General features: G+C 35.4%; 49 protein-coding genes (1 of these 49 running past the window's edge). 28 read left to right on the forward strand and 21 right to left on the reverse strand.

Annotated features, from left to right (window positions below; all coding sequences use genetic code 11):
- Positions 1 to 102: 102 nt before the first annotated feature.
- The 8 genes from xerA to ABJ955_RS00040 all read right to left on the reverse strand — a co-directional run bounded on the left by xerA (position 103) and on the right by ABJ955_RS00040 (position 11,769).
- Positions 103 to 1,308, reverse strand: coding sequence for a site-specific tyrosine recombinase/integron integrase (xerA, locus tag ABJ955_RS00005; protein WP_347372551.1), 1,206 nt, complete (start codon positions 1,306 to 1,308; stop codon positions 103 to 105).
- Between the two features lie 286 nt (positions 1,309 to 1,594).
- Complete coding sequence (locus ABJ955_RS00010; protein ID WP_347372552.1) at positions 1,595 to 2,539, reverse strand: FAD-dependent oxidoreductase; 945 nt, start codon at positions 2,537 to 2,539, stop codon at positions 1,595 to 1,597.
- A 35-nt stretch (positions 2,540 to 2,574) separates the two neighbouring features.
- Positions 2,575 to 4,014: an amidohydrolase family protein gene (locus ABJ955_RS00015; protein WP_347372553.1), complete on the reverse strand. Its 1,440-nt coding sequence runs from the start codon at positions 4,012 to 4,014 to the stop codon at positions 2,575 to 2,577.
- Between the two features lie 5 nt (positions 4,015 to 4,019).
- On the reverse strand, positions 4,020 to 5,795 hold the full coding sequence (locus ABJ955_RS00020) for a serine hydrolase (RefSeq protein WP_347372554.1): 1,776 nt from the start codon (positions 5,793 to 5,795) through the stop codon (positions 4,020 to 4,022).
- A 465-nt stretch (positions 5,796 to 6,260) separates the two neighbouring features.
- Positions 6,261 to 7,328, reverse strand: coding sequence for an NAD(P)-dependent alcohol dehydrogenase (locus tag ABJ955_RS00025; RefSeq protein ID WP_347372555.1), 1,068 nt, complete (start codon positions 7,326 to 7,328; stop codon positions 6,261 to 6,263).
- 358 nt (positions 7,329 to 7,686) lie between these two features.
- Complete coding sequence (locus ABJ955_RS00030; protein ID WP_347372556.1) at positions 7,687 to 8,487, reverse strand: DUF4189 domain-containing protein; 801 nt, start codon at positions 8,485 to 8,487, stop codon at positions 7,687 to 7,689.
- 290 nt (positions 8,488 to 8,777) lie between these two features.
- Entirely contained in the window at positions 8,778 to 9,449 is a 672-nt protein-coding gene (locus tag ABJ955_RS00035; RefSeq protein ID WP_347372557.1) for a response regulator transcription factor, read from the reverse strand.
- A gap of 70 nt (positions 9,450 to 9,519) precedes the next feature.
- A complete protein-coding gene (locus tag ABJ955_RS00040) occupies positions 9,520 to 11,769 on the reverse strand; it encodes a tetratricopeptide repeat protein (protein WP_347372558.1) in 2,250 nt (749 codons plus the stop codon).
- A gap of 207 nt (positions 11,770 to 11,976) precedes the next feature.
- Between ABJ955_RS00040 and ABJ955_RS00045 the strand changes: the two genes are divergently transcribed.
- The 3 genes from ABJ955_RS00045 to ABJ955_RS00055 all read left to right on the forward strand — a co-directional run bounded on the left by ABJ955_RS00045 (position 11,977) and on the right by ABJ955_RS00055 (position 13,309).
- Positions 11,977 to 12,534 (forward strand): RNA polymerase sigma factor, encoded by a 558-nt coding sequence (locus tag ABJ955_RS00045; RefSeq protein WP_347372559.1) that lies wholly within the window; start codon positions 11,977 to 11,979, stop codon positions 12,532 to 12,534.
- A gap of 4 nt (positions 12,535 to 12,538) precedes the next feature.
- Complete coding sequence (locus tag ABJ955_RS00050; protein ID WP_347372560.1) at positions 12,539 to 12,865, forward strand: hypothetical protein; 327 nt, start codon at positions 12,539 to 12,541, stop codon at positions 12,863 to 12,865.
- Positions 12,866 to 13,045: 180 nt separating this feature from the next.
- Positions 13,046 to 13,309 carry a hypothetical protein gene (locus tag ABJ955_RS00055; protein ID WP_347372561.1) on the forward strand — a complete coding sequence of 88 codons (264 nt, stop codon included), beginning with the start codon at positions 13,046 to 13,048 and terminating at the stop codon, positions 13,307 to 13,309.
- Between the two features lie 43 nt (positions 13,310 to 13,352).
- On the opposite strand, the gene ABJ955_RS00060 is transcribed toward ABJ955_RS00055, so the two are convergent.
- The 5 genes from ABJ955_RS00060 to ABJ955_RS00080 all read right to left on the reverse strand — a co-directional run bounded on the left by ABJ955_RS00060 (position 13,353) and on the right by ABJ955_RS00080 (position 19,407).
- Positions 13,353 to 14,318 carry an EamA family transporter gene (locus ABJ955_RS00060; RefSeq protein ID WP_347374337.1) on the reverse strand — a complete coding sequence of 322 codons (966 nt, stop codon included), beginning with the start codon at positions 14,316 to 14,318 and terminating at the stop codon, positions 13,353 to 13,355.
- A 79-nt stretch (positions 14,319 to 14,397) separates the two neighbouring features.
- Positions 14,398 to 15,744: a DEAD/DEAH box helicase gene (locus tag ABJ955_RS00065; protein ID WP_347372562.1), complete on the reverse strand. Its 1,347-nt coding sequence runs from the start codon at positions 15,742 to 15,744 to the stop codon at positions 14,398 to 14,400.
- Between the two features lie 129 nt (positions 15,745 to 15,873).
- Positions 15,874 to 17,427, reverse strand: a complete 1,554-nt coding sequence (locus ABJ955_RS00070) for a DEAD/DEAH box helicase family protein (RefSeq protein WP_347372563.1) — start codon at positions 17,425 to 17,427, stop codon at positions 15,874 to 15,876.
- A gap of 96 nt (positions 17,428 to 17,523) precedes the next feature.
- Entirely contained in the window at positions 17,524 to 17,745 is a 222-nt protein-coding gene (locus tag ABJ955_RS00075) for a VF530 family protein (protein ID WP_347372564.1), read from the reverse strand.
- A gap of 48 nt (positions 17,746 to 17,793) precedes the next feature.
- Entirely contained in the window at positions 17,794 to 19,407 is a 1,614-nt protein-coding gene (locus tag ABJ955_RS00080; protein ID WP_347372565.1) for an SDR family oxidoreductase, read from the reverse strand.
- Between the two features lie 247 nt (positions 19,408 to 19,654).
- Between ABJ955_RS00080 and ABJ955_RS00085 the strand changes: the two genes are divergently transcribed.
- Both ABJ955_RS00085 and ABJ955_RS00090 read left to right on the forward strand, forming a co-directional pair.
- Positions 19,655 to 21,064, forward strand: coding sequence for a T9SS type A sorting domain-containing protein (locus ABJ955_RS00085; protein WP_347372566.1), 1,410 nt, complete (start codon positions 19,655 to 19,657; stop codon positions 21,062 to 21,064).
- A gap of 182 nt (positions 21,065 to 21,246) precedes the next feature.
- The gene (locus tag ABJ955_RS00090) at positions 21,247 to 21,474 is read left to right on the forward strand and encodes a YtxH domain-containing protein (protein WP_347372567.1); all 228 of its coding nucleotides are present in this window, start codon (positions 21,247 to 21,249) and stop codon (positions 21,472 to 21,474) included.
- 134 nt (positions 21,475 to 21,608) lie between these two features.
- On the opposite strand, the gene ABJ955_RS00095 is transcribed toward ABJ955_RS00090, so the two are convergent.
- Positions 21,609 to 22,055 carry a cold shock domain-containing protein gene (locus ABJ955_RS00095; protein WP_347372568.1) on the reverse strand — a complete coding sequence of 149 codons (447 nt, stop codon included), beginning with the start codon at positions 22,053 to 22,055 and terminating at the stop codon, positions 21,609 to 21,611.
- A gap of 301 nt (positions 22,056 to 22,356) precedes the next feature.
- Between ABJ955_RS00095 and ABJ955_RS00100 the strand changes: the two genes are divergently transcribed.
- The 3 genes from ABJ955_RS00100 to ABJ955_RS00110 all read left to right on the forward strand — a co-directional run bounded on the left by ABJ955_RS00100 (position 22,357) and on the right by ABJ955_RS00110 (position 24,184).
- The gene (locus ABJ955_RS00100) at positions 22,357 to 22,968 is read left to right on the forward strand and encodes a hypothetical protein (RefSeq protein WP_347372569.1); all 612 of its coding nucleotides are present in this window, start codon (positions 22,357 to 22,359) and stop codon (positions 22,966 to 22,968) included.
- 5 nt (positions 22,969 to 22,973) lie between these two features.
- Positions 22,974 to 23,546 carry a hypothetical protein gene (locus ABJ955_RS00105; protein WP_347372570.1) on the forward strand — a complete coding sequence of 191 codons (573 nt, stop codon included), beginning with the start codon at positions 22,974 to 22,976 and terminating at the stop codon, positions 23,544 to 23,546.
- 113 nt (positions 23,547 to 23,659) lie between these two features.
- Complete coding sequence (locus ABJ955_RS00110) at positions 23,660 to 24,184, forward strand: YceI family protein (RefSeq protein WP_347372571.1); 525 nt, start codon at positions 23,660 to 23,662, stop codon at positions 24,182 to 24,184.
- A gap of 58 nt (positions 24,185 to 24,242) precedes the next feature.
- Here ABJ955_RS00110 and ABJ955_RS00115 read toward each other — a convergent pair whose 3' ends face one another.
- Positions 24,243 to 26,972 (reverse strand): hypothetical protein, encoded by a 2,730-nt coding sequence (locus ABJ955_RS00115; RefSeq protein ID WP_347372572.1) that lies wholly within the window; start codon positions 26,970 to 26,972, stop codon positions 24,243 to 24,245.
- A 228-nt stretch (positions 26,973 to 27,200) separates the two neighbouring features.
- Here ABJ955_RS00115 and ABJ955_RS00120 point away from each other — a divergent pair, with 228 nt between their 5' ends.
- On the forward strand, positions 27,201 to 28,076 hold the full coding sequence (locus tag ABJ955_RS00120) for a pirin family protein (protein WP_347372573.1): 876 nt from the start codon (positions 27,201 to 27,203) through the stop codon (positions 28,074 to 28,076).
- A 74-nt stretch (positions 28,077 to 28,150) separates the two neighbouring features.
- Positions 28,151 to 29,020, forward strand: coding sequence for a pirin family protein (locus tag ABJ955_RS00125; RefSeq protein WP_347372574.1), 870 nt, complete (start codon positions 28,151 to 28,153; stop codon positions 29,018 to 29,020).
- On the opposite strand, the gene ABJ955_RS00130 is transcribed toward ABJ955_RS00125, so the two are convergent.
- Positions 29,017 to 29,631, reverse strand: coding sequence for a Crp/Fnr family transcriptional regulator (locus ABJ955_RS00130; protein WP_347372575.1), 615 nt, complete (start codon positions 29,629 to 29,631; stop codon positions 29,017 to 29,019). The genes ABJ955_RS00125 and ABJ955_RS00130 overlap by 4 nt on opposite strands.
- Before the next feature lie 126 nt (positions 29,632 to 29,757).
- Here ABJ955_RS00130 and ABJ955_RS00135 point away from each other — a divergent pair, with 126 nt between their 5' ends.
- From ABJ955_RS00135 to ABJ955_RS00165, 7 genes are all read left to right on the forward strand, one after another.
- Entirely contained in the window at positions 29,758 to 30,312 is a 555-nt protein-coding gene (locus ABJ955_RS00135; RefSeq protein ID WP_347372576.1) for a biopolymer transporter ExbD, read from the forward strand.
- 45 nt (positions 30,313 to 30,357) lie between these two features.
- Positions 30,358 to 30,669: a DUF6660 family protein gene (locus ABJ955_RS00140; protein ID WP_347372577.1), complete on the forward strand. Its 312-nt coding sequence runs from the start codon at positions 30,358 to 30,360 to the stop codon at positions 30,667 to 30,669.
- A gap of 114 nt (positions 30,670 to 30,783) precedes the next feature.
- Positions 30,784 to 35,130, forward strand: coding sequence for a CusA/CzcA family heavy metal efflux RND transporter (locus ABJ955_RS00145; protein ID WP_347372578.1), 4,347 nt, complete (start codon positions 30,784 to 30,786; stop codon positions 35,128 to 35,130).
- Positions 35,131 to 35,135: 5 nt separating this feature from the next.
- The gene (locus tag ABJ955_RS00150; protein ID WP_347372579.1) at positions 35,136 to 36,320 is read left to right on the forward strand and encodes an efflux RND transporter periplasmic adaptor subunit; all 1,185 of its coding nucleotides are present in this window, start codon (positions 35,136 to 35,138) and stop codon (positions 36,318 to 36,320) included.
- 4 nt (positions 36,321 to 36,324) lie between these two features.
- Complete coding sequence (locus ABJ955_RS00155; protein WP_347372580.1) at positions 36,325 to 36,738, forward strand: transcriptional repressor; 414 nt, start codon at positions 36,325 to 36,327, stop codon at positions 36,736 to 36,738.
- Between the two features lie 121 nt (positions 36,739 to 36,859).
- Positions 36,860 to 38,815, forward strand: coding sequence for a heavy metal translocating P-type ATPase (locus ABJ955_RS00160; protein WP_347372581.1), 1,956 nt, complete (start codon positions 36,860 to 36,862; stop codon positions 38,813 to 38,815).
- A 120-nt stretch (positions 38,816 to 38,935) separates the two neighbouring features.
- On the forward strand, positions 38,936 to 39,505 hold the full coding sequence (locus ABJ955_RS00165) for a DUF4256 domain-containing protein (RefSeq protein WP_347372582.1): 570 nt from the start codon (positions 38,936 to 38,938) through the stop codon (positions 39,503 to 39,505).
- 22 nt (positions 39,506 to 39,527) lie between these two features.
- On the opposite strand, the gene ABJ955_RS00170 is transcribed toward ABJ955_RS00165, so the two are convergent.
- The 5 genes from ABJ955_RS00170 to ABJ955_RS00190 form a co-directional block, all read right to left on the reverse strand.
- The gene (locus tag ABJ955_RS00170; protein WP_347372583.1) at positions 39,528 to 40,790 is read right to left on the reverse strand and encodes an MFS transporter; all 1,263 of its coding nucleotides are present in this window, start codon (positions 40,788 to 40,790) and stop codon (positions 39,528 to 39,530) included.
- A 72-nt stretch (positions 40,791 to 40,862) separates the two neighbouring features.
- Positions 40,863 to 41,477, reverse strand: coding sequence for a VTT domain-containing protein (locus ABJ955_RS00175; RefSeq protein WP_347372584.1), 615 nt, complete (start codon positions 41,475 to 41,477; stop codon positions 40,863 to 40,865).
- 663 nt (positions 41,478 to 42,140) lie between these two features.
- Complete coding sequence (locus ABJ955_RS00180; RefSeq protein WP_347372585.1) at positions 42,141 to 42,437, reverse strand: DUF1456 family protein; 297 nt, start codon at positions 42,435 to 42,437, stop codon at positions 42,141 to 42,143.
- 128 nt (positions 42,438 to 42,565) lie between these two features.
- Entirely contained in the window at positions 42,566 to 43,216 is a 651-nt protein-coding gene (locus ABJ955_RS00185) for a hypothetical protein (RefSeq protein ID WP_347372586.1), read from the reverse strand.
- A gap of 85 nt (positions 43,217 to 43,301) precedes the next feature.
- Positions 43,302 to 43,502: an adenylosuccinate synthetase gene (locus tag ABJ955_RS00190; protein WP_347372587.1), complete on the reverse strand. Its 201-nt coding sequence runs from the start codon at positions 43,500 to 43,502 to the stop codon at positions 43,302 to 43,304.
- Positions 43,503 to 43,629: 127 nt separating this feature from the next.
- On the opposite strand from ABJ955_RS00190, the gene ABJ955_RS00195 reads away from it, so the two are divergent.
- The 11 genes from ABJ955_RS00195 to ABJ955_RS00245 all read left to right on the forward strand — a co-directional run.
- Complete coding sequence (locus ABJ955_RS00195; RefSeq protein WP_347372588.1) at positions 43,630 to 44,496, forward strand: RNA polymerase sigma factor RpoD/SigA; 867 nt, start codon at positions 43,630 to 43,632, stop codon at positions 44,494 to 44,496.
- A gap of 101 nt (positions 44,497 to 44,597) precedes the next feature.
- A complete protein-coding gene (locus tag ABJ955_RS00200) occupies positions 44,598 to 46,418 on the forward strand; it encodes an SLC13 family permease (RefSeq protein WP_347372589.1) in 1,821 nt (606 codons plus the stop codon).
- 12 nt (positions 46,419 to 46,430) lie between these two features.
- Positions 46,431 to 47,321 carry a mechanosensitive ion channel family protein gene (locus ABJ955_RS00205; RefSeq protein ID WP_347372590.1) on the forward strand — a complete coding sequence of 297 codons (891 nt, stop codon included), beginning with the start codon at positions 46,431 to 46,433 and terminating at the stop codon, positions 47,319 to 47,321.
- Between the two features lie 39 nt (positions 47,322 to 47,360).
- The gene (locus ABJ955_RS00210; RefSeq protein ID WP_347372591.1) at positions 47,361 to 47,501 is read left to right on the forward strand and encodes a hypothetical protein; all 141 of its coding nucleotides are present in this window, start codon (positions 47,361 to 47,363) and stop codon (positions 47,499 to 47,501) included.
- A 93-nt stretch (positions 47,502 to 47,594) separates the two neighbouring features.
- A complete protein-coding gene (locus ABJ955_RS00215) occupies positions 47,595 to 48,437 on the forward strand; it encodes an OmpA family protein (protein ID WP_347372592.1) in 843 nt (280 codons plus the stop codon).
- Between the two features lie 173 nt (positions 48,438 to 48,610).
- Complete coding sequence (locus ABJ955_RS00220) at positions 48,611 to 49,024, forward strand: hypothetical protein (protein WP_347372593.1); 414 nt, start codon at positions 48,611 to 48,613, stop codon at positions 49,022 to 49,024.
- A 129-nt stretch (positions 49,025 to 49,153) separates the two neighbouring features.
- Positions 49,154 to 52,903, forward strand: coding sequence for an efflux RND transporter permease subunit (locus ABJ955_RS00225; RefSeq protein WP_347372594.1), 3,750 nt, complete (start codon positions 49,154 to 49,156; stop codon positions 52,901 to 52,903).
- Between the two features lie 29 nt (positions 52,904 to 52,932).
- Positions 52,933 to 54,174 carry a TolC family protein gene (locus ABJ955_RS00230; RefSeq protein ID WP_347372595.1) on the forward strand — a complete coding sequence of 414 codons (1,242 nt, stop codon included), beginning with the start codon at positions 52,933 to 52,935 and terminating at the stop codon, positions 54,172 to 54,174.
- Between the two features lies 1 nt (position 54,175).
- Complete coding sequence (locus ABJ955_RS00235; protein WP_347372596.1) at positions 54,176 to 54,733, forward strand: AraC family transcriptional regulator; 558 nt, start codon at positions 54,176 to 54,178, stop codon at positions 54,731 to 54,733.
- A gap of 68 nt (positions 54,734 to 54,801) precedes the next feature.
- On the forward strand, positions 54,802 to 57,300 hold the full coding sequence (locus tag ABJ955_RS00240; protein WP_347372597.1) for a heavy metal translocating P-type ATPase: 2,499 nt from the start codon (positions 54,802 to 54,804) through the stop codon (positions 57,298 to 57,300).
- Positions 57,301 to 57,304: 4 nt separating this feature from the next.
- Positions 57,305 to 57,671, forward strand: partial view of an efflux RND transporter periplasmic adaptor subunit gene (locus ABJ955_RS00245; protein ID WP_347372598.1) — the 5' portion only. 1,406 nt of this gene lie beyond the right edge of the window; the window shows 367 of its 1,773 coding nt (coding positions 1-367); the start codon lies at positions 57,305 to 57,307; its stop codon lies off the right edge, out of view.

A 57,671-nucleotide genomic window follows, 5' to 3' on the forward strand; every position in this document is an offset into this window, starting at 1 on the left:
TTGAGTGAGAATTAAACCGAAATCCTTGGCTTTTTATTTCGCGTTTGAGTGAGCTTTTCTATTGTGGGTAACGGGTTATATAAAAACAAATATAAACGATAATCAAATATCCTTGCCGGATATCAGTACTTTTTTATTGCTATGTGCGGTACCATTTAATTGATCTACAGTAACATCTAACGGGCTTCGAATATTCATTAAATCTTTTTTGGCAACATGGGTATAAATCATCGTGGTCTCAGGCTTGGCATGGCCTAATAAATCTTGAATATAACGCAAGTCTACTCCATTTTCTAACATATGGGTTGCATAACTATGGCGTAAGGTATGCGGACTTACACGCTTACTTATTTTTGCTGCTTTTGTTGATACTATCATAAACTGACGCACTGCACTGTCACTATAGGTGCCACCATCACGCCCCTCAATTAAATAAGACTTTGGTGTATATGTATTTAAATAATTAAACAGTAAAGGTTTTATAACCTCACTCATAACAACGATTCTGTCTTTTCTACCTTTTCCTTGTCTAATGTGTATCTGGCTTCTATCAAAATCTAAATCTTTAACCTGTAAATTCAATAATTCACTTATACGTAAACCACTGGAATACAACAAACTGATTATAGTTCTGTGCTTTAGGTTTCTTGTAACTTGAATCAATTTAATTACTTGTTCTTTAGATAATACAACTGGTAAATACCTGCTCTTTTTTGGACGCACTAAACCACTAGCGTCAAAACCTTCAACATTGCAAAAGGTACAAAAAAGCTTTAAAGCACTGATACATTGACGGTGACTACTTATACTGTATTGCTCTTTGGCAATTACGTTTTCTAGAAAATGCTGTATGTTGCTAAATTTCCAATTTGCCATAGTAACGGTTTTGTTGTAATCTATATAACGTAAAACGAAAGTGCCATAGGTAGAAATAGTGGAACTACTATAGCGTTTTCCTTTTAAGAAAACAATAAACTGCTTTAGGCAGTCACGAAATTCTATGGGTAAATTTTTATAAAGCGCAATGCTACTGAAACTATTTTCCTTTTTTTTCTTAGGAAATACCGGTAACTTCTTACCTTTTAATGCACTATAATCTACATAATACCGTTTCGCTTGTAAATAATTAAACAATGCATTCGAAACACCTGCTTTATCTTTTATATAAAAAGTTTTATGAGATGGTGACCACTGTATACCAGGATACGCCATTATGTAAGCTTTCACTACGTCATCATATTTAAAACCAACAGCAATGTGTCGCTCTTCACGATACAAAAATGGATTTAAAACAACAACAGTTCTCATAATCAATTAATTAAGCTCTTTAAATGTACATTAAAAAACCCAATTAGTAGCTTTTAAAAGTTACTAATTGGGGAAAACAAGGTGGTTATTGGGGTTTATATAAAACGGTTAGGCTATTCTCTTTCTGAAATTTTCTAAAACCCATTTTTAAGATAAAACCTTTACGCTGCATAAACTTATTCTATCATGCCATGATAAAGCTGTAACTCCTTTTTAACACACCAATTTATTAAAGTTTGAAGTAATATCTGTGATACCCCGAAGCCTTGGTCTGTTTTTTATAAAATTAGCGTAGTTGAGTACGTATTATTTCAGCAAGCTCAATGGCGCAGCCCCAACCAACGGTAAAGCCTGCGCCGCCGTGGCCATAATTATGAAATACATTCGGGAAGTCTTTATCGAATTCGAAACGTACAGCACTTCTTTTAGGTCTTAAGCCTACAATTTCTTCAATTATTTCTGGTGTTTTTTTTGATAAACCTCCGTCTAAAATTCGCTTGATTATTAAGTCGGTATCACTTTTTTCAATATTCGTATTCCAATCGTTTTCGTAATCTGTACCGCCAATAACGCAGTCTTCGCTACGGTTAATGATATAACTTAATGCGCCTTTTTTTGTGGAGTCTGCACAGGAAGGAATATCCATTTTCTTGCAACGTACTATTTGCCCACGCATAGGGTGTAAATCGGTATCCTTGCACAATTCTTTTGCTCCTAAACCTGTACAATTAATAATTAAAGAATTTAAAGCAGATGCTTCTTCTAAGCTTGTTATTGTTTGCTCTTTAAAAATACCTCCCCTCGCTATAAATCTATTGAATAGATAAGGCAAATACAACAGTGGTTCTGCTAAGGGAACGGTTGAAATAAAGGCGGTTTTTATGCCTTTAGGAATTTCTGATACTAAGGCTTTCCGAACACTTCCTTTGGGTAATAGTAACGTCCAATCGGTATTGCTTGCTTCGGTATATGCTGTGATAAACGGAATAAAAGCAACCCCATTTCCTTCTTTTACATCTGCTAGGTACTCGGCATACGCAAGTGCAGCCCAATTATTGGCTTTTTCTTTGGGGTGCACTTCAAAAGGAAACCAGATAGCTCCTACTTTGCTGGATACTGTTTTATCAAAACGCGCTTTGGAAACTATCGTAACCTGAACGCCTTTTTCTTGCAATTTGATGGCTGAAGTTAAACCCACAATGCCGCAACCGATAACCGTTACAGAGTTCATCTATTTATATTTTTTTAATGGTTGGATAGCTCGTTTCATAATTTCACTTCACTTTTTATACCTTTTCCGGGAAAAGTGTTCGGTTTCATTTCGCCATTTTCAATCAGAATAGTTCCGTTTACAATCACATAATCCATTCCTGATGATTTTACAAACCCATTGGTGTAGGTCGCATTATCTTTTACTTTATGTATATCAAAAAGCAATAAATCTGCATAGCATCCTTTTTGAATCCGACCTCTTAACTTCATCTCTGGCACCACAGTTTCTAATACTTTTGCTGGCATTAATGTCATCTTTTCAATGGCTGAGTTGATGCTGATTAGTTTTTTTTCATTTACATATTCGCTAATAGTTTTGCTAAAGGTACCAGAGCCTCTTGGATGTCCTGTTGGGGAATATTCGCTACCATCACTGGCAATCATTGCTATCTTTGAAGAAATAACTTGATCTACCCAGCTTTCTTTCATCATATGCACAATAACAGAACCGCCTTGTTTTCTGTACTTTTCAAAGGTTTCAGGAGTCAATCGCTCGTTGGTTTCTACCCATTGCAAATCTTTATAGGTACAGCCTAAGCGTTCTTGCCAGCCTTCATTAAAAATGGCAGAACCAATTTCGGTATTTCCTGCGGTGTAAGGGTATAATTCCGTAGTAATCGGATACCCTAAGGCTTGGGCTTTTTCTATTTCTTGTAAGCAAAAATCCACATCTTTTCTCGCCATACTTGTTAAATGACAAATGTGCAATTGCGTTTTATTTAATATCGCATCCGAAATAGCTTGCTGAAATGCTATCGCTCCGCCTTCTCTAACATGTGAAAAAACAGGCACTTTAGCTTCGCCTGCAAAAGCATATACGTCGGCAATTTCTTCGATGGAAGCATTAGGCAGATACCCAACAGGAATACCAATGCCTATGGCGCCATTATTTATGGCGTCTTTTAATTTATTTCTAACTTCAGCAAATTTATTTTTAGGCAATTCTTGTTGGGCAACCGTATCTTGAAGTTCTTTAAAAATACTTTCGTACACCCTGTTATCGTTGGCAAGTACCTTGTTTCTATAAGCTAATTGGCAAGCTGATGCACCATAGTTTAACAACGCTTTGCCGTTTCTAGCTTGGTAATATTGAACCAAGGTGTCTATCCCAACTTCTAATTCTAAAGCCGTGGTTACCCCATCAAAGGCTTGGTATTCGTTTTCTGTATTGGTTTGTCCATGGGCATGCAAGTCTATAAAACCAGGCGCTAAAATTTTACCTGTTCCGTTTATTGTTTTGATTCCTTTTAATTTGTCTTTGCTAATTGTTACTATTTTATCTTTAGAAATAGCCACGTTTAGCACTTCGTCTGTATTGGTTTCAGGATCTATCACTCTGGCATTTTCAATAACAATATCGTAAGTTTTCTCTGTGTTTGAAGTACAAGAAACAAGGCAAACGAGTATTGCTAAGATTAGGTGTTTTTTTAACATCTTAATTATTTTTTTGTAGCCGTAAATACACCATTTGGTTGGTGTAATATTAAATTTTCATCTTTAAATGCTGCTTTGTATCCTGATAACCCTTTAATGGAAAATTCATTTTCTTTTATAGGAATTAAGGTGTATTCTGGTTGTCCTGGAACAAGCAGCAATAGATTTTCGCCTTTTAATGACACTTTTAATTCAGTCCCAGATAATAGATAACTGCCAACATACGTACGCAAGGTTTCTTTTGAAACGGCTGCCGCGTCTGGTATTCGTGTAAAAACGAGTGCTTCTAAAGTAGGTTCTAACTTTAACCTAACAGCTTCAATATCTCCTAAATCGTTGGTTTGGAAATTAAAATTAAAGCCTAAATCGTCGGTATCCACTTTGTTATCTGAAAGCATAAAAGGTTTAAAAACATCGTAATGCGTATGTTTTAAATAAGCTTTTTCTCTGGTGAAGTTTGCCCAAAGCGAATCGTTTTTAACTTCAACAGTAAGTGTCCCGTAGCCTTTATGGGTATATTTTCCTGTAAATTCTGCCAAACTATGCGTTGGTGTAGTATGGGCAACTTTGCTCTCTTCCTCCTTCTTTTTCTTTTCTTTTTGCTGCTTTTTAACTTCGTTTATTTTTTCGTTATAATAGCGTATCCAATCGGTTTCTTTCAGGTTTAATAATTCGTCTGCAATGGCATTTCTTACCAAGGTTGGCAAGGCAGAACCGTCTTGGTTTGCCAATACTACGATTCCAATTTTATCTGTAGGAAAGAAAGATACATTTGCTGTAAAACCGTCAATATTTCCACCGTGTTCTAATCTGTAATGTCCTTTGTAAGATGAAGTAAACCACCCATAGCCATAACTGTTTAGGTGCTGCGCTGGAAATTGTTTGTCTGCTATGCCACCACCAACTAACATTAATGGATTAATCGCTTTTTCTATATAGCTTTTAGGTACCACTTGCACCGCATCCAGCTTTCCTTCATTCAACCAAATTTTTAACCAATTTGCCATTTCTTTAGCACTACTATTTATACTTCCTGCGGGACTAATTGCTGCAATATTGTAGTATGGCAGCAATTTATTGGTTTCAAAATTATCTAAGGCATAGCCTTTAGCGCTATTGCTGTGGCTTTTTAATTCTTCAATTGTCACGTTGGAATTTAACATCTTCAAAGGCTTAAAAAAACGCTCACGGATGTTGTTCTCCCAACTTTTTCCAGTTAGTTTTTCGGTAATTAAACCTTGAGCCAAATACATAAAGTTATTGTAATACCATTGTTCGCGAATACCAGTAAAAGGTTCGTGGTATTTTACGCGAGCCAACAAACTGTCTTTACTTTTTGTAGGAAATAAATACCAAGAAATATCGTGTCTCGGGATGCCTGTACGATGGCTCACCATATCTAAAATAGTAATCGTATTGTTAAGTTGATCATTATAAAACGCTAGTTCTGGCAAGTACTTTTTAGGGCTATCCGTAAACTTCAAGCCTTTTTCATCTTCCATAATCCCCAATAAAGCGGTAGTAAATGCTTTTGAAGTGGAGCCAATAGCAAATAAGGTGTTTTCGTCTGCTCTTAATTGCTGCTCTAAATCCTTATAGCCAAAACCTTTGGAATATATAACCTCATTGTCTTTAACAATTGCCACCGAAAAACCAACAGTTTGGGTAGCTTCTTGCAATCCTATAAGCTTTTTGTCAAGATTCTTTTCGCTTAATTTGTTTTGTGCTACTAGGCTCGCACAGATAAAAAGAAGAAATACGGAAATATATTTTGCTTGCATGTGAGGTTTGTTTTATGTGCGTTTACAGTAAGATTGTTCTCTTGAATAAGAAGCTATCGTAAATATACAATGTCCATTTAAAAAACCTGTATTTGAATGCATATTTATACTAAATTAGTGTTTATAGCATTTTTTCCATGTCCACAAACTAAATTCATCATAAGTTTGAAGAGATAAATTAAAGGAGAATCCGTTTTATGTAACTTTACAATAGAAAATTTGTTTTTATTTCAAACTTATAAAGCCTTAAACAGAAACACACACAACTTAGCGCTAGGCACCAGAATGTGTGTGTTTATTTTTATTTTAGACGTAATAACACCTTCCGAGCTGTTGTATAGAACATCACCATCCATCCCATTTTGATAACAGATTTTAGATAATCTTTGGCAAAATCACTTGGTTTAATAGCTACTACTCCCCAAACCCTAAGAAAACACCTTCAAGAAGGGGTCTTCTTTTATGTTATAAACTCATTTCACTTTTCAGAGAAGCCATATCAATAACAAAACGGTATTTTACATCTGCAGCTACCACTCGGTCATAGGCTTTGTTGATGTTTTTTATGTCAATCAATTCTATATCTGACACGATATTGTGTTCTCCACAAAAGTCGAGCATTTCTTGGGTTTCTTTTATTCCCCCAATTAATGAACCTGCAATCCGCTTACGGCCCATAATGATTCCTCCGCCATGAAAAGGCTCTAAAGGCTCCACAGCACCAACCAATACCATGGTGGCATCATTCTTTAATAAGGAGATATACGGATCCATTTTATGACCAACAGGAACGGTGTTTAGAATAAAGTCAAAACTTCCCTTATGTTTTGTCATTTCTGCTTCGTTTTTACTGATAAGTACTTCATGGGCTCCAAGTTGTTTTGCATCATCAGCTTTTGCTGGCGAAGTAGTAATCATAACCACATGTGCGCCCAAAGCATTGGCAAATTTCACCCCCATATGCCCTAGTCCACCAAGACCAATAATTCCAACTTTATCACCTTTTTTTACATTCCAATGGCGCAATGGAGACCAAGTAGTAATCCCAGCGCATAGCAATGGTGCAGTAGCAGCCTCATCTAGGTTTTCAGGGATGCTAAGTACAAATTCTTTATTTACCACAACACTTGAGGAATAGCCACCATAGGTTTGCTTGCCTTCCAAGTGTTTGTCATTACTATTATAAGTAAATGTTGCGCCTTGCTCACAAAACTGCTCCATATCGTTTTTACATTGTGAACATTCTTGGCAGGAATCTACCAAGCAGCCTACCCCTACCAAATCGCCTTCTTTAAAGTTTTTTACGTTTGCTCCTACTGCAGTAACGCGACCTATTATTTCGTGGCCTGGTACTACAGGATAGCTTGAACCGCCCCATTCGTTTCGTACAGTATGTATATCGCTATGGCACACGCCACAGTATGTTATATCTAATTTTACATCGTCCGCTCCTACTTCGCGGCGTGTTATATCCATTGGTTTTAATGAATCTTTAGCGCTTGTGGCACCGTATGCTTTTGTTATTGTAGCCATGGTATGTTGTTTTAATAATAGTGTTATTGATTAAACGTGATAACAGAAGTATTTTGGTACACACGCTTATTTTGAATGTTACAAAAGTATCTACCACTGCTTAGATATTGGGTTAATGCAATGTTAATACTACAGTACGCTTTTAAAAACAATTCGAGAACAGGACGAATTCTACAATACAGGTATTTTTTCTTTTTTAATACCATCGTTTTATAAAGCGATGGTATTAAAAAAAATGCGACCCTATCGAGTCGCATTTTTAGCATTGGAGTTAGTTGAAATGCCCTTATATATACAGTATAACTGCTATATATAGGCGGTAATTGTATCGGTATTAAATTTTAACAGTTGACGGTGCTTAGAAAGAAATCTCTACCACCTCATATCCGTCTTTTTCTACCGAATTTCGTACACCATTGAAAACACGCTCCATAAATGCTTTTCTTTCAACGGTACTTTCTATAGCGACTTTATCTTTTAATGGCTTTATTTCGCTTACACCTTCCCAATCTAACGGCAAGCGTGTAAGCATTTTATCTCTCGTTGCCTTATCAAGGTAACCATATAGATTTTCTTCCATAGCATCTACAAACTGCTGTGCTCTTGGGCTCATTTTTCGTTCAGCATCACTGGTCCATTGCCAAGTTCCAGAAGCGTTTTGGACTACGCCTGGCTCATAAAACATTTCAGAAAGAAAGCCTTTTTTATATTCATCAGACTTTAAAAAGTAAAACCCATACACCCCTTTTACTGTTGGGTTTATAATTTCGGAAGTGATAAGGGTATCGCTATTACACCCCCAAACACGTACTACCAAATCGGTACCGCCCTGTGCGCTTGCTTCTTCTTTTGCTATGGCCTCTGCTTCAGCACGGCTATTAGCTACGCCCCAGCCGTAAAGTGATGGATTGCCTCTTTCTACAACATACGCACCGCAACCGCCTTCAAATTTTAAAACAAGATGACAGTTAGCCCCTGCTTCCTCACATTCTTTTAGAGCCCTCTCATTCGCTTCCGCTTGAGTTTCATAATTTACAGCCCAGCCATAAGCTTCACCATTTCTGGCGTCTATTGCTAAACTTGCATAGTTGCCAGTATCTTGTGCGTTGATTATTAGGGTGCTAAGAAAAAGAAATGCAATACTAAATAACTTGTTCATTGGGGGTGTTTTTACTTATTAAAGGTGTGGCCTAACAGTTTATTAAAAACCATTATATATGGCTTTAACGCGTCCCAACATTGAAATGTTTACTTCAAAAGTGGGGACACTCCTATTAAAGGTGAAATGTAAAAGGAATTTTAAAACTAGTCAATACCTACAATGCGGTATATTTAGTTTGAACTAACAAAAGGAAAAACAAATGAAATAATTATAGAAATCCCCCCTAGAGCAATACCAAACGGTATGATTATAAAAGGGAGTTGGTATTTATAGGAATTAAAAAGAGGTTAAAGCAAGCCGTGTTCTGAAGCAAATTTATAGAGCGCTATGGTATTGCCATCTATGTTTAATTTTCTAAAAATATTACGACGGTGTGTCTGTACTGTAAAGCTAGAAAGAAAAAGCTTTTCGGCAATTTCATTAGAGTTATAGCCTTTACAAACCATTTGTATTACTTCTGCTTCCCGTTTTGTAAGGTTGTATTTCTTTAAAAACACATCGAGATAGGTAAACTCATTTGTGTACTCATCACTATTTTCAGAAAAATTAGGATATATGGTTTGTCCATTTAGGACGTCAATAATATTAAACCCCAGTTTATCAAGGTTTTCAGATTTTAAAAAATACCCACTAGCACCCGCGGCTATGCATTTTTCAGAGAGTTGTTGGGAAAAATAAGAGGTAAGTACTAGTATTTTTAACTTAAGGTTCATTGCTCCTATTTTTTCTAATACTTGCAACCCATCTTTGCCTGGCATATTCAAGTCTAATAGCAGCACATCTGCATCAGCCAACGAATTGTATTGGAGTAAGGAAAGACCATCATTAAAGGTCTCCATGATTTCAAAACGGGAATCTTTTTCTAAAATTTCTGTAATCCCATGGATAATCAAAGGATGATCATCGGCAATTACAACGCGCACTTTAGAGTCGAGGAATGCGGGGGCTTCTTGAGTCAAAATTGAGGATTTTTGGGGTGACTACTTCTAAAAATTATAGGTTAGTTACTATATATGGGGTTGTGTAAATTTAATTTGTTTTTAGTATTGGCAACTCTGCGAGTATAAAGGTACCACTATTTTGGCTACCACTTATCTCTATAGTACCGTTAAGATACGCTACATTGTTTTTGAGTAGCTTTAAACCGATGCCATCTTTATTGGTTGCTTCATCAATACCTTTTCCGTCGTCCTCTATATAAATAGTCACAGAGTCCTCCAGTTCAACAACTTGCAGAAGTACATGTGTTGCCTGCGCATGCTTAATAATATTATTGGTTACCTCTTGCACAATGCGATATACCGTTAGGCAAAATTCCTCACTCCATGTAGAGGTGCTATCAAGACCTTCTATAATTTCTTCTATTTTTATACTTTTAGAAGTATTTACAGCATGAACCAAATCATGAATGGCAGCCTTTAAACCGTATTTCTCTAACGCAATAGGCATTAACGTATGACTTATATTACGAACACTATCGCTTATATCTACCAGTATTTTTTTTGTGGTTTCTAATTTCTCTTCTGCACCTCCGCCAGCTTTAAAAATATCGTCTTGTAATTGCTTAACATTCAAGATTGCAATAGATAGCATTGAACCCGCTTCATCGTGGAGTTTATGTGCTATTTTCTTTCTTTCCTCCTGCTCCGCATTTTTTAAGGTTTTTGAAATATTTAATCGGTGTTCTTGGTCTAAGCTTTGAATTTGTGCCTTGTGCCTTTCTTTTAATTGTCTTCTTCTAAACCATAAAAACAACAGAGATATAAGCAATAATAGCACTACACCTACTGAAATAAATAGGATGCGTTGTTTACTTCTACGCTGTTTTTCTTTTTCAATTGCTAGTGCCAAATCACGTTTTTCTAACTCGTACTGTGTTTCTAATTTTAGGGTGTTTACTTTTTCATTAGCAGTAAAAAGTGATTTCTCTAATGCAAGTTCCTCGGTTTGGTAATAAAATGCTTGTTTATAATCTTCTTTTTCAGTGTAGAGTTCTTTTAAATAGCCATAGAGTTCTTTTAAATTTCTATCATCATGTTCTGTGTCATTAAAAACTACTTCTGCATCCTTTAAATATTTTTCGGCTTCCTTCCATTTTTTTTGCGATATAGCAGATTTCCCTAAAACAGCAAGGGTACTTGCTGCTTGTCTTTTTGCACCTATTTCGGTACGTAGTTGGTATGCAATTTTTAAATGTTTGTCTGCCTCTGTATACTTTTCTGAAAGCAGTAAAAAGTTACCGTAGTTATGGTTTGCAAAGGCAATTCCTCCTTTATCTGAAGCCAACTTAAAATAATGAATTCCTTGTGAATAAAGAGTATCCATAGCTTCATATTGTCCTTTGCCGCTATAAACAGTAGCAAGATTGACTGTACTAAGCCCTAACGATTTATAGTTCTTAGCTTTCTTTGCAAGGCTCATACTTTTCTTGTAGTATGTAATTGCCTTATCAAACTCTTCGCCATTTCTAAAGACAATTCCTAAATTATTATAGGCACGCAATAAGCCAGTGGTATCATTTGTTTTTTCACTTAAGCGTATTACTTTATAATGAACCTCTACAGCTTCATCAAATTTAGATAAACGCGATAAAGTGTTGGCGTAATTGGTGTAGATTTGGGTAAGCAAATGCGTGTTAGTACTATTTTCAGCAAGCTCCATCGCTTTTTCAATTATAGGTAAGCTTCCTACAATATCACCTAGAGAAGTGGTTATAATACAGTGGCGGTTGTATAACTCTGCCAAACGGTCTTTATCGAGGGATTTAAATTTTTCCTCTTGTACAATTGCATCTTTTATTAACTTTTCTGCCAATTTAAACTCCCCAACAGTTATAAACTCTCTTCCTAAATTTCCAAGAGAAACAGAGGTCCCTTTCTCATACTTAATTGTTGTGGCTAATTGTATTGCAAGCGAATCGTAATGAGCAGCTTGCTTTGGGTTGCGGTTTTTAAAATATAAGTTTCCGTAGGCTATATAGCTATCTGTCTGTCCTATTTTATTGTCCTTCGTCTTGTAATACTTAAAAGCAGAATCTACATCCGCAAAGGCTTTTTCACGATCCCGAACATCAAACAGCAATGCTCTTTTTAAATATAAGGCTGCCTTTTTTGAAGGGGAATCCGCCTCTTGAATGACTTTTGTAATGCTATCTACTTCAGATTGCCCCCATCCCGCAAAGCAAAAAAGGAAGCATACAATACCTAGTGAAATTTTTATAGAGAAATTGAATTCAGACGAATAGGTTTTATGGCTGGTGTTATCTTTGGGAAATATCACAGGGAATTGCGGTTTTATAATTAAAATATTTAAAAAGGAATCTAGCGTTTCGTTGAAGTGATAAAGATAAAAAAAACTAGCTAGTGAAAATAATAAGCTGGTAGTTTTCAGAAAATTAAAATAAATAAATACTAAATTAACAAAATACTTTAAAGTAAAAAGTGCCTTTGTTCGTCTTCCTAAATATAAGGCGGCATTAAACCAACCATGACCAACCAAAAAGAAAGTATACTAAAAGATTCTGTTCATCAGTTTGGAACAAAATTATTCGGCTTTATACGCAAAAGAACGCGTAATGAAGAAGATGCAGAAGATATACTTCAAGATGTATGGTACCAGTTTAGCAATTTTGCGAATGTAGAAGATTTAGAAAACATAGGGGCTTGGTTGTACAGAGTAGCGCGAAATAGAGTTACAGATCGTTATAGAAAAAAGACAACCGATTTGCTTGAAGATCAAACCTCAACCCAAAACGATGTGGAAGAAGATAGCACTTTTAAAGAACTTTTATTATTAGACGATAGCAATAGCCCTGACTTAAGGCTCTTTAAAGAAAATTTTTGGGATGCATTGATGGAAGCACTAACAGAACTACCAGAAAAACAACGCAATACTTTTATTTGGAATGAAATTGAAGACTTAACACTTCAGCAAATAGCCGATAAAACTGGAGAAAATTTAAAAACTATTATAAGCCGAAAAGGGTATGCCGTAAAGCATTTACGCTTAAAAATGAATTATTTATACCAAGAATTAAATCAATAATACAATGAACTATAAAACTAAAAATAGCACGATAAAGAAGTTTCTTAAAGGACTTATTATGATTGCCTTCCTATTTCTTTTACCCTTTGTAATTATGTATTTATGGAATGCAATCCTCCCCGAAGTCTTGCATGTAAGCCCTATTACATATTGGCAAGCATTAGGACTATTTATACTCAGTAGAATTCTTTTTGGTGGCTTCGGTTGTGGTGGTTCAAAACACAACAAGATGTCTAGCCATAAGAAATCAGAATTCAAAAGAAAGTTTATGAATATGACTGATGAAGAAAAAGCGACTTTCAAACAACGTTGGAAAGACCGATGCTGCTAAAAACCCTAAACCACGAAATATTTAAATCGTTCAAAACGCACTTCTAGCAATTAATACTAGAACTTTTAATGAAATTTTAAAAAAGCTTGGTGAATTTTGAAGCAAAACAACACTCTATTCGTCTTATTAAAATAACTATAAATTAGGCGCTCCCTGCGCTTCGCTAAAAAAATTATAATTATGCATGAACTAGCACTCCCTAAAACGGACAAAAACCCCTTCTTAAACCAGACACAAGTATTAGTTTATGGTACTAATATAGACACTGAATTAAAAGCCCAAATTGTTAAAAACCAATTAAAACAAGTAGTAGGCATTACACACCTTAGCGTAGATATAGAAAACTGGGAACGTGTGCTGCGTATAGAATGCAGTATTGTTACCGACCCAGAAATGGTGCTAATTAAAGTAAAAAGTATGGGGTTCCGTTGTTATGAACTATAGCGATTAGAGCATTACAAATACCCCCTAGCAAAGAGAACTGTCGTTACTTCTTTTTCATCTGTTGTGCCTTTCCAGAAAACCTAGGAATCGAAAAAGTAGTACGATTGGTGTTTATAAAGTAAACGCCTGTTAATAACACTGCAGCAGCAATTATAGATTGTAGTGTAATTTGTTCATCAAGAATATACCATCCTAGAATAAGAGCGATAATTGGGTTTACATAGGTAGACGTAGCCACCTTATCTGGCGATACCGTTTTTAGCAAGTAGTTAAAAGAAGTAAATGCTACTATACTTCCAAAAATGATTAACAACACCATACTAATTTGTACTGGCTCTCCCCATTCGGTTGGTGAAATCCATTGTTCCCCAAAAACCAAACTAGCCATTGCAAGGGTTAGTCCAGCAGTAAACATCTGATACCCCGTATTAACGAAGAAATTCTTTGGAAAATCTGCTTTTCCTACAAAAAGGCTACCGTATGCCCAGCTAAGCATACAAGCAAAAATCATTAGCATTCCCATAATAGAGCCTTCTTTGGTTACTATCTCTTTTTGAGTAACCAAAAGAACAATCCCTACGATTCCTAGTGCTACACCAACTAACGACATTAATTTTATGGGTTTGCCCTGTAAGAGTCGCATCATCAATAAAACGACTAATGGTTGCGCTGAAATCTCTAAAGCTGCAAAGCCACTATCTACATATTTTAAGGCCCAAACAATTACGCCATTTCCAAATGAAAGAAACAAAACGCCTACAATAAAGGAGTTTAACAACTGCCGTTTAGTAACAGCTAAACTCTTCCCCATTGCTATAGATATAATAAAAATAAGTAGCCCAGCAGTTGTAAAACGAATGGAAGCCAAAAAGAATGGCGCTAATTCAGCTACGGCAACTTTGTTTAGCATATACGTAGAACCCCAAATTACATAAATGGAGAAAAATGCTAGGATTACTAAAAGTGTATTTTTTGGTTTCAGGGAAATTGGATTGTTAGTGTGATGCATTAATAGATGGAACAATTGCTAGTTAGTTGCTTTTGGTTTGAGATTTTTAATACAAAAACTTTAAATAAATGCGATTAGCTTATTTTCCCTTTTTACGCTTGTTATAATTTTTGTCGCCTCGTGTTTTGGGCTTCTTATATTTCTGTTTTATAATACGCTTGTAAGAACCTCCTTGGTTCTCCTTCTGATTTTTTGCTTTCTTCTCGTGAAAGGCAGGACCTACTTCTTCCACATTCGTTGGGTTGTTTATTTCTACAACTTGTGGCTGTTCTTCATAGGTAAGCTGCTTCGAAATTGCAACTTCTTTTGGGAAGTCCAGCTCATTGATTGTTACCCCCATCAATGCTTCAATTGCTTCTTTAGCTTCTTTTTCCTTTTCGGTATAAAGCAAAATAGCTGTTCCTTCCTGCGTTGCACGTCCTGTTCTACCAATACGGTGCATGTAGTTTTCAGGAAAAACAGGGGTGTCAAAGTTTATTACATGACTAATCTGATCTAAATCCAATCCACGTGCCATAACATCTGTAGTAACAAGAATGCGGGTTTTTTCGGCATTAAAGTTTTCAATAGAACGGATTCTATAATTCTGAGTTTTATTGGAATGGATTACCGCCACCTCACTTCCGAAAAACTCATCTAAAAGAGTAAAAAGTAAATCGGCACTTTTTTTATTAGGAACAAAAACAAGTGTTTTTCTATATTCTGCTTCATCCTTTAACAAGTGAAGCAATACGTTGGCTTTTGTATAAAAGTTAGGAACAGCATAGGCATACTGCGAAATATTTTCCAAAGGCGTACCACTAACTGCCACTGAAACTGTGGTTGGTGCAATAAAAAAATCGTGAATAAAAACATTTACATCCTCCGTCATAGTTGCGGAAAACATAATATTTTGACGCTTGGTGGGAAGTAATTCTAGAATGTTTGTAAGCTGAAATCTAAACCCAAGGTCGAGCATAACATCTACCTCATCAATCACCAGTTTTTTGATCGCCTTTAGCTGAATGGTTCTACTTATAATTAAATCGTATAAGCGCCCAGGTGTTGCTACAAGTATATCAGTACCTTCCATTACAGCTTCCTTTTGCCTGTTAATGTTGGTGCCGCCATAAATACCCAACACACGTACGGAGGAATATTTACCAAACTTTTCTATTTCTTCAACTACTTGTAGCACCAATTCACGTGTTGGCACTAATACCATTACACGTGGTTGTACTTGCTTAGAAAATTTTAAGTCTTGCAAAATAGGAAGCATATACGCAAAGGTTTTCCCTGTTCCTGTTTGCGCAATTCCAACCATGTCTGCTCCAGACATAATTACTGAAAACGACTTTGCTTGTATTGGCGTTGGTTTTTCAAAACCAAGGTCGTCAATAGTGTAATGAAGTTGTTTGGAAAGGTTTAGCTCGTTAAATGATTCCATGGTAGGTTATTTGGTGCAAAAGTAGTGCTTCGACTGCGCTCAGCAACCAAAAATAGTATTTTTATTCCATTACTTATGGAGATTAAGGCTTGGAAGCGCAACTTGTAGCCTTCAACCATAAGGCTTTAACTAGTCTTCGGGTGGATGTCCGTTTATTTCTTCATAAACAGTATCGAAGTTATCACGTAGGTAGCTACGTAATTTTAAACGGTAATCGTCCTTTAACCAACTTATAAAGTTATGCGTACTTTTACTGATACACTTAGAATATCTATCTATGCGGTAATCTATATCATCGCTTAGCATTTTTGCCAAACCTAATGCGTCATATACATCTTCGCTATTTTCCACACAAATATAGGCATGCTGTGCAATGGAACGTTCAAGAACAACTTTAGAGGATTCCCCTTTAAAAGTAGCATCTTGGTAGGTCGCTTTTATATCAAAAAACACTTCCTTGCTTTTAGAAAATTCTGCACGAAGTTCTTCCGGCATTTCATACCTAAAATTACTTTCCAGATCTTCATCACTCTGCAAGCGATCCATATAATAATCTGGTGATCTAAAGATGGCTTGCCAATCTAACTGTGCCTCCCAAGGACCAAAACGTTGGTAGTTGTTCCCCAAATCGATAACAGAGAATTTAGATTTGTTATTTAGAATACGCGACCCACGCCCAATCATCTGAAAGTAAAGCGTTAATGAACGCGTTGCTCTATTAAGAATAATTGTATCGATGGTGGGTTCATCAAAACCAGTGGTTAAGATACTTACAGAAGTTAAAATAGCATCTGGGGTATCGCGAAACCACTTAAGTATTTGCTTACGTTGCTTTTTTGTTGCGGTATTATCTAAGTGCATTACAGGCAGCCCCTCCGCTTTTAGGTGGTAATACACCTGAATGGAAGTATTAATCCCGTTATTAAAGATTAAGGTTTTCTTGCCTTTGGAATGCGTTAAATATGCTTGATATAACTGATCTAACATCCCTACCGCTGAATATAAATCGTCTGAAGATTTTACAGTATAATCACCATTAGAACCAATTTCAAGCGAAGTTAGCCCCATATTGTATTGAAAAACCTCAACTTCCGCCAAAAATTCATTATCAATTAGAGATTGAATGCTTTCACCAACAATTAACTCTTGGTAGTTATCCTTCATAGGAAGGCTTCTATTAGAACTTAAAGGTGTGGCGGTTACACCAAGGATAAAAGATTTCTCAAAAAATTTAAACAGTTTTGAGAAAGAATTATAATGGGCCTCATCAATAATTACTAAACCAATATCCGAAATATCTAGTTTATTATCGGTAAGACGGTTGTTTAGTGTTTCCACCATTGCCACAAAACAGCTGTATTTAGCTTGATCGGAAAGATTTGCAGTACTATTCACCACTTTATTTACCACTCCAAAACTGGTAAGCATTTCAGAAGTTTGCTTACACAACTCCAAACGGTGCGTCATTACAAGCACTTTTTTGTTGTGATTTTTTAAATATTGACGTACAATTTCAGAGAATATTACTGTTTTACCTCCACCTGTTGGCAATTGGTACAGCAAGTGATAATCTTCTGGTGCAGTATCAAACTTTTCAAATATCTTATCTATAGCCCCTTTTTGGTAGCTATATAGCTCTTTGTCGGTTTTCTTCTCTTGAACGGCCTCATGTATATCTGTCATAAAAATCCCCATTTTTGCTGGTTTGCAAAACTACATCCTTTTGTAGGTTTTGGACGAAGAAAAGCTTGATTAATTACGAACGAATTTTCCTAATACTTATAACCCCTTGGTTTTTAGGTATAAGTTCTCGACTTTCTCACGTGCCCAAGGTGTTTTCCGAAGAAAAGTTAGGCTGGATTTTATAGAAGGATTGGTATTAAAAGAGTTTATTTTAATTTTTTCACCCAAAACATCCCATCCATAATACGCAACGAGAAATTCTAAAATTTCAGCAAGCTTCACTCCGTGCAATGGATTATTTGGTTGTTGGTTATTCATAATTACTCGTAAAAAATTAATTAAAAAGAATCTGTGGTTTTATAAAAACTACCAGTCTATAGGACGATAATCCTTAAGAAATTTTCCGCTCCAGTGTTTTCCTGTGTTTATACCATCAATCAATGGATCCATAACCCGCGCGGCACCGTCAACGATATCTAACGGAGGTTGAAAATCATGAAGTTCCATTTTACGTTTTGCTAGTTCTACAGGATCTTCATCGGTAACCCATCCCGTATCTACGGCATTAATATAAATGCCTTCTTTAGCCAGACTACCAGCAGCGGTATGCGTTAACATATTAAGCGCGGCTTTTGCCATATTTGTGTGTGGATGGCGGTCTTCCTTAAAAAACCTATGAAACTTTCCTTCCATAGCAGATACGTTAATAATATGCTTCTTCCCTGTATTCTCTTTTTTCATAACCTCTCCCAAACGGTTACAAAGCACAAATGGCGCTATGGAATTAACCAATTGAACTTCTATCATTTCTGTAGTTTCAATTTCACCAAGTTTTAAACGCCAGCTATTTGTTTTACGAAGGTCTACTTGTTGCAAATCTGCATCTAGTTTTCCTTCTGGGAAAACTTCTTTGGTACTTAATGAAGTATCAAAACTATACGGAATCTGTGAAAGTTTTGCGGAAGCACGAATACCAATACCAGGTTCAGAGCCATGCCATGTTACCGGAAGGTTTTTATTAGGGTTCTTATCCATATCAGCAGTAAGTGTTTTAAGTTCCTGCAAACAATGCATATGGTCGTGAAGTAACTCTTTTACAAACTGTGGATGCTCTTCAAAAGGCATTTCTTCCTTTGCCATTAAATGTTGGTAAAAACCTGCAGGACGTCGAACCGTTTGTGCAGCATTATTGATAAGGATGTCGATATTTTCATATTTCTGCTCTATATAATTACAGAAAATTTCCACACTTGGAATATGCCTAAGGTCTAACCCATGAATATTTAATCGGTCTGCCCATTGATGAAAATCTTCCTCTTGCGCAAAACGATAGGCAGAATCGGCCGGAAATCTTGTAGTAGCAACCACTGTAACTCCAGCCCGAAGAAGCATCAGTGTTATATGATAGCCAATTTTTAATCGGGAGCCAGTTATTACTGCAACTTGCCCCGTAAGATCGGTAGTTTGAAAACGTTTCGCATAATTAAAATCGCCACATTCGGTACACATTGTATCATAAAAATGATGCAGTTTTGTGTAAAGTGTTTTGCATACATAGCAATTTCGAGGCGTTTCAAGTGCTACATCTTTTTTTAAGGATAAATCTGCTGTTTGAAGTAATTTTGGTGCTACAAAAACAATGTTTTCACGTGCACTTCGGATGCCAGTTTCTTTGCGAGCGGTTCTATCTTTATTAGCTTGTTTTCGTTTTTTAGCTTTCTTAGCGTCTTTTTTTCTTCGTGAAAACTCTTCCCTATTTGGTCTTGAAAATTTACCTGAAGCTTTTATTAAAGCCGTTCGTTGTTCCTTTGGAATTTCAAAAATCGTATCGGTATTGTTATTTAAATGTTCTAGAATAGCAATACATCGTGCTATCTCTTCAGGGGAGACCCCTTCCTTGATGTCTACAGTAGCAAACGGTTTTGACGCAGTGTTTTCTTCCTTATTGGAAACTTCATTATCAGAAAGCTGTTGTGGCATAAAAAAATATTTCAACAAATATAGTCACAGTTTTAATGCCCAAAGCAATTTCTTTTTAAATAGAAGGGAAACCGGTTGCCCATTCAAATAAGAAAAATGCTAAAGGAATTATTGCAATGAAAATAACAGTTAATGATGTGGTTACAAAACAAATACTAACAGCATATTTTTAATTTAAACTTAAAAATTTATATTTTTAAGAACTATTTACTACAAAAGCACACTAACCTACTAAAAAATTTCAATAATGTGTAAAAAACTAACTAATTATGAGTTTAACTGCTTTAGAAGCAAGCTAGGTTTAATCTTAATACTACTCTTTACAATAACAGAAGGATTCTCTCAGTGTTGGGAAAAAGTTGAAAAAGGCGCCTGGCATACGCTTGCAATTCAAGATGACGGAAAATTATTAAGTTGGGGGCGCAATGAATTTGGGCAATTGGGTATTAACAATAATACTGACATGTTACTTCCCACACAAGTAGGCACAGATACTGATTGGCGCTATGCCGACGGGGGACTTTATCATTCCGTTGCTCTTAAAAATGACAACACACTTTGGGCGTGGGGTTCAAATGAAGTTGGCCAGTTGGGTAACGGCACAAATACAAACAGCAATATTCCTATTATGGTAAATTCAGATACAGATTGGCAGGCTGTTGGAGTTGGTAACTTTTTCTGTATTGCACTAAAAGCTGACGGCACTCTCTGGAGCTGGGGATTAAATGATCATGGACAATTAGGTGATAATACCATTATAAATAAAAATACGCCCGAACAAATAGGAACGGATACAGATTGGGAAAGTTTTTCAGTAGGGCTTTTTCATGTACTAGCCATAAAAACAGACGGAACACTATGGGGATGGGGATTGAACAACTACGGCCAATTTGGGAATGGTACGGTAACATCCCAATTATCACCAACCCCTGTTGCCGCTGGCACGGATTGGCGTGAAGTAAATTGTAGCTTTGATCATACTATTGCCATAAAAGATAACGGTACTTTATGGGCTTGGGGCCGAAATGACAAAGCACAATTAGGCAATGGTACTACCTCTGCGACACTAAGCCTTACTCCTATTCAGATAGACACTGCAACTGATTGGGAAAGTTTAAAAACGTATTACCACCATAATTTTGCAAAAAAAGCAGATGGAACAATCTGGGCTTGGGGCTATAATAACTATGGCCAATTAGGAAATGGAACTTTAAATAACCTTTTAGAACCTACACTTTTCGATGCTAATACAGATTGGGAAAATCTAGCCGTTGGAGCCTTTAATACGTATTTAATTAATTCAGAAAAAGAATTATACGCTTTCGGAAAAAACGAATATGGAGAATTAGGAGATGGAACTACCATTGATAGACATGAACCTGTTAAAATTAATTGTGTTTTATTAAGCACTAATGGTTTTGAAACATCGCAACTAAATATATATCCAAACCCTACACATAAAATTATTCATATTGAAACTTCTAATAATAAAGAAGTAGAACGCATTAGTGTTTTTGATATTACAGGGAAATTATTAGTAAAAAACAAAGCTGTTTTTTCTAATGAATTTAACACCGAATTTTTAGAAGCAGGCACCTATATTTTAAAGATCTTTATTGATGGCGAAACGCATATTTTTAAACTAATAAAGAATTAAGAATCATATTCACCTTTTTTTTAATTAAAACATTTCCACCTATTTATGTGAAAAAAATGCTAAAAAAGTTCTTTTTCAACCGCAATTGATTCATCAATTATTAAATATATATTAAAGTGTGTTTGTAATTATTTATGAAGCGAAATATACCCTATCTTCACATAAAAATAAAACGAACAATTATGAACAATAAAGGAAAAGGAATATTAGCATTATTAGGTGTCGCAGCAGGAGCATTTGCCTTCTGGAAATACAAAAATTTATCACCTGAAGAAAAACAAGACCTTAAAGACAAGGCTACTGAAACTGGTAGAAAGATAAAAGAAAAAGCTGGAGAAGTAGAAGAAACTATTTCTGAAAAGTTTGAGCAACTTAAAAATGCTACAAAAAAGGAAATAAACGAAATATAATATTGCTACCTATTTAGTAAGATAATTAGCAATTTAATTGTAGAAAAAATCCCGCAGGTTGCGGGATTTTTCTTTTTAAATAAGCTTGTAAAGAAAAAAGTAATTTCTTTACGCTAATGTTAAATGCCTTTAGATTATACTTTAGTAACCTTAACAGCATTCATACCTCGTTGCCCTTTTTCAAGTTCAAAAGTAACGCTATCATTTTCTGTAATTTCATCAATGATACCACTAACATGGGTAAAATATTTTTCGTTGTTTTCGTCGTCTATAATAAACCCAAATCCTTTTGATGAATCATAAAATGAAACTTTCCCTTTTCTTACAGGGTCAAAAGCTTCACGATCACCCTCTTCTTTTTTAGGAATTCCAAGTACAATATCCTCCGCTTCTACTTCAACTTTCATTGAAGGGTCTGGTGGCGTATCCACTAAGTTTCCATTATAGTCAACGTACGCAAATTCAATACCTGGTGTTTTGTCGGCCTTACGAGCATCTTTTTTCTTTTGCTTTTCTTCTCGTTTTTTAAGCTTTGCTTTTTCCTTTTCTTTCTTACTGTACGTTTGTTGCGATTTCGCCATTTTTATTATTTAATTAATATGAATAAAAAAAGCCATCCACGATAGGCAGATGACTTTTTAAAGAGTTATATATTACTGATTTTGTTATTGCTTTACCTAACTGGGGGTTTAATTCTTACTGCCCTGATGCGACAAAGATACGGAAAATTAAGCAGTTAAAATAACAATTTTTGCTTTTTTACAAGCGAATAGCATATCTTTAACCTACAGTATCATTGCGGTACTAAAATTATTTTTTTTAAAATGTTCTTTATAGTTAAATTTCAAATTTATATATTGAACCCTTACTTAAACCTACCCTATGTTCAAAAAAATACTCTTCTTTTTCGCGTTGTCATTATGTACTTCTACTCTTTTATCTCAAGAAAGACCTATTGAAATTGTTGAAGAAGCAAAAGCCAATCGTCTTTTTCTATATGCACTTAATAAAAATGAAAAAGATTTGGATGTTATTATTACTGTTGAAGGAACAAATTTCCGTCAAAGTAAAAGTGTACCTAGACCCGTTCGTGTACCTGCAGCGTCGAAGGCACTTCTTACAAATTTAATAGTAGAAAGAGGCAAACGCGCTAGCTATACCTATACGCTGCAAGTAAGCGACAGCCTTTCTAGACGTGCACTGCGTAGAGAAACAGAATCCATTAAAATAGAACCAAAGAAAAAGGTAATTCTATATATTCCTGACAATTGTACTAGCTGCGATTCGCTTGTTGCAAAGCTAGATAAAGGTAGATATCTTTATACTGCGCACCGTTTTAGTGAAAAACCTGAATTAAAAGGGCAACTAGCTCCTGCTTTTTCTAATTCTTCCGTAAAAATAGATGCTGTAGCCACTCCCATTGTTAGCCTAAATGGCGTGCTTCATGTTAAGATTGAAGACTATGACCAATTGCTAGAGGAGCTTAATAAGTAGTTGTAGTGTTGCCTAAAAAGTTTAAACAAGCTTTAACTTCAAATGATGAACTCACAGCATCTATTAAAACTTTTAATATCCATTTTTTTGATGAGCTTATAGACGTTATTAGAAATCTTCCATATGGAAGAAACTCAAACAGAGATGAGTTAACCTTGGTCCTTAAAGAACAGAAAGGTAGTTGTAGCTCTAAGCATGCCTTAGTCAAGCAGATTGCTGATTTAAATAGCATTCCAAACGTAAAATTGATCCTCGGCATTTATAAAATGGACGCTATCAATACCCCAAAAATTGGTTCGGTTTTGGCTAAAACAAACTTGGCGTATATTCCTGAAGCACATTGCTACCTTAATATTGATGGAATGTTTCTGGATATTACTACTGCGAAATCCAACTTCAAAAACATAGCACACGATATTCTTGAAACAATTGAAATTTTACCAGAACAGGTTTCTAAATTCAAAGTAACCTATCATAAATCATTTCTAAAAAGCTGGCTTGCAAAAGAAAATAATGGCTTACGCTTTGATGAAGTATGGCGGTTACGCGAAAAATGTATCACATCTTTAAGTCAGTAAAAAATTCTACCACGCTACTAAGCTAAAACCATTTCTTATCATACATCAATGCAAGGGCTTTCCTAGGGTCATAACTTTGTCCTATAATAAAATTAATACTAAAAAAAATAACTATGGACAACAACACAAAAACAAATTGGAATATTGATCCTGCTCATTCAGAAATCAATTTTAAGGTAAAACATATGATGATTTCTACTGTTACAGGAAGCTTTGAATCATTTGAAGGAAATGTTAAAGCAGAAAATCCCGATTTCAAGAATGCAAACTTTTCATTTACTGCAAAAATAGATTCTATAAATACAAATAATAAAGACCGTGATGCCCATCTAAAAGGAGATGACTTTTTTGGAAGTGAAAAATTTCCAGAACTTACATTCAAATCAAAGTTATTTGATGGAAGTAAAATGATAGGCAATTTAACGATAAAAGGCACAACCAAAGAAGTACCTCTAGATGTAGCCTACAATGGAACTGTTGTTGATCCTTATGGACAAACTAAAGCGGGTTTTGAAATAGAAGGTCAAATTAACCGAAAAGATTTTGGGTTAGCTTGGAGTGCCGTTACCGAAGCTGGGAATGTTGTAGTAAGTGATAAAATAAAATTAATTGCATCCTTGCAGTTTGTAAAACAATAATAAATACTGGTTTACTGTTGTTGCTTAATTAGAAAACAGTAAACCAGTACTTTTTACATTAAGATTTTCTTCTCTTTAATAGCCACCAAATAATAAGTATTATTAATAGGATAAGAATTAACCAGTACCAAATTGGGCAACTCCTTTCTTGAATCCCATCTGGTTGCGTTTGTATTCCATCTACCGCTCCATATACAAACGTTTGTCCTCCTATAATTTTATCTTCCCCATTTTCATCTTTAGCAAGTTGTGTGAAGTTTATAGCATACCCCTTCCCTAGTTTTTGTTGTTCCTTAGTATTGTAGCTAAGATTAATAATCCCGAATTCCTTAGGGGCTAGATTAATATTATCAATATACCCTCCCTTTTCTTTAATAAGAATTGTTCCATCCTCATTTTGAATAATTCCATATCCTTTAGGAGGATTTTTTTTAAATGCCGCTAAAAGCTTCCCGATAGGCTTTACGTGAATATACCCATGTTCAAGGGGCATTTCTAAACCCTTTTCGTTTATGAGTTCAAAAGTTAGTTTTGCATTCATACGTAAGTTCGTCATATTCGAAATTACAGCTTGAGCTGGCATCATGGTTCCAGGGAGCAAGTCGTACACGCTAATATTCTTCCAAACAATATTATTATTGTTCCTTACATTGTCGTTAATAGATCCTGTTTCAGGAAAAGTCATCCCAAAGGGCGATGCTCCACTTGTTGTTATTCTACTTAGAAGGCAAAAATGATTGGTGTTTGTTCCAAAATCTACGCTATAGGGCGCAGGATTTGGTGGGTTCCAAGCAAACTCTATAATGCTACTTGAATTTGCAGGAATCGAAGGGATGGTTTGCGTAGAAATTACATCGCCCATCAACATAGTATTTGGTCCAGGATCAAAATAAACGCCTCCATTCCAAGGGTCAAACCAACCAAGGCCAGCGCCAGCTTTTGCCCAATAAAGTGTTATTTGTTCTGTGCCTGAGCTCGCAATGGAACCTCTATTATGAACTTCCACATACACATAGTTTGGGGTAGCGGTTCCAGTTCTATATTCAGCATTTTCATGAATGTGTGAAAAGGTATTTGAAATATCTTGTGATTTTCTCACCCAAATATCTGGACTTTGCCACATACTTCCTGAAAGAGAATGAGGTTCCGCCCCTACATCATTTACTAAATCTTTTGAATATAAATCTGCAACTGGAGGCACCCAATTATTCCATTCAGTACCCCAGCTATCACTTCCACTACTAGGAGTTTCTGCGTATTCCTGAATCGTCCACATAGAAAAATCATTTGGATCAATGCATGTACTTGAATAATCCCCCCACCGATTGGAGGGACCGCCAAAATTTTTAACATACTTTGCCAATCCTGTTTTAAATTGTATCGAGGCTTGGGTGGTGTTTAAAGGGTCTGTATTTAACCTGAAAGAGTAATTTGAGCTTGCAAATTGCGTTGCAGAAAAACTAGAATACCCTATTAATACATCATTATACGCATTAACCGCCAATGTAGGGTATGCAAAAAAGTTTATCCCTGTGGCATCTTGTATTTTTTGATTTTGAAGTACCACCCCAGTTGTAGGATTTATTTGCCACCATTGAACACCAGATCTCGTTGGAGATCCCCCTGCAGGTAAAAAAATAGTCTGAGTACACCATAAAGCGCCATTTCTATAAACTGCATTTTGAATGCGATTATCCCCATTCGAAATTAAAGAAGAAACTGTAGCTTGTGGTGCAAAATCAAGACCTCCAGAAGGAATATTAGACCAATTTGTAGCGGATGTTGGAAAAAATGATGTTGCAGCATAAGAAGGTGTTGCAGCTGTTCCTGTAATCCTAAATAAACGAACATTTCCCGAACTACTGTTCCAACTACCTACAAGGTGTTCAATTTCTTCAGTATTGTCAAGCGTTATAGCTGGACAACTTGCACCTCCCTCTGTACTGGGCCTATTAGATACTGTTGCTACTGCAGTACCTCCATAAATTGCTGGTTTATCAAACATATAAACTATTGCATTAGCAAAAGCATTATTAGAAACAGCAAACATATTTCCTGTAACTACAATCCAATTTTTATTAAAACCAATACTTGGATAATCAAACCAATTTATATTTGATGAATCTACATCAAACTGAAATAAATTCCATGAACCAGTAGGGTCATTAGTATCTGAAACTCCAATAATTAGTGATGAAGCACTAGAACGACTATTTGCAGGGGCTGTTATAATCCACCGTTCTTCAAAAGGGTCGTAAAGCACTTTAGGATCAAACATATTTGGAGAGCCACCCAATGCTGAAAAAAAAGCATCTAAACCTACTATACTAAGACTGGTTCCATTTTTATCTTGAATTCCTACTTGAGTGTTAAGGGCAACCATAAGATGATTGGGACCAGCAGCTCCACCAATATCTGGAGGAATTGATGTTCCATTATCTCCAAGCCCAGGAAAATTTACATTCACAGCGTCATTTTCGTCTTTATCTTTCTTCTTTATTTTTAAATTGAGACTATCCAGAACGGAAGCCTCGTGACGCTTTATAATTGCGTTAGGTGGTAATTTGAGATCCCCCGGAATACGAACTGCATTTTGAGGTGTCTTTTTCTTAATGGAATCATTAAGGAATTTAGTATCTTTTGCTAATTCCTTAAAATTCATTGTAGCCGTTTTTACGGGGCGTACTTTTAAATCTTCTTTTTGTTGCCCATAGCTTAAAGAAATAAATAGAAAGCTAATAATTAATAGCAATGTTGATTTAAATTGTCGAGAGGTTCTTTTAATCATGATTCCTATATTTAGAGTGTTAATAAAACAAATATAACTTTTATATATTTGAATTACAGGGTTTTAACCCCCTATTTTTAACGTTAAAACCCCTTTTTTAGTGAAAAAAGTATAGGCATATAGATTAATAGAATTACTGCTCCTACCCGATTAAGTTCTTATCATACATCAATGGAGAAAAATATTCTTCAATGTAATTTTACACTGTAAAAACAAAAGCACTTTACAATGAAAACAAAAAAAATAGAACGCATAATAACACCACCACAACCACATATGGTTGGTGATGGGTTTAGAGTACATCAATATATACCAACTGGTTTGGGAGAAGGTTTTGAAAGAATGGATCCATTTATTATGATGGATTATAACAGTAAATTTTACTTTCCACCCACAGAGCAACCTCGGGGAGTTGGCGTGCATCCACACCGTGGTTTTGAAACGGTCACCATTGCCTATAAAGGGAGCGTTGCGCATCACGATAGTGCCGGTAATAATGATGTTATTGGAGAGGGCGATGTACAATGGATGACAGCTGCTTCAGGAATACTTCATAAAGAATATCACGAAGAAAATTTCAGTAAAGCAGGTGGCGATTTTCAAATGGTGCAATTATGGATTAATCTTCCAGCCAAGGATAAAATGAGCAGTCCTAAATATCAGGGAATCACTAATGATGCTATGAAAAAAGTGCAACTTCCTGACCACGCAGGCTTTGTTGAAATAATCGCCGGGGAATATCTTGGTAAAAAAGGACCCGCAGATACGTTTACCCCTGTGCATATGCTAAATGCAAAATTAAACAAGAGTGGAAAAGCAAGCTTTCACTTTCCTGCAAATTATAATACCATCGTATTAGTAATTGAAGGAAATATAAAAGTGAATAATTCCGACCTAATAAAAACCGATAGCTTAGGATTATTTGCCAATGATGGGGAAGCATTTTCAATTGAAGCAATAGATAAGGCAGTGGTTTTAGTTTTAAGTGGCGAACCTATAAAGGAACCTATCGCAGCCCAAGGTCCTTTTGTTATGAATACTAAAAGTGAAATTATTCAAGCAATAAGTGATTTTAATATGGGAAAATTCGGTTATTTAGAATAATAAAAAGTAACTATCTTCGAGGATGCTTTTTATTATTAAAAACTTTAAAAAGTATCCTCATTAATTATAAAACTATGTCGAATCTAAAAACAATAATCCCGGAACGCGCTGCAAATATTGGCAATTTTATGGTTGGCCGTCTACTGCCTTTCCGTGAAAAACGAATGGTGGGGCCTTTTGCGTTTATAGACCATATGGGACCTGTAACTATGGATAAAACTCAAAACCTAGATGTTCCTCCACATCCGCATATAGGGCTTTCTACGCTTACTTATCTTTTTGAGGGCAGTATCATGCACCGCGATAGCTTGGGCTCAGAAGTAGAAATTACTCCTGGCGCAGTAAACTGGATGACTGCAGGAAAAGGGGTCGTTCATTCTGAAAGAACCCCAAATAGGTTGCGAGACAAAGAAAAATCATTGCACGGTCTGCAAATTTGGGTTGCACTTCCAAAACATTTAGAGCAAATGGAAGCTGCTTTTCACCATACCACAAAAGAAGAAATTCCGCAGTGGGATATAAATGATGTATCTATAAAACTTATTGCTGGAAATGTTTTAGGTAGAAAATCTCCCGTTCCTGTACACAGTAATCTTTATCTCTTGGAACTAAAAAGCAAAAAAAGACAGCAAGTAAGTATTGGTGATTCACTTTTTGGCGAAAGTGGACTCTATATTCTGGAAGGAAACGTTTTTAGCGAAGGAAATAAATACAATCCAAAACAAATTCTAGTCGCCAACGATAGTAAACTCTGTGAATTTGAGATGGATGAAAACACTACCCTATATATTTTTGGCGGAGATTCTTTTCCTGAAGAACGCCATATACATTGGAATTTTGTTGCTTCAGATAAAGCAACAATTGAAAAAGCACGAGAAGATTGGAAAGCACAACGTTTTCCGAAGGTTCCAAACGAAACGGATTTTGTTCCCCTACCTGACTAACTAGGTTTAAAATTTTTATGTGCCAGCTCTTTCCGGACTCTGCTTAAACTTTCGGGAGTAATTCCTAAATAGGAGGCAATCATCCATTGTGGCACGCGCAACAATAAATTAGGGTACATTTCAATAAAACTTAAATAACGTTTTTCTGCGGTAGCCCCAAGTAATAAATTGATTCGTTTCTGCATTTGGCGAATGTGATTGTGTAGTAATTTATCATTGTAACGTCCAAAATTAGGGTTAACCTCTGTAGCCTTACACATAAAATTTTCACCTATAAAAACAACTTGAGTCTCTTCAATAGCTTCTATATAACTCTCTGAAGCAGCGTTAAAATAAACACTGCTTCTATCTACAATAAACCAATTTTCAGGAGCAAACTGAATAACATGCTCCTTTCCACTTTCATCAAGCATATAGGAACGTAACAAACCTTTTTCAACAAAAAATGAGTGATTACATACATCACCTTTTTTCAATAATAGACTTCCCTTTTCATAATTAATTCGCTCTAACGGAATAGATAATTGTTCCGCTTGAGCTTGTTGCAAACCCACCGAATTCATTAAATAGGAAGTAAAATCAGTAGGAATTGCGGTAGCGTTTTTTAGCATCTGATAAAATTATAACAATAAGTAATTTTTTAAAATTAATACATTCTTTTGAGAACCACTTCAAAGAACAACTAAACTATGGCATTTTTTTTGTTTTAATAAAATTGAACACTAAACCAGTATCGTATGAGAAGTTCTAACAAAGTGCCTGCTGTGAATGCAGGAAGTATGGCCGACATTGCATTTTTACTTTTAATTTTCTTTCTAGTAACCGCTATGATTCCAAATGATAAAGGAATTGTAAGAAGCCTTCCCCAAGCCTGTCCTCCAGGAGAAATTTGTAATATTCCTTTAAAAGAGAATAATATTTTTTCAATAGGTGTAAATGAAAACGGTGAGATCCTTGCCAATAAAATCATTGTTTCTTTGGAAGAATTAAAGAATAAGCTTAAAACTTTTATTGATAACAATGCAGATAAATCTTGTGATTACTGCGAAGGTGATCATTTTGTAGAAGCTTCAGATAATCCTAAAAAAGCTTCAATCGCATTAGCAATACACCATGAAGCGCCTTACCAAAGTTTTATCACGGTTCAAGATGAAATTGCAAAAGCCTATTTTGAACTACGTGAAAATTACGTTTCAAAAGTTTTAAAATCAAACACAGTAGTAATTACCGAGGAGGAAGTGAAAAAAGTTCAAGAAGCATATCCTTTTAGAATTATCGAATCTTCTTTATAAGCTGTTTGCAATTCAGTTGCATTTCAATTATGCTATATTTGCTTAGTGAAAATTTTTACAATCATACTATCCGTTTATTTCTTGGCACTTAATTTTGTGCCTTGTAGCGATATAGAAAGTGTTTCAGATGTTTCAAAAACTGAAATCAGTATTGATTACAATCAAAATCACGACCATAGCACTGCAGATTTATGCTCTCCATTTTGTCATTGCCAATGTTGCCAAGTGCCAACTATAGACACTTCCGCAGTTGTATTTGAGCCAATGACCCAGCATATTTCCAAAGAAAAATTCACCCATTTTGATAGTTTGGGTGAAGAAATTTCGCACTCCTTATTTCAACCTCCACGGGTTTAATTCAGTTTTAATAGGATACTTATACCCTATTGTGAGCTACGCAGAGCTCAAATTTCATGTATGCATTTGTTAAAGCAATTGTATAAAATACTTAACTGACTTAAACGTATACTTATGATTAATAAAATCATTGATTTTTCAATCAATAACAAATTTATTATTGGGTTGCTTACACTTTCCTTAATTATAGGAGGAGTTTGGAGCATGACCCAAGTCCCAATAGATGCCGTGCCAGACATCACTAACAATCAAGTTCAAGTAATCACGCAGTCACCAAATTTGGGTACTGAAGATATTGAACAATTTGTAACCTACCCTATTGAAGTTGCCCTTAGCAACCTTCCCGATGTACAAGAAATTCGTTCAGTTTCACGCTTTGGGCTTTCGGTGGTTACCATCGTTTTTGATGATAAAATAGGGACTTACCTACCACGACAGCTGGTTTCGGAAAAACTTCCAGAGATACGCGAACAAATTCCACAAGGGTTTGGCGAGCCAGCAATGGGACCAATTTCTACTGGTTTAGGCGAAATATACCAATACACATTGGAAGTAGAAGATGCATTCCGTGAAAAATATTCATTAACTGAATTGCGAACCCTTCAAGATTGGATAGTTCGTAGGCAAATGGCTATGGTTCCTGGCGTAGTTGAGGTTAACGCTTTCGGAGGAAATAAAAAACAATACGAAGTTACTTTAGATCCAAATGAACTTTCAGCAATTGGTATCACAATTACTGAAATCTATAAAGCCCTTGAAAATAACAATCAAAATACTGGCGGGGCATACATCGAAAAAAACCACCAAGCTAATTTTATTCGCGGAGAAGGACTTGCTAGAACGGTTTCAGATATTGAAAACATCGTTGTTAAAAACAGTAACGGTATTCCCATAAAAATAAAAGATGTTGGGGAAGTTACTATAGGTAGTGCTGTTCGCTACGGCGCACTAACAAAAGATGGCAAAGGCGAAGCTGTAGGCGGCATGATATTAATGCTAAAAGGCGCCAACTCGAATAATGTAATTGAAAACGTTCGAGAACGGATGCTACAAATTCAAAAATCATTACCCGAAGGAATAACAATTGAACCTTTTTTAGACCGAAGTGAACTCATTGCAGAAACTACTGGAACAGTAAAAAAGAACCTTTTGGAAGGTGGTTTGATAGTCATTTTTGTATTGATTTTACTGCTTGGAAACTGGCGTGGAGGCTTAATTGTGGCTTCAACAATTCCGTTATCACTCCTCTTTGCTTTTATTTTAATGAATGTGTTTGGCGTATGGGCAAACCTAATGAGTTTGGGTGCTATCGACTTCGGAATAATTGTGGATGGCGCAGTAATAATTGTAGAAGGCACTGTATTTACAATATATAGTTACGTTTTAAAAAAGAAAACTATAAACAAAGAAACACGCAATAAAATAGCTGCCAAAGCATCCAAAAAAATGATGAACACAGCCTTTTTTGGTCAGCTTATTATTTTAATTGTGTTTCTTCCAATTCTTGCTTTGGAAGGTGTAGAAGGTAAAATGTTTCAACCCATGGCATTAACTTTCATATTTGCAATGATTGGCGCTATGATTTTATGTTTAACATATGTGCCAATGGTTTCGGCACTCTTTCTTCGAGCTCCAAAAAATGAAAATTTTGAAAATAAAGGTTTTGGCAATCGTTTTGTACACTGGACAGAGCGTAAATATGAAACACTTTTAGTAAAATCATTAAAAAAAGGAAAAGTAATAATTGGTTCAGCAATTGTTCTTTTTGCAGTAGCAATACTTGTTTTTATTAGAATGGGCGGCGAATTTATTCCTCAATTAGATGAAGGAGATATTGCTTTTCACGCCTTATTAAAACCAGGGAGTTCGTTGACAGAAACAATAGAAACAACTACAAAAATAGAACGAATTATTAAGGCAAAATTTCCTGAAGTAGAACATATAATCAGTAGAATTGGAGTTGCCGATGTTCCTACAGACCCAATGCCAATGGATATTGCAGATGTTTTTGTTATTCTAAAACCTACTAGTGAATGGACTTCTGCTACTTCAAAAGACGAGCTACTCAAAAAGATAAAAGGTGCTATAAGTATTATTCCTGGCGTAAATTTTGAATTTACACAACCTATTGAAATGCGTTTCAATGAATTACTTACAGGGGTTCGCGAGGATGTAGCTATCAAACTTTTTGGAGATGATTTAGAAATTCTTGCGAGCAAAGCCGAAGAAATGGGTCGGATTATTGCAACCGTTCCGGGCGTAGCAGATATGAAAGTTGAAGCCACAGAAGGGCTACCACAGATAACCATCAATTACAACCGAAACAAACTAGCGCAATATGGCTTAGATATAAAGAGGTTAAATGAAATTGTACAAGCAGCCTTCGCTGGGGGTAATGCTGGAGTAATTTTTGAAGGTGAAAAACGCTTTAATCTTGCCGTTCGTTTAAAGGCAGAAAGTAGATCGAGCATTGAAGATCTTCAAAATTTGTTTATAAACCTTCCTTCAGGGGCACAGATACCATTGCGTGAAATTGCAACTATAAATTATGAACCTGGCCCCATGCAAATAAGTCGCGACAATACATACCGTAGAACCTATGTTGGCATCAATATTCGTGATAGGGATGTAAAATCTGTGGTTGAAGACATTCAGAAAAAACTGGATGACGAATTAAAATTACCCAGCGGGTATTATATTCGTTATGGCGGGGCATTTGAAAATTTGGAACGCGCAAGCAATCGACTCAAAAGTGTGGTACCTCTTGCATTAGTACTTATTTTCGTCCTAATCTATTTCGCTTTAAAATCCTTCCCACAAACACTTATAATTTATCTGGCAATTCCAATGGCAACTATCGGAGGTATTTATGCCTTGTGGTTAAGAGATATGCCTTTTAGTATTTCTGCAGGAGTTGGGTTTATTGTCCTTTTTGGAGTAGCCGTACTTAATGGTTTGGTTATGATAAGTGGTCTAAACGAATTAAAAGATGAAGGTGTAACCAGTTTAAATGATAGAATTATTAAAGGTACAAAAAGAAGAATTAGACCCATCATGCTTACTGCTTTTACCGATGTTTTGGGCTTTCTGCCAATGGCAATTTCAAGCTCGGCGGGAGCAGAAGTACAACGTCCACTAGCAACTGTGGTCATTGGCGGTTTACTCACCTCCACCCTACTTACACTTTTTATATTACCCATTTTTTATCAATGGGTTGAAAACCGCTCCTTTAATTTTAAATTCAATAAAAAGGGAGTCGTTTCAACCACTGTTCTATTGTTTTTCTTTTTTATTCCTATAGAAAGTTTTTCGCAAGGAAAAAAAGATGTACTTCCTGAACTTTCCTTAGAAGAAGCTGTCAGAATTTCAAAGGAAAATTATGTGCTTTTAAAAACATCACAACTGGAAATACAAAAACAACAAGCCTTAAAAGCTAGCGCATACAATTTTGGGACCACAACTATTTTTACTGGTGGCGAAGAAATAAATGAAGACAGAGGAATCTACACCCTCATAGGTATGGAACAATCTAACATAGATATTTTTGGAATTAGCGCTAAAAAAAACCTGCAGGAAAAGCGTATTGCGCTTGCAGAAACAACTTTTAAGCTAACTGAAAATCAAGTAGAAAAAGAAGTGAAGAAAGCTTGGTCAAATGCATTTCAGAATAAAAAAAGGCTTCAATTATTTATAGAACTAGATTCTATTTACAATACATTCAGTAAAGCAGTCGACCTTAATTATGAAGTAGAAGCAATCTCAAAGTTGGAGTATTCTGCTGCTAAAAATCAAGCCCTTCAAATAAAAATAAAAAAACAACAGGCAGTTAATGAATATCAAATTGCCTTGCAACAATTAAATTTATGGCTTAATTCAGAACAATTTTATACGGTCCCCGATGAACTTCCAGACATTTCTATTGCTGCTTTCAACGCCGCTTTTGATTTAAAAAACCATCCAGAAGCACTGCGCTCCCAACAGCAAATTGCAGCTGCAGAAGCAGAATATAAAACGGCGAAAGCAGCATTATATCCAAAATTCAATATCCAAGGTGGTTTACAGCAAGTAAATGGCGGTAGTGGTTTTTATAGTTATCAAGCTGGATTGTCCATTCCGTTTTTTTCGGGAATTACGGGCAGTAGCATAAAAGCTGCACGAATAGAAACCGAAATAGCACAAACAAACGCTAGTTTCAAAGAGAAGCAGCTTGCTTCAGAATACCAACAAATACTTCAGAAGCATCAAAAATGGCAACAATCTTGGGCTTTTTATTCTAATGAAGCCTTGATTTTAGCTAAAGAACAACGCAAAGGAGCGTTACTCGCTTACAAAGAAGGCGCAGTAGATTATGCCACTTTTACACAGTTGATTCACGACGCTATTAAAACTGAAATGGATGCCTTAGAATCACTCGAAAATTATCTTGATACGTTGTTTGAACTTCACTATTTTAAAAACTAACTACTATGAAAAATTATTGTATATATATCTTCTTTGCCTTAATCTTAACTTTAGCAACCATTTCTTGTGGTGAAAAAAAACCTGCTCCCAATCATTCTAAAGCACCTACAGAAGTAGAAACACATTCTGAAAAGGAGGTTATGCTCACAGCACACCAATTTGATGTGCTTCAAATGAAGGTAGACAGCCTTACAATGCGTCCGATGAGCGGGTATGTGGAAGCTAATGGAGAACTGGAAGTTCCGCCACAAAATGAAGCTATAATCACTGCAATTATTGGAGCAAATGTAGCTTCTATTGAAGTTATTGAAGGCGATAAAGTAAAAAAAGGACAAATAGTTGCTTATTTAGCACATCCAAATATTGTGGAAAAACAAACCCAGTATTTAAACGCTCACAGCAATAGTCTGTTTTTGAAAAAAGAATACGAACGGCAACAGAAATTGTATAAAGCTGGTGTTGGCTCAGGGATGAATTTTCAAAAAGCAGAAGCAGCTTATCAAGCCTCATTGAGCCTTGCAGATGGTTTGGAAGCACAATTACAACAATTGAATATTAACACTTCTGGGGTCCGTCAGGGTACAATTTATCATAAAGTAGGCCTGAGAAGCCCAATTGACGGCTCCGTTGAATCTGTTCTAATAAAAAACGGGCAATATGTAGAACCTCAAACTAATATGTTTGAGGTTATAGACACTCAGCATGTGCATGCAGATTTGATGGTTTTTGAGAAAGATGTAAGTAAAATTAAAGTAGGACAAAAAGTGCGTTTTAACATTCAATCCCTTCCTAGAGAAGAGCTTACTGCGACTATTTATTCAATAAGCAAAAGCTTTGAGAAAGGTCCAAAAGCTCTGCATGTACACGCTGAAATTGAAAATAAAGAAGGAAACCTTATTCCCGGAATGTATATTCAGGGGAGAATTGACATTGAAAACACAATTTCTGTTACTGCAATTCCTGAAGGAGCTATAGGAAAAGATGGCGATCGATTTTATGTTTTTACCGCAAAAAAAGAAAATGAAGATTGGAGTTTTGAACCCGAGGAAGTTATAATAGGCACTAAAGATGGTGATTGGGTTGAAGTTAATTTTTTGAAAACTCTTGAACCAAACACTAAATTTGCATATAATAATGCGTATTATTTACTAGCAGAAATGAAAAAAGGAACTGCGGAACACAGTCACTAAACCTATGGTTGATATAGAAAATATTTTAGAAAAAAATGCTGTAAGACCAACAGCTATGAGACTTCTTGTCTATAAGTTTCTTTTTGAAAAACAAACCGCCGCTGCTCTTACCGATATTGAAAACCATTTTGTAATGGCAGATAGAACAACTCTTTACAGAACTATTAAAACCTTTGAGGAAAACGGAATTGTTCATCAAATTGATGATGGTACGGGCATATCAAAATACGCACTTTGTGAAGAAGGCTGCAATTGTGAAATAGAAACTGATCTTCACTTACATTTCCATTGTAATTCCTGCGATGAAACCCTTTGTTTAACAGAACACAAAATACCGCAAATCAACCTTCCTGATGGATTTACAGCTGAAAACGCAAACCTTGTAATTAAAGGAGTTTGCGATAAATGCGTTCGTTAATGCACTTCCATTGCATTGCCTATTTAAATACCTTGCACTTTAAATTGTAGTAGTAATCTATTCGGAACTTATAAAAAAATCTTCGAATAGATACTTCTACTAGTGCAAAAAATAAAATGCAATGAAAAAACAGAATATAAAACTTAGTAATCTCAATAATGACGATGGGTGCTGTGGCTGTAGCTCAACTCATACTGCTCCGAATTCTGAAAACAAATCGAGGATAAAGGCTTACATTCCAGCAATTATAAGCTTTGTGATGCTTGTAACTGGTATTGCTTTAGATTATTTTGAAGTAAGTTTCTTTCAAGATTGGTTAAGATTAGCGTGGTATAGCATCGCTTACATTCCAGTTGGTTTTCCTGTAATAAAGGAAGGCTGGAATGCTATTAAAAGAGGTGATTTTTTCACTGAGTTCTTTTTAATGACGATTGCCACCGTCGGTGCTTTTGCCATTGGTCATTATGAAGAAGGAGTTGCAGTAATGCTATTTTATGCCGTTGGAGAGTTATTTCAGAATTCAGCAGTCCAAAAAGCACGCGGAAATATTAAAGCACTATTAGATGTTCGGCCTAATGAAGCGCTGGTTTATAGAGGTAAAAAATATAGTTCGGTAGCCCCTGAAGAAGTAACAATAGGTGAAAAAATTCAAGTCCGTGTAGGCGAGAAAATCCCTTTAGACGGTATCTTACTTTCCAACAAAGCATCCGTAAATACCGCAGCCATTACTGGTGAGAGTAAACCTAGTTCACTTCAACAAGGAGATGAAGTTTATGCTGGAAGTATAAATCTTGATGGTGTTATTGAAATTGAAACAACCAAAGCGTTCAATGACAGCTCAATAGCTAAGATTTTACACTTGGTTCAAAATGCTACTTCACGTAAATCTAAAACGGAACTTTTTATTAGAAAATTTGCTCGTGTTTATACCCCAATAGTGGTGTTTTTAGCAATTAGCGTAACACTTTTACCCTACTTTCTTGTAGACGATTATGTGTTCCAAGATTGGTTATACCGTGCATTAATATTTTTGGTTATTTCATGCCCTTGTGCCTTGGTGGTTTCCATTCCGTTAGGTTATTTTGGCGGACTCGGCGCAGCATCCAGAAATGGAATTCTTTTTAAAGGTGCTTCTTTTTTAGATGCAATTACAAAAATAAATACCGTAGTAATGGATAAAACTGGAACTGTTACAAAAGGTGTTTTTCAAATAAAGGAAATTAAAAGTTACAATAGTTCTGAATCTGAAATGATGCAATATCTTTTGGCTATGGAAGCGCAATCCACACACCCTATTGCTAAAGCTCTCTTAGAATATAAAACCGAAAGTAAAAAATTTGAAGCTACAGATGTTAAAGAAATTGCAGGAAAAGGCTTAAAAGGAATCGTGAATAACAAAATGGTTTTAGTTGGCAATAAAGCCTTAATGACCACTAATACTATTGATGCTGCAGTAGAAACTGAAACTATTGTAGAGACTATTGTAATGATTGCTATAGACGGAAAATTTTCAGGCTATGTAACTATTTCAGATGAATTAAAGGAAGATGCGCATCAAGCAATAAAACAAATTCGCGATATAGGAATTTCGAATATTATAATGCTTTCTGGTGATAAACCGTCAATAACCGAGAAAATTGGACGTGAATTAAAGTTACAAAAAGCAATTGGAGGCTTGCTCCCTGAAGATAAATTAAATGAAGTTGAAGCATTAAAAAGAATTCCAGGCACAAAAGTGGCTTTTATTGGGGATGGTATAAACGATGCGCCTGTTATTGCTGTAAGTGATGTTGGTATTGCTATGGGTGGCTTAGGAAGTGATGTAGCAATTGAAACTGCAGATGTTATAATACAGACAGATCAACCTTCAAAAATTGCACGTGCTATTAAAATTGGTCGTTCTACACGAAAAATTGTTTGGCAAAATATTGCATTAGCATTTGGTGTAAAATTAATTGTGCTCATTCTTGGGGCTGGTGGAATTGCCACTATGTGGGAAGCTGTTTTTGCTGATGTGGGCGTTACATTTCTAGCAATATTGAATGCCATTCGACTTCAAAGAATGCAATGGTCTTAACCCTATCCCTTTTATGTAGTTTCGTATTCTTATTACATTTCGGTTATAAAAAAACCATTAATTAGATTACTTTTATTTCAAGATAGACAGTTATTTCACGAAAAATTTAAATGAATTAAAATGGCAAAAGGAACTGAAAAACATATAGACACAGCGCAAAAAGAAGCTCTTTTAAAAATTTTAGAAACTCGTTTTGAAAAAAATAAAGAACGTCATTCCGATATTGAATGGAAAAATGTCCTTGTAAAACTTGAATGTAAACCAGAAAGACTTTGGTCTTTAAATGAAATGGAAAAAACTGGAGGCGAACCTGATGTTTTTGGTTATGACGATAAAACAAAAGAATATATTTTTTATGATTTTGCTACAGAAAGTCCCAAGGGTCGCAGAAGCCTATGTTATGACCCTGAAGCACTAGCATCAAGGAAAGAGTATAAACCTAAAAATAGTGCCCTAGCTATGGCGGCAGAAATAGGCATTGCAATTTTAACAGAAGAAGAATATAATCAATTACAGAAACTCGGAAATTTCGACACTAAAACTTCAAGTTGGCTAAATACTCCATCAAAAATCAGAAAATTGGGAGGCGCAATATTTGGTGATTACCGTTTTGAAACTGTTTTTGTATACCATAATGGGGCACAATCCTACTATGCAGGCAGAGGGTTTCGAGGGTCGCTTCGGGTTTAATTAATTTTAGTCTACTAAAACACTATTCCCGCTCGTGTTCCTCCATATCTTTTCGTAAATCTAATTTTCTTAATTTAGGAAAAAATGCCCCTGTCCCCACCACAGTAAGGATTGTCATAGCACCTCCAAAAACTACAGCACTTACGGTTCCCATCAACTTTGCGGTTAATCCACTTTCAAAAGCCCCCAATTCATTTGAAGAACCAACAAACATCGAATTTACAGATGCTACGCGACCTCGCATATGGTCTGGAGTGCGAAGTTGAAGAATTGTCTGCCTTATAATTACTGAAATACCATCTGTAATGCCACTTAGAAAAAGTGCGATAACCGAAATCCAGAACCAACTAGAAAGTCCGAAAACAATAATACAAACCCCAAACCCAAAGATTGCAAAAAGTAGTTTATACCCTGCATTTTTATTTAATGGAAAGTAAGCAGAAGTAAACATAATTATCAAAGCCCCCACAGCAGGAGCTGCACGCAATATACCGAATCCCTCTGGTCCTACTTTAAGAATATCTTGGGCATAAATAGGAAGTAAAGCCACGGCCCCACCAAAAAGAACGGCAAACATATCTAAAGTTATAGCACCCAAAATAACTTTTGTTCCCAATACAAATTTTACGCCCTCTTTAAGGCTTTTCATAACAGGTTCCCCAATATTTGGGTTCAATATAGGTTTTCTAGGTATTTGAAGTAAAAGCAATAAAGCAAATAGAGAAAATGCGAAAATAAAACACATAGACCAGTGAACTCCAATCCAATGTATAAAAAATCCGCCAGCCGCTGGGCCTAACACTGCTCCCATTTGCCAAACAGAACTACTCCAAGTAGCTGCATTTGGATATATCTTTTTTGGAACCAATAATGAAAATAATGAGAATATAGTTGGCCCTAAGAACGCACGTACAATTCCCCCAAGAAATACTAAGAAATAAACCAAATACAAAATAGTATCCGTAGCTAAGTCTTTTACTACTAGCGGCCATGTAAGAAGAAACAATCCTAAACTTACTACTGAAAATCCAAAAATGCATTTAAACAAAAGGCCTCGTTTTTCTCGTTGATCTACAATATGGCCAGCAAATAAAGCCATAGAAACAGCTGGAATTACTTCCATTAAACCAATTATTCCTAAAGAGAGTGGGTTTTTTGTAATACTATAAACCTCCCATTCAATAACTACAAATTGCATACTCCATGCAAAAACCATCGCAAAACGGACTAAAAGAAATATATTAAACTCCCGAAATCGTAATGCTGCGTAGGGGTCTTTCTTCATTGAAAAGAATGTTGCTTTTTAAAGTGAAAAGATACTATTAGAGAAGAAAAGTGCTTCTGTACTTCAAAAGTACTACACCAAACTGAATATGGCAATGGCATATAGATAAAAACGTACAAAACGCAGCAAACCAAATAACAGGTAGTTTCTAAATTTATAGTTTATCATTCCAGCCGCCATACTCGTCATTGAATAAGGAATAGGTAGTAATGCTCCTACAATAATTAAAAAGCCGCCCCATTTTCTAATATGCTTAAGGTGTTTTTTCATCTTCCCTTCCATATATGCATACACTTGTGGAATATTAAAAATCCACTTTCCAATAAAATACGAAATAATCCCTCCTACGTATGATAAAGTAGCTAAAAGAGTTAAGTATACTAATGGTTCAGGGGTCTTATCACTCCAAGCAATAAAAATTTCTGGTGGTACAAGACCTAATAAAGATTCAGAAGCAAGAAATACAAGTAAAACTGTAATAGGCGCAAATGTTTCAGTTATATAGGTAAAGAGATTGCTAAAATCTACTACATAGAGATCTACTACAATTAATGCAGCTATTAAAAGAACGATTGGAATAATCGCTTTTTTAAGACTTTGACCCACAAAAGAATAAAAACCCGTGTATTTATAATACAAATGGGTTCGTTTCAATTTGCTTGTTTCAGTTTTCTTCAATGTGCTCATTTATAATAGACTACTAAGTATTTTGTTTTGCAAAGATATATTTAAACGCCTTATTCCACAAGACTTTAAAATACATTTACGGTTAATTGTATGTTAAAGCAAATTTGTTTGAAATAAAACTCCAAAAATAGCCTGCAAACGTTAATATTTAGTTAAAACATTACTTTGCAATGCATAGTACTGTAACATAACAATCACTCCTGCGTCTTTTAAGTATAACCCAATAAATATAATTATTATGAGAACTTTAAACAGCAACCTATTAACAGACAAAATGAAAACTTCAAAATCGTATTCTTGGAATATGAAAAGAAGATTTCGCTAAAAAATTAATCTTAAACCTTTAAAATAAAAATCATGAGAACATTAAACAGCAATTCACAGCAACACAGACCTAATACTTCCAAAGCATATATGTGGAATTTAAAAAGACGTTTTAAATAACGAAGACTATTAAAAATCTAAAAAATTAGCCATGAAAACTTTAAGAAACACTTTAAAAAGAATAAAATGCGGGGCTCAAAAACAGCATACATTAAGCTTTGTAAACCAACATTTATTTGAGGACCCTACAATCAAAAAAACATGCAGACACGTTTATTAAAAAGTACAGCACCCAAAACTGACTAAAGCTGGATTGAAAAGAATTTCATTTCAGCTTTTTTATTTTCTAGGATTTGGATTGTATTTACGCGCTGGTTTAGCTTTTGGCTTTGGTTTTATTTCTTTTTTATCAGGCATTGGGCCGCGTAAATGAATAACCAACCCATTTAAAAAATTACGAAGAAACTGATCACCACATTCCACATATTTTTCATGGTTCTCGTTTCTAAAAATAGCTCCCAACTCACTTTTTGTAACTGCAAAATCTACCAAAGCACAAATTTTCACAATATCTTCATCACGTAATTTGTGAGCTACGCGAAGTTTTTTCATTATATCGTTATTCGTTAATGCCATAATTACTGTTTTTGTGAAGTGGTTTGTATTGCGAAGGTATTAATTTAAAGAAAGAAACTACAAAGCGTTGCTCATTTATTCCAGTTGAAATAAATTAAATTAGGCTTCTTTTTGTATAAATAGGCAGGTTATTGTTTCACTAAAATAGCAGTAGCTTTATTGCCTGTAAGAAGATTCCATTCATACGAAGCTAAAATATTTCCCGTCTCATCATAAATATTAAGTTGTGCTGTATTTGGCCCTGAAGAACCTTGGTTTAATGCTTCAAAATCAATTTTATTAAAGCCGTCCTGTAACGGGAGATCAAATCCTCTAAAACTACCTTCCAATCTTGCTACGGGGATTAAAATATCGCCATTTACATATACCCTAATCATATCGCCATCCACAAACTCATGGTCGCGGTACATAATTGTTGCTTTTTTGGCAGTCGTTTTAAAATCTCCTAAATATTGATCCTTTCCATATTCGGGTTTTTCCTCTTTATCTTTGGTAAAGTATTTTGGAGTTTTATTCGTTGTATACTCCATTAAACCATCTCCGTTTTGTATGTCTAATTGCTTCTCTTCCTCTTTTCCTAAAGTAGAATTATTAGGTGTGTTGGGGTTTCTGCTGTTTGATAAAGTTGGCGTTTTTATAGCGGGAATTTCAAAACCTGTAGTGCTTTGTGTGTTTGAAGTAGAAGAATCAAACTGAACAGAGGTAGTAGGCAATTCTATTTGAGAAAACATGGTATATGAAAGTAAAACACAACCAATGACAAAGATTTTTTGAAACATAACTTTAATTTTAAAATAGAATAACAACAATTGCTCCAAAATTAATATTTGAAGAATTACAAATTGCCATTAAAATCTTAAAAAATTATTTTTTCCGTTTTTTTCTCCAAATAAAATAAAATACAACCGCACAAATTGGTAGTACAATATAAATTATAATATCTGCCGGATTAGAAAGATCTACAGGTTTTTCGGTCGGTTTTGGCATTTCAGTTGGTTTCTGGGCATAAAGCGTTGAAATCAGTATTGAAAAAAAAGCCAAAAGGATGTTTTTTTTAGTCTTCATATTCATTTTTCATTTAATGTATGAAAAAAATATTTACCAGCAAATTTTAACAACTTCTGTTAACTATTTGGAAATGTAGATAAAATGTATTACTATGCCGTGTTATTATAAAAAACAGAGAGAATATATGAGACAACTTAAAATCACGAAGCAGGTAACCAACCGAGAAACCAAATCTTTAAATAGTTATTTACAAGATGTTAGTAAGATAGACTTAATAACAGCGGAAGAAGAAGTGGAGTTGGCCCAACGCATTCGTGAAGGAGATCAAGCTGCATTAAATAAATTGAGCAGAGCAAATTTACGATTTGTGATTTCTGTAGCAAAACAATATCAAAACCAAGGTCTTAGTCTTCCCGATCTTATCAACGAAGGAAACGTTGGTTTGGTAAAAGCTGCAAAAAGATTTGATGAAACCCGTGGTTTTAAATTTATCTCCTATGCTGTTTGGTGGATTCGTCAAGCTATTTTGCAAGCAATTGCAGAGCAATCGCGTGTTGTACGTTTGCCTTTAAACAAAATTGGCGATATCAATAAAATTAAAAAAGCATCCATTCATTTGGAACAAAAGTTTGAAAGAATTCCTACCGCTGCAGAAATAGCGAAGGAACTTGATTTCAGTGAATCAAAAGTGAAAAGCTCCCTTAAAAATTCAACTAGAAGTCTTTCTATGGATGCTCCTTTTCAAGAAGGTGAAAATGACAATAACCTATACGATGTTTTAAGTTCTGGGGAAAGTCCAAATCCAGACAAAAGCCTATTGCATGAATCTTTACGTATCGAAATTAATCGTGCACTAGATACTTTAGCACCACGCGAAGCTGATGTTGTAAAATTAAACTTTGGGCTTTGTGGACAGCCACCAATGACACTTCAAGAGATTGGTGACACCTTCGATTTAAGTAGAGAACGAGTACGCCAAATACGTGAAAAAGCAATCCGTAGGTTGCGTCAAACCTCAAAAAGCCACATTCTTAAAAAGTATTTAGGTTAAAATAAAAGTGTTAAAATATTGATTTATTCAATATTTTATGAAATTCTTAGGAACGGGTTTTATTTCTGCGGTTATCTTTATGATACCAACCATCATACTAAATGACTACAGAAATAATACTCGTTTTTTCTATTTTATTCGCCACGATTGTACTCTTCGCCTTCGAAGTTTTCTCTGTAGATAAAATAGCAATGTTGATTATTGCCACCTTGGCATTAACGGGCTTGGTAACCCCTGAAGAAGCAATTTCTGGATTCTCCAACACCGCAACAATTACCGTGCTTTCATTGATGATTATTGCATTAGCGCTAGAAGATAATGGCGTTATAGCTTCACTTGCACGTTTTCTTAAAAACCTGCATGTCTTGCCCCTATTTTTATTATTGCCAGTTTTTATGTTTATAACAGGGGGTATTTCCGCATTTATAAATACTACAGCCGTTGTAATTGTATTTATAAAAATCATTTCTGAATTATCAAAACGTTTCAATCTACCGCAATCCAAACTTTTATTACCAATCTCTTTCGCCGGAATTTTAGGAGGAAGTTGTACCTTAATGGGAACTTCAACAAACCTGATTGTTAATTCGGTAGCTCGTGATTTAGGAGCTGAAAAATTTAATTTTTTTGAATTCTCTTTCTTCGGAATTATTTTTCTTATTGTAGGGATTCTAGTTATTACAATCGCCTCTAGATGGTTGCCGAAAGATGCTAAAGAAAACTTACAGGAAGCCTACGATTTGGAAAGCTATGTAACTACGGTTGTAATTAATAAAGGTTCAAACTTAATTGACAAAAATATTGAAGATACTTTTCTTTATTTAAATGCTGATATTTCAATACTGAAGCTTAGAAGAAAAAACCAAATAACCAATGCTCCTGGAAAATATATTACACTAAAAAAAAATGATAAATTAGTACTTATGTGCGATTTGGAAACCCTTTCAAAACTTAATGACTCGGAAGGGCTAAGCGTTCATAAAAAACAAGAAGATTCTGAAAAAAACACCTTAAACAATGAAGACGAAAACGAAACACAAAAAAAAGCAGCAGATTGGGGTTTTGTAGAAGTTTTAATTTTGCCAGGATCTATACTAATAGGGAAAACGCTAAAACAATTACGAAAGCAAACATTCCGTAATGCACTACCAATTGCTATAAAAAAAAGGAGAAACATCCGGAATACAAAGGAGCGTTTGGTTCGAAAAAATATAAATCAAATAACGATTAAGCCCGGAGATAGGCTGCTAATAGAAATTCCAAAAAATGAAATAAACCAACTTTATGAAATGGAAAATGTGGCCATATTACGAGAACATAAAAACAAATCTGTAAATCTTAGAAAGCGAACACTTTCATTTGCTATTTTATTAGCAGTAATTGGTTTAGCTGCAACTGGTGTTTTAACCATTTTAATAAGTGCAATTACGGGGGTGTGTCTATTATTACTTACGCGATGTTTGGAATTAAATGATGTATACCATCGTGTTAACTGGCAAATTATATTTTTATTAGCTGGAATGATTCCTTTAGGTATAGCGATGAATAATACCGGAGCTGACACCTGGATTTCTAATCAATTGTTACTAATACTCAGCGGACAATCAAATCTAATTATTATCGGTTTAATATTTTTAATAACCATGGTAATGAGTAGTGTGATTAGTAATAATGCTACTGCAATAATTATGACCCCAATTGCAATAGCGGTAGCAGTAGGTTTAGATTTAGCCATGAAACCGTTTATTCTTTCCGTTTTATTTGGCGCTAACTTTAGTTTTTTCACGCCAATGGGCTATCAAACAAATACTTTGATTTACGGCATGGGCTTCTATAAATTCAAACATTTTTTTATAATTGGAGGTATTCTTTCAATTATTCTATGGGTTTTGGGTACTTTTATGCTTTCCTCACTATTATAAATGAAATATATTATGTCAGACAAATTTTCATTAAACAATTCAATTTCAAACTTATGGGACAAGCTTGACGGCTGGTTAGATGCAATTATCCTTAAGCTGCCCAATTTTGCTGTTGCCATTTTGGTAATGGTCCTATTCTATTTTATTGCAAAGGGAATAAAAAGCCTTTCCTATAAAGTATTATTTAGGAAAGTAAATGACGAATCTGTAAAACAGATGCTTTCTAAAATAATAAAAGCAATTGTAATCTTAATTGGTTTTTTTATTGCTTTAGGCGTTATGCAATTAGACAAGGTTTTAACGTCGGTATTAGCCGGTGCCGGAGTGGTAGGTTTAGCTATTGGATTAGCACTTCAAGGTACTTTAAGCAATACTTTTTCTGGTTTAATGCTATCGTTTTTACCCAAAGTGCGTATTGGTGATTTTATAGATGCTCAAGGCAAAAGTGGGTATGTTGATGAAATTAATCTTAGAAACGTAACAATTCGTCAGACAGATAATGAATATGTTATAATTCCCAATTCAATTTTTATAGAGAACCCTTTTACAAATTATTCTTGGTCTAAACGCTCTAGAGTAGAAGTAAGTTGTGGCGTAGGTTATGAAAGTGATCTTCAAAAAGTAGAAGATCTTGTAGTGAAAATAATTTCGGATACTTTTGAACATCAAAAAAATGAAGAAGTAGAATTCTTTTACACCGAATTTGGCGATAGTTCTATTAATTTTGTAACTCGATTCTGGGTTGAAAGCACAAAACCTAAACCAAAACTAGCAGCACAACATAAAGCTATAAAGCTTATCAAGAAAAACTTTGATGAAGCTGGTATCAACATTCCATTCCCAATTCGCACTTTAGATTTCGGAAAGAATAAATTACAAATGGCTTCAAATAAGGAAGAATAAACGGGTTATTAACCTATTTTTCATTTAAAAATTATAGTTATGAAAAAATTGCTTAGAATTATACTCGCAGGGTGGGGCGCCAAAAAAATTGGTGGCGGAAAATGTGGCTGCATCGGTACCATCGTCGTTTTTATACTCCTTTATATCGTATTAGGCTATGCTTTTGATTGGCTTGGCTAGTTTTCTTTTAACAAAACAATAGCATCCCTTAACTAATTTTTTGGTGGTACCTACGGTTATATTTGCATAACAAACCTTTAAAAACTTAGTATTATGAAAAAAGCTATTGCACTAACCATGCTTGCAGGAGCATTTATTGCTACCTCATGCGTTTCGAAAAAGAAGTATGCAGAATTGGAAAATCAGTACAATGATACCCGTTCTACATTATCTAAAACTCAACTTGAAAAAGAAGAAATTGAAGCTAAATACGCAAAAATAGAAGAGCGCGTTGCTAGTTACAATTCAAAAATTCAATCATTAACAGATAGTAATAACAGTCGTCTTCAAGAAATTGAAGGAGTTGTAATTTCTGAAAATGATAAAGAGAAAATGAAAAAAGCACTTGCCAATGTAGATCCCCAAGAATTGGCACAAGCAAAAACATTAAAAGATTCTATGAATCTTATTGTTTCGCATAATCTTAAAAAGAACTTAGACAACAGTTTGGTTGGCGAAGGAGAAGAAGATGATATCAATATCGATATTGATGAAACAGTAGTAATGATTACAATTTCTGATAAATTATTATTTAAATCAGGAAGTGCACGTGTAAATCCATTAGCAAATAATTTACTGGAGCGTCTTGCAAATGTAATTAATAGTGAGCCTGCTTTAGAAGTAATGGTTGAAGGCCATACGGATAGCCAAACTGTAAAACCAGGTGCGTATATTAAAGATAATTGGGAGTTAAGTGTGGAGCGTTCTACTGCTGTAATTAGAAAATTACAAGATGATTATGGAGTTGATCCTGCAAAATTAATCGCTGCTGGACGTAGTAGTTTTCATCCTTTAACAGAAAATGAAACCAAGGAAGGTCGTGCTTCAAATAGAAGAACGCGTATTGTAATTTTACCAAACCTTGATAAGTTTTTGGCATTGCTCTCTGCAAACTAAATAATAGAATTTAAACACTTAAGCAAAGAGACTGCCTTTATAGACAGTCTCTTTTTTTTATATTAAAATAAACAGCAAAACTGAAAAATTAACGTTACTATATCTGCCATTCCGCAATACGTACTGTTAAACAAAATTAAAATTTGGTTTTATTTTATATCTTTGAAACTAAGATGAAGCAACTATTTCATAAGTTAATGTCTTTTACATTAGCGCTTGTAGTATTATTTTCTACAATGTCGTTCACTGTAAACATGCATTATTGTGGCGATATTTTGGTTGAAACTGCTATATTACATAAAGCAAAAGGTTGTGGCATGGACATGGAAAAACCTTTAGGAGAAGGATGTTCTATCACAAAAATGAATTGCTGCAACGACGAACAAACCCTTGTTGATGGCCAAAATGAATTAAAGCTACAAGTCGATACCATTTCACTTGAGCAGCAGCTTTTTATTGCTTCTTTTGTTTATACATACCATACCCTTTTTGAAGATATAGCTCCTCATCTAACCTTATATAGACAGTATAAACCTCCTCGTCTCAGCAAACAACTCTTCAAGCTTGATGAGAGCTATTTAATTTGATTTTTTTCGTAGTTGGATGTAATGCAAATTGATTTTGCGTTAGCACCCTTTTGTATATGAAGTTTTTAAAAAAATTTCATGCATTCCTGTACTTAATACTTTGTACTCACTACTAAAATCTTAAATGCAATGCTAAATAAAAGCATCAAATTTTTAATAGAAAATAAATTCGTAGCCGTTTTACTGCTCGTCCTTTTTATAGGTTGGGGAATTGTAAACGCACCTTTTAATTGGGATACTGGCTTTCTGCCTAGTAACCCTATTGCGGTAGATGCCATTCCAGATATTGGTGAAAACCAACAAATTGTTTTCACCAAATGGGACGGACGATCGCCTCAAGATATCGAAGACCAAATAACCTATCCGCTAACCACTTCCCTGCTCGGCATTCCAGGCGTAAAAACCATACGTAGTTCCTCTATGTTTGGGTTTTCGAGTATTTATATCATTTTTGAGGAAGACATTGAATTTTATTGGAGCCGAAGTCGCATTTTAGAAAAACTAAATTCCTTACCCAGCGGCGTACTTCCCGAAAGTGTAAATCCTGCATTAGGACCCGATGCTACAGGTTTGGGACAAATATTTTGGTATACCCTTGAAGGTCGTGACAAAAACGGAAATGTTACTGGCGGTTGGGATTTGCACGAATTACGCAGCATTCAAGATTACTATGTAAAATATGGCTTGTCATCTGCAAGTGGCGTCTCTGAAGTGGCTTCTATAGGTGGTTTTGTTCAAGAATATCAAATTGATGTGAATCCAGAATTAATGCGCCAATACAATATCAGTTTAAATCAAATTGTAAAATCGGTAAAAGAAAGCAATCAAGATATTGGCGCGCAGACCATAGAAATAAATCAAGCAGAATATATAGTGCGCGGTTTAGGCTATGTAAAATCGATTGAAGATATTGAAAAGGCTGTGGTTACCTCAGAAGATTTTACTTCAATCAAAATAAAAGACATCGCAAAAGTTTCCTTAGGCCCAGCTGCACGAAGAGGCATATTAGATAAAGAAGGCGCAGAAGTTGTTGGCGGCGTTGTAGTGGCACGCTATGGTGCCAACCCAATGGAAGTGATTACCAATGTAAAAGAAAAAATTGCCGAACTTAAAGACGGTTTGCCTTCAAAAATTTTGGCCGACGGGCGCACTTCTCAATTAACAATCGTTCCTTTTTACGACCGTACTGAACTTATTCACGAAACCTTAGACACACTTAATGAAGCGTTGACACTCGAAATTCTAATTACCATTTTGGTAATTATTGTAATGGTTTTCAATTTGCGAGCTTCCATTTTAATTTCTGGATTGTTGCCTGTTGCTGTGTTAATGGTTTTTGTAACAATGAAATTATTCGAAGTCGATGCCAATATTGTAGCGCTTTCTGGTATTGCCATTGCTATTGGAACGATGGTGGATGTAGGCGTTATACTTGCCGAAAATATGATTCGACATCTCGATGACAAAAAATTACGATCACGAGAAGATGGCACCGAGCTGACTATAAATGAAGTCGTTTACAACGCCACTTCCGAAGTTTCGGGAGCCATTTTAACGGCCGTATTAACAACAATAATCAGTTTTGTACCTGTATTTACAATGATTGGTGCCGAAGGAAAACTATTTAGACCTTTAGCATTTACAAAAACAATGGCCTTATCGGCTTCTTTGGTGATTGCCTTGTTTTTAATTCCGCCATTTGCGGCGTATTTATTCAGAAAAACAACGCTTAAAAATTCGTTTAAACATAGCATAAATGGGGCTTTAATAGTTGCTGGAATTGCAATAATGATAAGCGGAAATTGGTTAGGAATTGTGTTAGTTGCTTTTGGAATAACACCTTATGTACTATCAAAAAGCATCCATTTTTCGCTTTTTACTTTTCGCATTTCACTTTCAAAAAACCTTGTCAACATTATTATTTCTTCGGCAGCGATCGTTTTCTTACTTTCTGAATACTGGAGACCTTTAGGTTTTGATAGAAGTATTTTAATCAACCTCGTTTTTGTCGCGATTATTTGCTTCGGAATTTTAGGATTATTCTCACTTTTAAGACGCTATTATTCTCAAATTTTAAAATGGGCATTGGCAAACAAACTCTTGTTTTTAATGATTCCAACAACCGTGCTTATTTCTGGAATTTGGATTATGAATAATACCGGAAAAGAATTTATGCCCTCATTAAACGAAGGCTCTTTTCTGCTGATGCCAACTTCTTTGCCACATTCTGGCGTGGAAGAAAACAAACGTGTACTTCAGCAATTAGATATGGCGGTGGCAACCATTCCAGAAATTGAAACCGTCGTTGGAAAAGCAGGTAGAACAGAATCGGCTTTAGATCCAGCACCTCTATCGATGTACGAAAATATGATTCAGTATAAATCGGAATTTATGCGGAATGCTATAGGTAAACGACAACGCTATAAAGTGAATGCTGATGGCTTTTTTGAATTGAAGGATGGAACAGCTATAGCTAATCCTAATAATACCGAAAATGTTCCCTTGAGTGCAGTCGAATGGTCTCAATTAATTGAAGACAACGATGGTGAATACTTCCGAAATTGGCGACCAGAAATTAATAGTCCAGACGATATTTGGAATGAAATTGTAAAAGTTACCAAGCTTCCTGGTGTGACTTCTGCCCCAAAATTACAACCTATTGAAACCCGATTGGTTATGCTGCAAACAGGTATGCGTGCACCCATGGGAATAAAAGTAAAAGGACAAGATTTAAAACAGATTGAAGCTTTTGGATTACAAATAGAAGGTCTTTTAAAACAAGCCGAAGGTGTTAAAACAGAAGCTGTTTTTGCCGATAGAATTGTAGGAAAACCCTATTTATTAATCGATATTGATAGGGAAAAAATAGCCCGTTATGGCATATCAATCGAAACGGTACAAACGGTATTAAAAGTCGCCATTGGTGGTGTGCCCTTAACCCAAACTGTAGAAGGACGCGAGCGTTATGGAGTTCGTGTGCGTTATCCAAGAGAATTGCGTGGCACCCCAGAAGACATAAAAGACATTTATATTCCTGTTGAAAAAGGGAGCCCAATTCCGTTAAGCGAATTGGCGACTATCCGTTACGAACAAGGCCCACAAGTAATAAAAAGTGAAGATACTTTTTTAGTTGGCTATGTGCTGTTTGATAAACTAGATGGTTTTGCCGAAGTAGATGTGGTTGAAAATGCGCAAGCCTTGTTGCAGCAGAAAATAGATACGGGCGAGTTAATCGTTCCGAAAGGCATTAGTTATAAATTCACTGGAACGTATGAAAATCAACTGCGAGCAGAAAAAACATTATCGGTTGTTGTGCCTTTGGCATTGGCTATTATTTTCTTGATTCTATATTTTCAGTTTAAATCTGTAAGCACTTCGCTAATGGTTTTTACAGGAATTACGGTTGCTTTTGCGGGTGGCTTTATTATGATTTGGCTGTATGGGCAAGATTGGTTTTTCAATTTTAATCTGTTTGGCGAGAATATGCGCGATCTTTTCAATATGAAAACCATCAATTTAAGTGTCGCCGTTTGGGTTGGCTTTATTGCGCTATTTGGTATTGCTACAGACGATGGCGTGGTTATGGCAACCTACCTTACTCAAACTTTTGAACGCGAAAAACCTTCGGATAAAAAGAACATTAGAGCTTCTGCTTTACAAGCTGCCGAAAAACGTATTCGTCCGTGTTTAATGACAACCGTTACCACTATTTTGGCGTTGTTACCCGTATTAACATCCACCGGAAAAGGAAGCGATATTATGATACCAATGGCAATTCCAATTTTTGGCGGAATGGTGATTGATGTTACTTCGTATTTTATAGTACCTGTGCTGTATAGTTGGAGGGAAGAAATTAGAGTGAAAAGGTTAGAGAAATAGAAAATAGAGGTTAGACTAAAACATACACTATGAAAATAAATAATAAACAAATCATAATAAAAACAATCTTTGTTCTTTGTTCTTTTCTCTTTATTCTTAAAGGAAATGCTCAAGAACTAGAAACGCTTATTAATGAAGCTTTAGAGAACAATCCAGAGATTCAAAAATTCGAATTGCAATACAGCATTGCTTCCGAAAAAGTAAATGAAGCAAACACGTTTCCCAATACCGAATTTGGTGCTGGTTTTTTTGTAAGCGAACCCGAAACGCGCACAGGGCCGCAGCGTTTTAAAGTCTCAGCAAAACAAATGCTACCTTGGTTTGGAAACATTACTGCAAGAGAAAATTATGCAACTGCTTTGGCAGATGCTAAATACGAAGACATTGTAATCGCCAAACGAAAATTGGTAGCTTCAGTATCGCAATCGTATTATAATCTGTATGCAAACAAAGCAAAACAAGCCGTTTTAGCAGAAAACATTAAACTGCTTGAAACCTACGAAAAATTGGCATTAACTTCGGTTGAAGTTGAAAAAGCATCGGCAGTAGATGTGTTGCGTTTGCAAATGCGTCAAAACGAAATGCAACAATTATTAGCAATTCTTAATCAACAATTTATAGCAGAACAAACTACGTTTAATAAACTTTTAAACAGGGATAAAAGCATTGCAATTGAGGTTATAAATGCATTGTATTTGCCTTCGGAAGAAATAGAAACAACTACTGAAAATGTGGCTTTGCATCCAGAGTTGTTGAAATATGACAAGCTGTATCATTCGGTTGAACAGTCTGAATTCCTGAATCAAAAAGAAAGCAGTCCGATGATTGGTTTTGGATTAGATTATATCGCTGTTTCAGAGATGCCGAATATGAATTTTAGTGATAACGGAAAGGATGTTTTTATGCCATCGGTATCGATTTCAATTCCTATTTTCAACAAAAAATACAAGTCGCAAACCAAACAAAACGAATTGCAACAACTAGAAATTGAAGCGCAAAAACAAGAACGTCTCAATACTTTGGAAACTATTTTAGACAAGGCTGTTAATGATAGGGTTTCAGCAAGAATAAGTTACAATACCCAAGTAAAAAATTTAAAGCAGGCCAAAGATGCTGAAACTATATTAGTAAAAAGCTACGAAACAGGAACTATTGATTTTAATGATGTTTTAGATATTCAAGAGTTGCAATTAAAGTTTCAAATAGAGCGGATAGAATCAGTAAGAAATTTTTATGTGCAAGCGACTATTATTAATTATTTAAGTAATTAAAATGAACGAAACTATTTATATAAAAAATATGGTTTGCAACCGTTGCATTGCTTCAGTTATTGGAGTTTTTAATGCTGAAAATTATACAGTAGAAACGGTAGAATTAGGAAAAGTGACAGCTATAAAAGGTGAAAACAGTAGTATAGAAAAGCTTGAAAAAGCGCTTTTAAAAAATGGTTTTGAAATCATAAAAAATGAATCTGATGCTTTAGTGGAACAAATAAAAATCACCCTTATTCAAAAAATTAAACTAGGTGAAACAGAAGACTTATTTAAAGTGCTAGCTAAAGAATTTGGTAAAACGGAAACCTCTTTAAGCAAACTTTTCAGCAAGCATGAAGGAGTTACCATAGAGAAATACACCATCGACCTAAAGGTTGAAAAGGTAAAAGAATTAATACAACTGGGGCAATTAAATTTTTCTGAAATAGCCTATTCCTTAAATTACAAAACAAGTAGCCATTTGGCAAGACAGTTTAAAACAATTACTGGTTTATCAATGTCCGACTATAAAAAGTTACAAGACTGGGGTAGAAAACCATTAGACAAAATTGTATAAATAAGAATCCGAATTGTGAAAATGGAAAATACAATATAGGCTTATTTTTGTTGTAAATATTAGATAAAATGAAACATACCTATCATATACATGGAATGACCTGCAATGGTTGTCGTAATCACGTGGAAGAAACACTTTCAAAAGTTGACGGTGTTGTGACTGCGATGGTTAATTTGGAAAAAGCGGAGGCTACTATTGAAATGAGTTCACACATTCCATTAGAAAAATTTCAAAAGACGTTAGATAAGTTTAACGGCAGGTATAGCATTCACTTGCCTGGAGAGCATCAACATCATGAGGTGAAAAAAGAAGAAACTCCTAAAGGTAAAGGCACAGGCACCTTTTATTGCCCAATGCATTGCGAAGGCGATAAAACCTATAATAAAGCTGGCGATTGCCCAGTATGTGGAATGGATTTGGTTGAAGAACAAAATTTTTTAACTACATCCTCAGAACAATGGACATGTCCAATGCATCCTGAAATCATAAAAGACGAAGCTGGAGCTTGCCCAATTTGCGGAATGGATTTAGTACCCATGCAACCAGATCTTTCAGCAGAAGAGAAGACCTATAAAAAACTAGCTAAAAAGTTCTGGATTGCTGTAGCTTTTACAGTACCTATTTTCTTCATTGCTATGAGTGAGATGATTCCTAACAATCCTTTGTATGATATCATGGAACAAAAAGGGTGGAATTGGATTCAATTTGCATTATCCATTCCAGTCGTATTTTATGCCACGTGGATGTTCTTTGAACGTGCGTATAGGAGTATTAAAACATGGAACCTTAACATGTTTACGCTCATCGGTATTGGTGCAGGTGTAGCATGGCTTTTTAGTGTGTTTGGTATGTTTTTTCCAGAGGTGTTTCCAGCAGAATTTAAAACGGAAAGCGGAGCAGTACATGTCTATTTTGAAGCGGCAACAGCCATCCTAACCTTGGTATTAATGGGGCAGCTTTTAGAAGCACGTGCGCACAGTAAAACCAATTCCGCAGTAAAAGAATTATTAAAATTAGCGCCTAATAAGGCTATAAAAATAGTAGAGGATGAAGAGGTAGAAGTCAGTATAGACAAGATAGAACTAAATGACATTCTAAAAGTAAAACCAGGTGAGAAGATACCAGTAGATGGCGCAATAACAGAAGGAGAAACGACTATTGACGAGTCTATGATAACTGGAGAACCAATTCCAGTAAACAAATCCATAAGCGATAAAGTAAGTAGTGGTACCATTAATGGCAACCAATCTTTTTTAATGAAAGCCGAAAAAGTTGGGAGTGATACCTTGCTTTCTCAAATCATTCACATGGTGAATAATGCGAGCAGAAGTCGCGCGCCAATTCAAAACTTAGCAGATAAAGTATCTGGTTATTTCGTTCCTGTTGTGGTTCTTATTTCTTTAATCACCTTTATTAGTTGGGCTATTTGGGGCCCAGAACCCGTTTATGTTTATGCGTTTGTGAATGCTATTGCTGTGTTGATTATAGCCTGTCCTTGTGCCTTAGGTTTGGCAACACCAATGTCGGTTATGGTTGGCGTGGGTAAAGGAGCTCAAAACGGTGTCTTGATTAAAAATGCTGAAGCCCTAGAGAAATTAAATAAAGTAGATACGCTAATTATTGATAAAACAGGAACGATAACCGAAGGAAAACCAACTGTAGAAAAAGTAGGTGCTTTCAATGACAATTTAAACGAAAGCGAAATTCTTCAATACATCGTATCGTTAAATAGTAATAGTGAACATCCATTAGCGGAAGCAACGGTAAAGTATGGGAAAGAACATAATGCGAAAGCTTTAAGTTCAGAGGAATTTAGTGCAGTTACTGGTAAAGGTGTTGAGGCAATTATAAATAATAAAAAAGTTACTTTAGGAAACCCTAAAATGATGGAATATGCCCATGCAGAAATGACCTCGCAAATACAAGACGAAGCTAAAATCTATCAAAGACAAGGCAAAACGGTATCTTTTCTAGCGGTAGAAAAAACAGTGGTTGGTTACGTTGTTATTGGTGACAAAATAAAAGAGACCAGTGCAAAGGCAATCAAAGAGCTTCAAGATAAAGGTATTGCAGTGATCATGCTTACAGGCGATAATCACGAAACAGCAAAAGCCGTGGCATCAGAACTCAATCTAGCAGATTTCAAAGCCAGTATGTTGCCTGAGGATAAACTAAAAGAAGTTGAAAAGCTACAAAAAAAAGGAAAAATAGTTGCTATGGCAGGCGATGGCATTAACGATGCCCCCGCATTAGCAAAAAGTGATGTAGGTATCGCCATGGGCACTGGAACTGATGTTGCTATTGAAAGTGCTATGATTACTCTTGTAAAAGGCGATTTGCAAGGCATTGTAAAAGCCAAACATTTAAGCCATGCGGTGATGAAAAACATAAAACAAAACCTATTTTTTGCTCTTGTTTACAACACTTTGGGGGTACCCATTGCAGCAGGTGTTTTATTTCCCTTTTTCGGAATATTACTATCCCCAATGATTGCAGCTTTAGCAATGAGTTTTAGTTCGGTTTCGGTTATTGGAAATGCACTGCGATTAAGAAGTATTAAAATTTAGAAAAATGAAAAAATACATTATGTACATCGGAGTATTAGCTGTAGGTTTACTTTTAGGTTGGTTCCTTTTTGGGGGGGCTTCACAGTCAGAGGTAGCACACAATCATGATACTGTTACAGAAACTAATCAAATGTGGACCTGCTCTATGCATCCACAAATAATGCAACCCGAAGCGGGCGATTGTCCCATTTGCGGAATGGATTTAATTCCTGTGGAGAGTAGCGCAGACGGTTTAGCCCCCGATCAATTCAAGCTTACCAAAAATGCGATGGCCTTGGCAAACATTCAAACTTCCATTGTAGGAAATGGCAAAGTAACAGACAATGCTATTAAATTAGCAGGTAAAATTGTAGCAAACGAAGATAATTCGG

Source organism: Aequorivita sp. Q41 (genome assembly GCF_039831855.1).
In the GTDB taxonomy this organism is placed as follows: Bacteria; Bacteroidota; Bacteroidia; order Flavobacteriales; family Flavobacteriaceae; genus Aequorivita.

Bases quoted from the DNA above. Each gene is read 5' to 3' on its own strand.
- xerA (WP_347372551.1), bottom strand. From the start codon at position 1,308: ATGAGAACTGTTGTTGTTTTAAATCCATTTTTGTATCGTGAAGAGCGA.
- ABJ955_RS00010 (WP_347372552.1), bottom strand. From the start codon at position 2,539: ATGAACTCTGTAACGGTTATCGGTTGCGGCATTGTGGGTTTAACTTCA.
- ABJ955_RS00015 (WP_347372553.1), bottom strand. From the start codon at position 4,014: ATGTTAAAAAAACACCTAATCTTAGCAATACTCGTTTGCCTTGTTTCT.
- ABJ955_RS00020 (WP_347372554.1), bottom strand. From the start codon at position 5,795: ATGCAAGCAAAATATATTTCCGTATTTCTTCTTTTTATCTGTGCGAGC.
- ABJ955_RS00025 (WP_347372555.1), bottom strand. From the start codon at position 7,328: ATGGCTACAATAACAAAAGCATACGGTGCCACAAGCGCTAAAGATTCA.
- ABJ955_RS00030 (WP_347372556.1), bottom strand. From the start codon at position 8,487: ATGAACAAGTTATTTAGTATTGCATTTCTTTTTCTTAGCACCCTAATA.
- ABJ955_RS00045 (WP_347372559.1), top strand. From the start codon at position 11,977: ATGACCAACCAAAAAGAAAGTATACTAAAAGATTCTGTTCATCAGTTT.
- ABJ955_RS00050 (WP_347372560.1), top strand. From the start codon at position 12,539: ATGAACTATAAAACTAAAAATAGCACGATAAAGAAGTTTCTTAAAGGA.
- ABJ955_RS00055 (WP_347372561.1), top strand. From the start codon at position 13,046: ATGCATGAACTAGCACTCCCTAAAACGGACAAAAACCCCTTCTTAAAC.
- ABJ955_RS00060 (WP_347374337.1), bottom strand. From the start codon at position 14,318: ATGCATCACACTAACAATCCAATTTCCCTGAAACCAAAAAATACACTT.
- ABJ955_RS00065 (WP_347372562.1), bottom strand. From the start codon at position 15,744: ATGGAATCATTTAACGAGCTAAACCTTTCCAAACAACTTCATTACACT.
- ABJ955_RS00070 (WP_347372563.1), bottom strand. From the start codon at position 17,427: ATGACAGATATACATGAGGCCGTTCAAGAGAAGAAAACCGACAAAGAG.
- ABJ955_RS00075 (WP_347372564.1), bottom strand. From the start codon at position 17,745: ATGAATAACCAACAACCAAATAATCCATTGCACGGAGTGAAGCTTGCT.
- ABJ955_RS00080 (WP_347372565.1), bottom strand. From the start codon at position 19,407: ATGCCACAACAGCTTTCTGATAATGAAGTTTCCAATAAGGAAGAAAAC.
- ABJ955_RS00085 (WP_347372566.1), top strand. From the start codon at position 19,655: ATGTGTAAAAAACTAACTAATTATGAGTTTAACTGCTTTAGAAGCAAG.
- ABJ955_RS00090 (WP_347372567.1), top strand. From the start codon at position 21,247: ATGAACAATAAAGGAAAAGGAATATTAGCATTATTAGGTGTCGCAGCA.
- ABJ955_RS00095 (WP_347372568.1), bottom strand. From the start codon at position 22,055: ATGGCGAAATCGCAACAAACGTACAGTAAGAAAGAAAAGGAAAAAGCA.
- ABJ955_RS00100 (WP_347372569.1), top strand. From the start codon at position 22,357: ATGTTCAAAAAAATACTCTTCTTTTTCGCGTTGTCATTATGTACTTCT.
- ABJ955_RS00110 (WP_347372571.1), top strand. From the start codon at position 23,660: ATGGACAACAACACAAAAACAAATTGGAATATTGATCCTGCTCATTCA.
- ABJ955_RS00115 (WP_347372572.1), bottom strand. From the start codon at position 26,972: ATGATTAAAAGAACCTCTCGACAATTTAAATCAACATTGCTATTAATT.
- ABJ955_RS00120 (WP_347372573.1), top strand. From the start codon at position 27,201: ATGAAAACAAAAAAAATAGAACGCATAATAACACCACCACAACCACAT.
- ABJ955_RS00125 (WP_347372574.1), top strand. From the start codon at position 28,151: ATGTCGAATCTAAAAACAATAATCCCGGAACGCGCTGCAAATATTGGC.
- ABJ955_RS00130 (WP_347372575.1), bottom strand. From the start codon at position 29,631: ATGCTAAAAAACGCTACCGCAATTCCTACTGATTTTACTTCCTATTTA.
- ABJ955_RS00135 (WP_347372576.1), top strand. From the start codon at position 29,758: ATGAGAAGTTCTAACAAAGTGCCTGCTGTGAATGCAGGAAGTATGGCC.
- ABJ955_RS00145 (WP_347372578.1), top strand. From the start codon at position 30,784: ATGATTAATAAAATCATTGATTTTTCAATCAATAACAAATTTATTATT.
- ABJ955_RS00150 (WP_347372579.1), top strand. From the start codon at position 35,136: ATGAAAAATTATTGTATATATATCTTCTTTGCCTTAATCTTAACTTTA.
- ABJ955_RS00155 (WP_347372580.1), top strand. From the start codon at position 36,325: ATGGTTGATATAGAAAATATTTTAGAAAAAAATGCTGTAAGACCAACA.
- ABJ955_RS00160 (WP_347372581.1), top strand. From the start codon at position 36,860: ATGAAAAAACAGAATATAAAACTTAGTAATCTCAATAATGACGATGGG.
- ABJ955_RS00165 (WP_347372582.1), top strand. From the start codon at position 38,936: ATGGCAAAAGGAACTGAAAAACATATAGACACAGCGCAAAAAGAAGCT.
- ABJ955_RS00170 (WP_347372583.1), bottom strand. From the start codon at position 40,790: ATGAAGAAAGACCCCTACGCAGCATTACGATTTCGGGAGTTTAATATA.
- ABJ955_RS00175 (WP_347372584.1), bottom strand. From the start codon at position 41,477: ATGAGCACATTGAAGAAAACTGAAACAAGCAAATTGAAACGAACCCAT.
- ABJ955_RS00180 (WP_347372585.1), bottom strand. From the start codon at position 42,437: ATGGCATTAACGAATAACGATATAATGAAAAAACTTCGCGTAGCTCAC.
- ABJ955_RS00185 (WP_347372586.1), bottom strand. From the start codon at position 43,216: ATGTTTCAAAAAATCTTTGTCATTGGTTGTGTTTTACTTTCATATACC.
- ABJ955_RS00190 (WP_347372587.1), bottom strand. From the start codon at position 43,502: ATGAAGACTAAAAAAAACATCCTTTTGGCTTTTTTTTCAATACTGATT.
- ABJ955_RS00195 (WP_347372588.1), top strand. From the start codon at position 43,630: ATGAGACAACTTAAAATCACGAAGCAGGTAACCAACCGAGAAACCAAA.
- ABJ955_RS00200 (WP_347372589.1), top strand. From the start codon at position 44,598: ATGACTACAGAAATAATACTCGTTTTTTCTATTTTATTCGCCACGATT.
- ABJ955_RS00205 (WP_347372590.1), top strand. From the start codon at position 46,431: ATGTCAGACAAATTTTCATTAAACAATTCAATTTCAAACTTATGGGAC.
- ABJ955_RS00210 (WP_347372591.1), top strand. From the start codon at position 47,361: ATGAAAAAATTGCTTAGAATTATACTCGCAGGGTGGGGCGCCAAAAAA.
- ABJ955_RS00215 (WP_347372592.1), top strand. From the start codon at position 47,595: ATGAAAAAAGCTATTGCACTAACCATGCTTGCAGGAGCATTTATTGCT.
- ABJ955_RS00220 (WP_347372593.1), top strand. From the start codon at position 48,611: ATGAAGCAACTATTTCATAAGTTAATGTCTTTTACATTAGCGCTTGTA.
- ABJ955_RS00225 (WP_347372594.1), top strand. From the start codon at position 49,154: ATGCTAAATAAAAGCATCAAATTTTTAATAGAAAATAAATTCGTAGCC.
- ABJ955_RS00230 (WP_347372595.1), top strand. From the start codon at position 52,933: ATGAAAATAAATAATAAACAAATCATAATAAAAACAATCTTTGTTCTT.
- ABJ955_RS00235 (WP_347372596.1), top strand. From the start codon at position 54,176: ATGAACGAAACTATTTATATAAAAAATATGGTTTGCAACCGTTGCATT.
- ABJ955_RS00240 (WP_347372597.1), top strand. From the start codon at position 54,802: ATGAAACATACCTATCATATACATGGAATGACCTGCAATGGTTGTCGT.